Consider the following 54,401-nt stretch of genomic DNA (forward strand, 5'->3'; position numbering starts at 1 on the left):
AGCAGCAGCAGTGCGGCCAGCACCCGGCGCCGGCGGTAGATCGCCGGGGTGTGCCGCCGCCGGGGCGGGTGCCGTCGGCGGGACTGGGCCGGCACCGCGGAGACCGGCCGCAGTCGCCCCGAGCGCAGACGCAGCGGTGGCGCGGAGACCGGCCGGGCGAGACCACCCGTGTCGGAGTCTTCACTGAGGGTTACGACGAGGGAGCGCGGCGGGTGCAGCGGTCGCCGCCCGGGCACGGTGCGCCGTCGACGCCGGCGCTGAAGCACCCGCGCCGTCGACTGCGCCCGCTCCGCCACCAGCCGCTCGGTGGCGTCGTACCGGCGGACCAGCGCCGGAGCGAGGGCGAGCAGACCGGCGGCGGCGAGGACGGCGAGGAGCACCGACGTGGGCACCCTCACCCCTCCCGTCACCAAAGTTCGCCGGCTAGCGCCGCCCGCCGCAACTTCTTCCGTCGGCCGTCGTTTACGGCGCACTTCGTGCGGGCGGGCAGCGCTTGCCGCAGCTTGCAGTTACTTGAGGTTACGGGCCGCCGACCCGGTTCACAGTGCGCCGCGCCGGGCGTTCGCCTCAGCGGCGGTTGTCACGTACGCGGTGCCACCGCGCCAGCAAGCCGCCCTCGGCGACTACTTCCTCGCCCGTCATCGCGTATCCGATGTGGTCGCGCCACGCGCCGTCGATGTGCATGTAGCGCACGTGATAGGCCTCCTCTCGGAAGCCGAGTTTCTCCACCACCCGCCGGGACGGCGTGTTCTCCGGCCGGATGTTCACCTCGATCCGGTGCAGGCCGCCCGGCCCGAACGCGTGGTCCACCGCGAGCGCCACAGCGGTCGGGATGACACCGCGACCGGCCACCCTGGAGTCCACCCAGTAGCCCACGTACCCGGAGCAGAACGCCCGCCGCACGATGCTGCCGATGTTGACGTGACCGACCAGCCGCTCCCGGCCGTCCTCGCGCAGGCAGACCGCGAACGGCATGCCCTCACCGGTACGCGCGGACTTGCGCTGGTCGGCGTGCACCAGGCGGAACGCAGCAGGGGAATTCGTCTCGTACCAGCCGCCGGGCACATGGGACTCCCACGGCGCCAGCCAATCCCGGTTGGCGCGCCGGATCTCCGACCAGGCGACGGCGTCCGAACGCCGGTACGGCCGCAGCACCACCGGACCGTCCACCAGCACCGCCGGCCACCCCGGCGCCCGCCGGAACCTCACCGAGCCGGCCCTTCGCTCGCGACTGCGGGGCTCGCAAGCTCACTCCTCGCGCTCACCGGCGCCGGTCCAACAGGAGCACATCCACGGTAGACCCGGCGGCCGCCGTGGTGACCCGCTCGCCGAGCACCAGCAGGCCGTTCGCGTCGGACAGGCCGGACAGCGTGTACGGGCCCCCGGCGAGCGGCTGCACCGTGTACCCGCCGCCGCGTCGCTCGGCCACGTGCGCGGGCCGGAACTCGCGCAGCCCGACCGGAGACGAGACCGTCTCCAGCAGGTGCGCGCGAACGCTCGGCCGGAACACCGGCTCGGCGCCGGCCAGCAGCTGGATGGCCGGTCGGGCCAGCACCTCGAAGCCGATCAGCGCCGCGCCGGGCTCACCGGGAAGACACACCACCGGCACCTCCTCGGCGCCGACCGTACCGAACCCGAGAGCCGTTCCGGGATAGAGGGCCACCTCTGTGAAGGTGACCGGCCCGGCCCGGCCGCCGTCGCGCCGCGACAGGATGCGGCGGACCATGTCACCGGGGCCGGTGCCGGTGCCGCCGGTGGTGATGATCAGATCGGCACGCAGCGTCTGGTCCTCCAGCAGGCCGCGCAGCGCCTCCGGGTCGTCGTCGCAGATTCCCACCCGGTACGCGAGCGCGCCCGCCTCCGCGGCTGCCGCGGTCAGCGCGTGCGAGTTGGTGTCCACCACCTGGCCTGGCTGGCTGCCCCGGCCCACGTCCACCAGCTCGTCGCCGGTCGCCACGATCACCACGCGCGGGCTGGGCCGCACCACCACGTGCCCGATGCCGGTGGCGGCGAATACCGCTACCAGGGCCGGGGAGACGTACGCGCCGGCACGGGCGAGCAGCGTGCCGGCGACCAGCTCCTCCCCGGCGCGGCGCAGGCCGTACCCCCGTTTGGGGGCGCGGAAGATCTCGACGGCGGCCATGCCCTGGTCGGTCCACTCCACCGGGACGACCACGTCGGCGCCGATCGGCAGCGGCGCGCCGGCCGCCACCGAGAAGCAGGAGCCGGGGGTGAGCCGCACCGGCCGCCAGCTGGCAGCGCCCAGGTCACCGACCACGTTGAGCCGGATGCTGCGGCCACCGGGCATACCGGAGGGGGCCGGGACGTAGCCCGGCCCCCGACTCCCACCGGAGATGTCCTCCCAGCGCGCGGCGTACCCGTCCACCGCCGCCTGGTCGAAGGCGGGGTACGAGTGCGGGGCGACCACGTCCTCGGCGAGCACGTTGCCGTACGCCTGGGTCAGGTCGAGGTCGAGTGGAGGCAGCGCGCGTAACCTGCGCAGCACACTGCCCAGGTAGTCGGCGAGCGGCGTCAACTCGTTCGCGGCCGCCTCGGCGTCGGCCGTCGCGGTCATGTATCGGCACCGCCGGACGCGTCGCGGATGCCGTTGAGGACCGCAGCGGTGACCGTCTCGTCGCCCTTGTTGACGAACTCGGCCAGCCACTTGCGGAACTCGGCGCCCAGGTCCTCCCGCTCGGCGGCGATCTGCACCACGGTCTGGAGGTAGCCGAGCGGCATGCCGGTGTCGTACCGGGTGCCCCGGTAGACGATGGCGTGCACCGGCACCCCCTCGGTACGCAGCAGCTCCATCGCGTCGGTCAGCTGGATCTCACCGCCGCTGCCCGGCTCGGTACGCCGGATCGCGTCGAAGATCTTCCCGGGGAGCACGTACCGGCCGAGGACGGCGAGGTTGCTGGGGGCGTCGGCCGGGCTGGGCTTCTCCACCATGCCGGTGACCTTGACGACCTCGGCGATGTCGGAGTATTCCGACTCGGCCGGCTCGACCGACGCGATGCCGTAGCGGCTGGTCTCGGCCGGGTCGACCTCGAAGAACGCGAGCACCACGCCGCCGGTGCGGGCCTGGAGTTCCAGCATGGCCGGCAGCAGCGGCTCGGACGGCTTGACGAACTCGTCGCCGAGCAGCACCGCGAAGGGCGCGTCGCCGACGTGCGACTCGGCGTACCCGACGGCGTGCCCGAGGCCGAGCTGTTCCGGCTGGCGGACCGTGTAGATCGCTGCCAGTTCCTCGGTGCGCTTGACCTCGGCCAGCAGCTCGGGCTTCTTGGCGAGCCGTTCCTCCAGGTCGGGCCGGCGGTCGAAGTGGTCCACCATCGAGGTCTTGCCGCGACCGGTGATCAGCAGGATGTCGTCGATGCCGGCCTGGGCGGCCTCCTCGACGATGTACTGCAGCACCGGCCGGTCGACGACCGGCAGCAGTTCCTTCGGAACCGCCTTGGTGGCCGGCAGGAACCGGGTGGCCAGGCCGGCGGCCGGGATCACGGCCTTGACCGCGCGGGAGCGACCGTGGGCCGCTGAGGGGTTCGCTGAGTGCTCCGACATGTCGCGAGACTATCGGCCACGGCTCTGCCGCGGCGGGTGAGGACCGGAAGACGCGCCGCCCTGGACGATGCCCGCCGGGTCCGCCGCGCCGGCCCGGGGCAGCCCGTCCGGCGGGCTGAGACCGGCCGCCACCACCGGGATCTCCTGGGTGGGCACCGGATCGGGCGCCGGCGCGAGCCGGTAGCCGTCGCGTCCGGCGGCCTTCGCCGCGTACAACGCGTCGTCGGCGGCGTCGAGCACCTGCTGGCCGTCGGCGGCGTGGTCCGGGTAGACGGCGATGCCGATGGAGACGGTCACCGGCACCCGCACCGGATCGTCGCCGCTCCCCTCCACCGTGACCGGCTGGTCGCGTACCACCGCGCCGAGCCGCTCGGCGACGATCGTCGCGCCCCGGGCGTCGGTCTCCGGCAGCAGCACCACGAACTCCTCGCCGCCCTGCCGGAACGCCAGGTCCACCTCACGGATCACGCCGCGTACCCGGCGGGCGAACTCGACCAGCACGGCGTCCCCGGCCGCGTGCCCCCAGGTGTCGTTGACGTTCTTGAACCGGTCCAGGTCGAGCGCGAGCACGCTGAGCATCCGGCCGAACCGGTTCGCCCGTTCCACCTCCCGGCGGATCGACTCGCGCAGGTAGCGGTAGTTCCACAGCCCGGTCAGCGGGTCGGTGAGGGAGAGCCGTTGAGCCTCCTCGTGCACCCGGACGTTCTCCACGGCGACCGCGGCGTGCCCGGCGAACGTCCGTAGCGTCACCACGTCGTCGTCGTGGAACTCGTGCCCGCCGAGCCGGTCGTAGAGGACCAGCACGCCGAGCGCCGCGCAGGCCGAGCCGGGCGGGTCGCCGTCGGCGGGCGGGTGGCCGGGCCGGTCCGGGCCGCGCGGCTCGGTGCCGCCGGGGGTGGCGAACGGCACCGCCACGTACGTCTCGCAGGACGGCTCCCCGGTCGGTACGTCCGGCGGCGTCCACCGTCCGCGCCGCGGTTCGCCGGTGGCGGCGACCGCGCCGAGCACCCCGGCGCCGACCGGCACCCGCAGCGTCGCCGGATCGGCCGGATCACCGGTCGGCCGGCGTCCGGCCATGCCTTCCACGCACCGGCCGACGAGGACGCCGTCGCCGTCGACGAGCAGCACCGCGCCGGCCCGCGCACCGGTGGCGGCGATCGCGCTGTCCAGGATCACCCGCAGGATGCGTTGCAGGTCGTGCGTGCTGGCGAGCGTGTCTCCGAGTACGGCGAGGTGGTTGCGGAGCTGGTCCCGGCTGCTGGTCAGCGCCGACACGTAGCTGCCGGTCTCCCGGGTCATCCGGTTGAACGCGCTGGCGAGCCGTCCGATCTCGTCGCGGCTGCGCACCGGCACCCGGGCGCTCAGGTCGCCGCGCGCCACCCGGTCCACCGCGCCGGCCAGCTCACCGAGCGGCCGGGTGGTCACCCGGGCCAGCCGCCAGGCCGCGAGCACTGCCAGCAGGGCGGCGAGCGCGACCGCGGCGATCAGTGCCCCGTACAGGCCGGGCGCACGTTCCCCCGGCACCGACAGCACCAGCGGCAGCGGCTGACCGGGAGACGGACCGACGCGCCGCACGTACCGGCCGTCGCCGGTGCCTGTCACCCGGTTCCCGTCCGCCTTGCCGGCGGCGGCCAGCACCGCTGCGCGTACCCCCTGCTCCTCAGTCGTGTGGGTGATGCCGCCGGGGTCGTCGAGGAGGGTGACCCCGACGCCCGTCACGGCGGCGAGCCGCGCCACGAAGGCCCGGTCGACGGGCTGGGCGGCGGCGACCGCCCCCAGGTCGGTGCCGGCCTCGTCGCGGAGCCCGACCTGGGCGGAGAGCGCCCCGACTCCGGTGGCGGGCGTGCCGGCGCAGTCCTGCCAGCGCCCGGCCGGCCCGCCGGGCGTGGCGTAGGTGGTGCGGCCGGCGGCGTCGGCCATCCGCACGGCGGCGGCCAGGCCCCGGGTGACCACCTGGTCGGCCGCACGCGACCGGACGGCCGGGTCGCCCACCAGGGCGACCGCGTCGGCCGCCGCGCGGAGTTGCTGGCAGAGCGCGTCGATCGAGGTACGGACGCCGGCCGCGGCCAGGCCCAGCCGTTCGGTGGCGCGGCTGTGGTCGACGGCGCTGAGGGTGGCCCCGACGAAGAACGCGCCGAGCAGGACGGGGCCGAGGACCACCGCGAGGAAAGCCGCCGTCAACCGCCCGCGTAGCGTCAATCTTCCCCCCGGAAGTTCCGCTCCCTTGGTGCGATGCTGACACAGAGCGACCATTAGGCAAGCGTTGCGTCAGGAGTGTTGCGTGCCGGAATTTTCGGATGAAGCGCACGATGCGAAGCGGGAGATGCGCATCGCGCTACTCGCCGCGCGCCGGTCGCTGTCCGCGGCCGACCGCGCGGTCGCGGCGGCCGCCGTCCAGGCCGAGCTGGTGACCCTGGTACGACGGCTGCGACCGGCCCGGATGAGCGCGTACGTCCCGGTCGCGTCCGAGCCCGGCGGGGACGACCTGCCGGACGTGCTGCGCGCCGCGCTGCCGCCCGACGCCGAGTTGCTGCTGCCGGTGCTCCGCGACGACCTGGACCTCGACTGGGCCCCCTACACCGGCCCGGAGTCGCTGCGCGCCGCCGGCCGAGGGCTGCGCGAGCCGACCGCCCCGCCCCGGGGGCGTTCCGCCGTGGCCGGAGCCGGCCTGGTCGTGGTGCCGGCGGTGGCGGTGGACCGCCGGGGCATCCGGCTGGGCCGGGGCGGCGGCTCGTACGACCGCGCGCTGGCCCGGGTGCCCGCGACAGTGCCGACCGTGGCGCTGCTGCACGACGGCGAGCTGGTGGAGGCGGTGCCCGCCCTGCCGCACGACCGCCCGGTGCACTGCGTGATCACCCCGGCGGAGGGGCTGGTGGCGGTCCCGGGTGTGGGCCCGGGCGCTTCCGCTGGACGAACCCGGGGGTCATGACGCACCATTGGCACTCGAAGACCAGGAGTGCCAACAGGCCGTGCCGAAGATCCGGAGGAGAACGTGCCCACGTACCAGTACGCCTGCACCGCGTGCGGCCACCAGCTCGAGGCGGTGCAGTCCTTCTCGGACGAGCCGCTGACCGAGTGCCCGGCGTGTGAGGGGCGGCTGCGCAAGCTCTTCAACTCGGTAGGCATCGTGTTCAAGGGCTCCGGCTTCTACCGCACGGACTCCCGTACGTCCGGCTCCGACAACGGTGCCTCGACCACGAGCAAGCCGGCCAAGTCCGAGTCGTCGTCCTCGTCGTCGGACTCCTCGTCGTCGACGACGTCCTCGTCGTCCGGTTCGTCCTCGTCGTCTTCGTCGTCCGGTTCGGGATCGACGGCGAGCAAGGCACCGGCGGCGTCCAGCTCGTCCTGACCCCCCTTTCGCACGCGACAGGTGGCCGTCCCCGTTCGGGGCGGCCACGTCTTTGCGGGTTGCCGTTTGCCACTCGCAGGTGGCCGGGTGGTTGTTGCCAGGTGATCCGCTCGCCGGCGCGAGCCCGGCGGATCCGCCTTCTCCGCCGTCGCCGCTTGCCTGGCGGATCCGCCGTTCTCCGCCGTCGTCAGCAGGCCGCGCGAGGGCTCACCGTCGGCCACCTGATCGGCGCGTGGGTCCGGGCTTCGGTCGGCGGGCTGACGTTGTCCACAGGACGGCGGGTTATCCACAGGGGCGGGCGACGGGGCGGCGCGCGCCGGAAGGCCGGGCCTAGCCTGCGGTCGGACGGTAGGTCGGCGGCGGGAGGCAGCGGTGACGGATGACGAGGGGACGTTGCGTCCGGTCCGCTGGCGCGGCCTGCCGCGGCGCCGGACGCTGCTGCGGGTGACACTCGTCGCGGTGCTGCTGGGGTTGGCCGCGGCGGTGCTCCAGACGCCGCCGTCCTGCCCGCCGCCCGGCTCGTCCCCGGCCGCCTCGGCGGCGGCGTCACCGTCCGGCGGCATCCCTGCCCTGCCGGCCGGCGCGGTGGGCGTCCCGATCCGGCTGGCCGAGCCGGCGGCCCTCGCGGTGCTGCGCCCGGGTGCCCGGGTCGACCTGCTCGTCGTGCCCGCCGGCGGTACGCCCGACCCCACGCTGCTGGCTCCCCGCGCGCTGGTGCTCGACGTGGTCGGCGCCACCGGAGCTGTCGACGGCTCCTCGGCGCTCTACCTGGCGCTGCCGCCGGAGCAGGCCCGGCGGGCGGTCGGGTTGCCGGAGGGCAGCCGCTTCGCCGTGGTGGTACGCGGCTGACGCGAGGCCGCGGTCAAGGGCCGCCGCCCGGCGCGAAAGCCCGGCGCGGGCCGAAGACGATCAGCTCCAGTGCGGCGGGCGCTCGGCGAGCAGCCAGTCGTCGTTGCCGCCGGGGCGCTCGCCCCAGCCGCGATCGGTGTCGTCGCTGGTCTGCTCGGGCAGCACCACGAAGTCTTCGCTGAGGTCGACCACGCGGTCGTCGTCGCCGCGCGGTGTCCGGATGACGGGGTCGGTCACGATCAGCAACGATACCGCCGAACCGGCCGCCGGCTCGATCCCGGAAGCGTGGCGGGCCGGGCGGCGGTGATCGACGCGTCGGGCGGCCGACCGGCCGGGGCGTTGGTAGCGTCGGACGGCGTGACGACGCCGAGCGGTGGCAGCCGCGACGACGAGACCTGGCGACGCCCGGAGGGCCATGATCCGGACCGCACCGACGATCCGACAGTGACCGCCGGGCAGCCCGAGCCGCGCACCACCGCCGCAGACCGGGCCGTCGCCGGCGGGATCGACACCGCCGGAGCCGCCACCGGAGCCGCTGGAGCCACCGGAGCAGCCGACACGCCGGAAGCCGCCGGGGCGGCGGACACGCCGGAAGCCGCCGAGGCGGCGGAGACGCCGGAAGCGGCCGGGAACGCCAGCCCGTGGTCACGCGAAGCGGCCACCGAGAGTCCGTGGGCGCGTCCGGAGGCGGCAGGCGGCTGGACGGTGGCCGGCGGCGCGTGGCCGGGCTCGCCCGGCGGTGGCCCGCCGCCCTCGGGTTACGCGGGACCGCCGCCGAGCACGCCTCCGCCGCCCGGCTGGCGGCCACCGGTACACGTGCAGCCGTCACCGCCGCGCCGGCTCCCGCCGCAGGACATGGCCGCGATGGACCAGGCGGAGCAGCGCGCCCAGCGGCTCACCTACGGCATCGGAGCGGCCGTGGCGGTGGTGCTGGTGCTGCTCACCTGCCTGCTCTGCTCGCGGGTGCTGTTCTGACCCGCAGCGGTCAGACCACGCCGTCCCAGACCACCTTGGCGCCGCTGTCCCCGGTCAGGTAGACGTACACGAGCGCGAAGACCGCGAGCACCGCCACCACGACGGTGAGCACCACCGGGAGCCAGCGGGGCAGGTTCCGGCCCGCGACGAAGCGGCTCGTCGACAGCACCAGCAGCAGCGCCGCGACGCCGAGCCCGAGCGCGTACCAGAACAGCGTGTCGCCGTACGACGCGTGCTCGCTGATCTGCTGGAGCCGGTCCGGCGGGTAGCCCTTCGCGCGCAGGACCCCCTCGAGTTCCTCACCGGACTCGGTCGCCACCCAGGCGAGGATCGGGGTGATCACGGCGAGCGCCGCGACCGCCCAGTCGAGGCGGGGCCGCCAGCGGGGCAGCACCCCGTACGCGACGGCGAACAGTGCCAGCAGCGGCACCAGCACCACCACCGCGTGGATGACGAGCACATGGACCGGCAGACCGTTGATTTCCCTGAACACCGACACCTCCGGCGAGTGCGTGGTTTGGCGCGCTCAGCGTACGGCGTGACGCCGCCTACCTCCGATACACGCGAGCGCGGCGGCGCCGGTTCACCTGTGGCCCCGGCCACGGGTGAACAACGCTCGCTTGTCGGCCCGCCTGCCCCGTGCTGTCATGGATCCATGTCCACGGGTGAGGAGCTGCTCCGGTCGAGGGGCCTACGGGTCACCCGGCCGCGTCTCGCCGTGCTGGACGTGCTCTCCGCCGGCGGTCACCTGGAGGTCGACGAGATCACCCGGCGGGTCCGCCAGCGGATCGACTCGGTCTCCACCCAGGCCGTCTACGACGTGCTCGGCGCCCTGTCGCGGGCCGGGCTGTCCCGTCGGATCGAACCGGCCGGCAGTCCGGCGCGGTACGAGGCCCGGGTCGGCGACAACCACCACCACGTGGTGTGCCGGGGCTGCGGCGAGATCGCCGACGTGGACTGCGCGGTCGGCAGCGCCCCCTGCCTGGACCCGAACGTGGCGCACGGCTTCGAGCTGGACGAGGCGGAAGTGACCTTCTGGGGCCTCTGCCCGGCCTGTCAGTCCCGCCGCTCCGCCGACGACTGACCGCCGCACCGAGGACGGCCGGCGACGGCGCGTGGCACTCTTGATCGGTGGACACCGAAGATCTCGGCCTCTTCGGTCCGGGGTCGGTCACGTGGAAGGTGCACGAGGAACCGATCCTGATCGTCGCCGGCCTGCGCTCGCTCTACCTCCAGGCGCTGCATCCCCGTGCGATGGCCGGCGTCGCACAGAACAGCAACTACCGCACCGACGCCTGGGGCCGGCTGGTCCGCACGGCGAACTACGTGGGCACGACGATCTACGGCACCACGGCCGAGGCGGAGGCGGCCGGGCGGCGGCTGCGGACGCGGCATGCCCGGATGCGCGCCACCGACCCGGTCACCGGTGAGGAGTTCCGCATCGACGAGCCGGAGCTGCTGCGCTGGGTGCACGTCACCGAGGTCGAGTCGTTCGTGAGCACCGCCCGGCGGGCCGGGCTGGCGCTCACCGACGACGAGGTGGACGGCTACTACTCCGAGCAGCGCCGGTCGGCGGCCCTGGTCGGGCTGGACCCGGAGGACGTACCGGGCACCGCCGCCGAGGTGGCGGACTACTACCGGGACGTGCGCCCGCAGTTGCGGATGACCCGCGAGGCGGCCGAGACCGCGGTGTTCCTGACCGCGCCGCCGATCCCGTGGAAGCTCAGCATGCCGGCGCGGGTCGGCCTGAACCTGGGGCCGCCGCGCTGGGCGTACTTCGGGATCGCCGCCACCGCGCTGGGGATGCTGCCGCCCTGGGCGTTGCGGCTCTACGGCGGGCTGGGCCTGCCCACCACCGCCCTGTCGGCGGACCTGAGCGCGCGGGCGCTGCGACTGGCGCTGGCCGCGGTGCCCCGGCGCTACCGGGAGGGCCCGCTGCAGCAGGCCGCCAAGGAACGCGCCGCCCGCCTGGCCGCGGCCTGACGGCGACCCGCGTTCACTCCGGGTCGGTGAACCGCTCGACGGCCGACCAGGGCTCCTTGCCGGGGGTCTGCGCGCCGGTCGGGCACGTACGCCGGTAGTCGCACCAGCCGCAGCGCGGACCCGGCTCGGTGGGGAACGCCGTGTCGGGGTCGGCGCCGTCGGCCACCGCGTGCTCGGCGGCCATGATGTCGCGTGCGGTGTCCTCGGCGCGGGTGAGCTGCCGGTGCAGGGACTCCGGCGTGTGCTCGTGGGCGGCGACGGTGCCGGTGGGCAGGTGGTGCAGCTCGACCCGGCGGCACGGCTTGCGGAACACCCGCTCGGCCGCGTACGCGTAGAGCGCGAGCGCCTGCGAGCCGCGCGCGTCGTCGGCGTCGAGCCCGGTGCGGCCGGTCTTGTAGTCGACGATGACCAGCTCGGGCCGCCCGTCCGGGCCGGGACGCGAGTCGATCCGGTCGGTGCGGCCGTTGAAGGCGAGCACCGCGGTCTTCACCGCGACGACCCGTTCCACGCCGACCGGCTCGTCGGCCGGGTCCAGGCCCGCCACGTAGCTCTCGAGCCAGGTCAGGGCCCGCCGGAAGGCGTCGCGCTCCTGCTCGTCGTCGCGGTAGCCCTCGCGGACCCAGGTGCCCTTGAGCAGCGTGCCGAGCACCTCGGGGCGGCGGCGGTCGGGGGCCAGCGCGTACCAGTTCTTCAGCGCGGTGTGGACGCTCGCGCCGAGCGAGTTGTGCGCCCACGGCGGGCCCTTGGGCGGCGCGGGGCGGTCGACGTAGGCGTAGCGGTAGCGGCGGGCGCAGTCCGCGTACGCGCCGAGCTTGCTCGGTGTGCAGACGAACAGGCGCTCCGGCATGCCCTCGAAGCCGAGCTGCTCGGACTGCTCGGTGCGGGGTCGGGGAGCCCGGGAGCCACTGGCTGCTGACTGTCGTCGCACCCGGCAATCCTGCCATCCGGGTACGACACCGGACGGACCCGCTCAGGCGTTGTTGAGGTACTGGGTCACGAACGCGGCGATCGCGTCGGCGATGAGCTGCACGGCGATGGCGGCCAGCAGCAGACCGGCGATCCGGGTCAGCACCTCGATGCCGCCGGGACGCAGCACCTTGACGATGCCGCCGGAGAAGCGCAGCACCACCCAGACGGTCACCATCACGGCGACGATGGCGAGCCCGATGGCGAGGTAGTCGACGGCGCCGCCGGCCTGCTGCACGAACAGCATGGTGGCCACGATGGCGCCCGGCCCGGCCAGCAGCGGGGTGCCGAGCGGCACCAGCGCGATGTTCGAGGTGACCTGCTGGCTCGGGTCGTCCGCCTTGCCGGTCAGCAGCTCCAGCGCGACGAGGATCAGCAGCAGCCCACCCGCCGCCTGGAGGGCGGGCAGGTCGACGTGCAGGTACGCCAGGATCGTCTGCCCCGCCACCGCGAAGATCACGATGACCCCGAGCGCCAGCGCCACGGCCTGCCAGGCGGCCCGGTTCCGGTCACGCGCGGGCAGCGGCCCGGTCAGCGCGAGGAAGATGGGCATCATTCCGGGCGGGTCGACGATCACCAGCAGGGTCACGAAGACCTCGCCGAAGAGCTTGAGATCCACGCGGACACGGTAGCCGTGCCGTCGGATCGCTTCAGCTCGAAGCGACAGGGGTCACCCCGCGGGCCAGCGCGACGATCCGCTCGTACGCCTCGGGCCCTGTGGTGTGCGCGCCGAGCCGGACGGTCTTGTGCGTGCCGTGGAAGTCGGACGAGCCGGTGACCAGCAGTCCCAGGTCGGCGGCGAGCCGGCGGACGTGCGCCCGCTCGGCCGGGTCGTGGTCCTCGTGGTCGGCCTCCAGCCCGGCCAGGCCGGCCGCCGCCAGGTCCGCGACCAGCTCGTCCGGCACGATCCGGCCGCGCCTGCTGGCCTTCGGGTGGGCGAAGACGGGCACGCCGCCCGCCGCCCGCACCAGCGCCACCGCCTGGAACACCTCGATGTCGTCCTTCGGCAGCCGGTACCGCTCGCCGAGCCAGTCCGGCCCGAACGCCTCGGTGGTGGTGGCGACCAGGCCGGCCCGGATCAGCGCCTGCGCGATGTGCGGGCGGCCGACGGTGCCGCCGCCCGCGCCGGCCAGGATCTCCGTCCAGCTCACCGGGATGCCGTCGGCCTGGAGCAGCCGCACGATGCGCTCGCCGCGTTCCTCGCGGGCCCGGCGTACCCGGGCCAGCTCCGCGGCCAGTTCCGGCTCGTCCGGGTCGAACAGGTACGCGAGCAGGTGCAGCGGGAGGGCCGGCTCGACGCCGAACCACCGGCAGGAGATCTCCGCGCCACGGATCAGGGTGAGCCCGGGCGGCAGGGCGGCGACGGCGGGCGCCCAGCCCGCGGTGGTGTCGTGGTCGGTGAGTGCCACCACGTCGAGCCCGGCGTCGGCGGCGGCCCGGACCAGCTCGGCGGGGGTCAGGGTGCCGTCGCTTGCGGTGGAGTGGGTGTGCAGGTCGATGCGGGCCGGGACGCTCACCCGCCCGACGCTACGCCCCGTCCGGCACCGTGGGGACGTCGGCCACCACCACCGGGCGGTCCTCCGGCGCCAGCCCTTCGACGCGCGAGGCCGTCGGCCGGTCACCGGCCAGCACCCGCTCGGGCTTGACCCGGACCAGCCCGCCGGTCGCGTCCACGTGCAACGCCACCCCGGCCCGGGTCCAGGACACGCCGCCGGCCAGCAGCGGGCCGGCCGGGTGGGTGACCGGGCTGGCCGGGTCGCGCAGGTCGACCAGGAGAGCGGTGCGCGACGTGCCGTTGGCGAGCAGCCACCGGCCGTCGAAGGAGACGGCGCCGAGCCCGTCGGTGGCCAGCTTCAGACCGCATCCGGTACGCACCGGGGCGAGGTCGCGTGCCGGGTCCAGCAGGGCCAGGCAGAGTTGCTCGTCCCGCCCGGCGGCGACCAGGCCGACCACCCGGCCGTCGGGCCGCGTGCCGTAGACGGTGCGGACGTCCGGGTTCACCGGGCCCGGCTGCCCGCCCAGCGCGCGGTCCCACACGCTCATCCCGCCGTCGCCGGGCTGCTGGATCAGCACGGCGTCCCCGGCGAATCCGACCGGCACGGCGCCCTCCGGCGCGGCGATCCGGACCGGCGCGATGAGCTGGCCGGCGACCACACCGGCCGCGATCAGGTCCGTGCCGTCCCGCCAGGCGACCTGGCGTCCGTCCGCGGAGACGGCCACCGCGTCCGCGGCGGCGAGCATCACCTGGGGCGTGGCGCCGCTGACCGGCACCCACCAGAGGGTACGGCCGGCGACGGTGGCCGCCGAGGTGAGCAGCCAGCCTTCCTGCTCGTGGATCCGCTGCGCCCGTTCGACGCCGCTCACACCGGTCAGCTGCCGCCGTTCGCCGCCGCTGGTGTCCAGCCGGTCACCGACGAGCAGGTCGAGTTCGGCGCGGACCGGCCCGAACCGGGTGATCGAGGACGGCCCGGCGGTGTCCGGGGACGGGTAGAGGACGGGCGGGTCGCCGAGCACCACAGTGGGCGTGCCGCCGTCGCCGCCCGACGCGCTGAACTGGGCCACTCCGGTCGTGATGAACACGGTGGCGACCCCGGCCAGGGCCAGGCCGGTGAGCGTACGCCGCCGGCCCGTCCGCCGTGCCCGGCGCAGGATCTCCCCGGCCGGGTCGACGGGCAGCGGGCGGGGCGTGGCGACGCGGCGGGACAGGGTCTCCCGCAGCGCCCGCTCCAGCTGGTCGTCGCTCACGGGGAATGGACGCTCCGGGCTGCCTGTCCGGTTGTCACTGTGCTGCCGGGTGCCGCTCATCGGCTCTCCGCCGCGATCGGGACTGCGGGACGGACCGGAGTCGCGGGCGGGGCCGGTCGCGGCACCCGGGCGGCGGGCCGCCGCGCCGGGGTACGAGCCGGCTCGCCGCCCCGGGCCGGCGGGACGGACCGGCCGGACGTGGCGGGCGCGGTCGGGGCGGCCGGGTTCGGCGTCGGCGCGTCGGCGGGCGTGGGCAGGCTCAGCGCCGCCTCGGAGCCGAGCCGGCGGCGCAGCGTGTTCAGCGCCCGGGAGGTCTGGCTCTTCACAGTGCCCGGGGAGATCTCCAGCAGCGCGGCGGTCTGCGCCTCGGACATGTCCTCGTAGAAGCGCAGCACCAGCACGGCCCGCTGCCGGGCCGGCAGCGCCTGGAGGTGCCGCCAGAGCGCGTCCCGGTCGAGTTGCTGCTCGATCTCGTCGACACCGGCGCGCTCCGGCAGCACCTCGGTGGGGCGCTCGCCGTGCCAGCGGCGCCGCCACCAGCTGGTGGACGTGTTGACCATGACCCGGCGGGCGTACGGCTCGATGGCGTCGATCCCGCCGAGCCGCTTCCAGGCCAGGTAGGTCTTCGTGAGCGCGGTCTGGAGCAGATCCTCGGCGGTGGCCCAGTCACCGGCGAGCAGGTAGGCGGTGCGCAGCAGGGCGCCGGAGCGGGCCGCGACGAACTCGCGGAACTCCTCCTCCAGCGGATCTCTGCTCACCACCACACCCATTCTCCCCCCGTCCTGCCTGGCAGAATGCCACGGCCGGGCCGCCCGGGTCGATGGCGGAAGGTGTGCAGTTCATCCGATGTTCGGACGAAAAGTTTCAGGCTCCGTCGTCGGCCTTGGCCTCGTCGGCCTCCTTGCCCAACCGCGCCTCGACCGCCTGCGGCTCGTACATCTCCTCGACCACACGCAGGTAGAGCTCGTTCGGGTTGGGCAGGTTCTTGATCACCCGGAGCGCCTGTTCCTGGCCGGCCGACTCCAGCACGAACGTGCCGTAGTTGAGGGCACGGCCGGTCGGGCTCTGCTCGTACTTCATGTCGGTGACCCGGGTGAGCGGCATCATCGCGACCTGCCGGGTGATGATCCCGTTGACCACCATGACCCGCTTGTTGGTCAGGATGAACCGGTCGTACCACCAGTCGGCGACCTTCCAGGCGACCCAGCCCATCACGCCGAACCAGAGCAGCACGGCGACGGTGGTCAACGCGCCGACGTCCCGCCCGGCGAGGAATCCGGACAGGTAGCCGAGCACGAACGTGGCCGCCACGCCGACGATGATCGGGGTGGTGAGGTGGATCCAGTGCCGCTTCCACTCGCCCCGGTAGCGCTCGGTGGGGAAGAGGTAGCGCGCCACGAGTGAGCTGGGCTCGTCCTCCAGCGGCAGCACCCGGCGGGGTGCCATGCCGGTGGCGTCGGACCGCAGCCCGGCCAGCTCCTCCTCGGAGATCGGCTGATCCGGGAAGCCGTCCGGATCGCGCGCCCAGGCCCGGCCGGACCGCCCCTCACCGGCATAGGCGCTGCCGTAGCCGGCGTCGTCCGCGTCCGCGTACGGGCCGGGGCCGTAACCGGCCGGGTCGTCCGGGTCGATCCGGGGGATCGGCTCGGTGTCGCGTTCCCGGCGTGCCCGGTCGGGGTCGTCCGGGTCGAAGGGTGGACCGGAGGGGCTTCCCATGGGCGGCTAGGCGACGAGGTTGGTGAAGAAGTCGCCGAAGCCCTGCGCGATGTCCATGATGCCGCCACCGAGAGACTTGAAGACGTCGGCGGCGGAGTTGGGCCGGTACGCAACAAAGAAGATCAAGAATGCGATGCCGGCCCAGGTGAGGACCTTCTTGACCATAGCGGGCCATCCTCTCGCGCGGCGCCGGGTCCGTTTACCGCAGCGGCACCCAGAGTATCAGCATGGTGTCTTACCGTGAATATCTGCGTCCGCTCCCCGACTCGCCGTGACGGGCCGGTCAGGCCCGCCCGTGCAGATACGGAGACGGTGCGCCGTACACGAGTTCGGGCGGTGTCCACTCGGTGAGGTCGTGCAGCACGACTTCTTCCGCGAGGAGGTGACCCGCACTCGCCGGCCAGGCTATCGCATGGAGCCACATTCCCCGAGCCTCGCCGGCGTACGCGCTTCGATCCGTTTCGGAGCGCACCAGCCACAGTGGAGTCGGGTGACCCCCCACCCGGATCTTCGCGTGCGGCAACCGCTCGGGATGACCAGGGCCGGGATCGGTGAGCGCCTCCTCCACCTGCGGGCCCGGATCGGGTCCGGGCAGTCCCGCGAAGCGGGATCCGAGACCGACGCCGGGCTCCTCGGCGACGAAGATCAGATCGGCTGGCCCACCGTCCAGGGGGGCCGGTCCGGCACACGCGACCAGGGTGGCCCGGACACCGCCGCGGTCGTCGCCCGCCCAGGCCACACCGGTGAGCGTCCAGCCCGGAGGCAGCGGCCACGGGCACCACAGCGGCATCCGGAGCCGACCGGCCGGGTCGGGGTCGGCGGCCATCCGCTCGACCACGCTGGCCATGATCTCGGCGCTGATGTGCTCCGGCACGTGCAGCGGCGCGATCGGCCCGCACCGCACGCACCGGTGATCGGCGTGCATCAGGTCCGGCTCGCGCACCGGGCCCGCGCACTTCGGACAACTCACCGCGACAGTCACACCCTCACCGTCGCCCCGGACCGGCGAGGCGTCAAGCGGGGCGGGCCGACGAGCGTGGGATTTCCATCCGGTGGTGGAACCACGCCGAGTTCAGTCGGGCGGCGGGCCGGCGTACGACCGGATCCAGGCGTGCATCGCGATGCCGCTGGCCACGCCCGCGTTGATGGAGCGGGTCGAGCCGTACTGGGCGATGGAGAACAGCGCGTCACAGGCCGAGCGGGCCACCGGCGACAGCCCCGGCCCCTCCTGCCCGAACAGGAGCACGCAGCGGCGCGGCAGCACCGCCGTCTCCATCGGCCGGGAGCCGGGCAGGTTGTCGATGCCGACCACCGGCAGCCGCTCGTCGCGCGCCCACGCGACGAACTCCTCGATCGTGGCGTGGTGCCGGACGTGCTGGTAGCGGTCGGTCACCATGGCGCCCCGCCGGTTCCACCGCCGCCGTCCGACGATGTGCACCTCGGCGGCGAGGAAGGCGTTGGCGTTGCGGACCACGGTGCCGATGTTGAAGTCGTGCTGCCAGTTCTCGATCGCCACGTGGAAGTCGTGCCGGCGCCGGTCCAGGTCGGCCACCACCGCCTCGCGCCGCCAGTAGCGGTAGCGGTCCACCACGTTGCGCCGGTCCCCGGTCGCGAGCAGCTCCGGGTCGTAGCGCGGGTCGTCCGGCGGGTCACCGGGCCACGGCCCCACACCCACGTCGAGCTGGTCGTCGGTCACGGTCTGCAGAGGGTACGGCCCGGCGGCGTCATCGGTCAGCGCAGGTCGAGCGCGCCGCTCAGCCGGTCGAGGAAACGCGTGTCGGCGGGGCTCGGCACGGTCTCCCCGGTCCGGCACACCCGGGCGGCGACCGACTCCACCCACTGCCGGTACGCCGCCGAGTCGGCCGGATCGGCGCGGCGGCGCAGCACCCGTACCGCGGCCCTGGCGGCGGCCAGCAGGTCGACCAGGTCGGTCAGGCGCTCGTCCCGCTCGGCGGCGCCGTCGTGGCGGGCGTAGATCGCGGCCACCACCGCGCGGACGAGATCGCTGTCGAAGGCCCGCCCGGCGGCCACCGCGTCCAGCCCGGCCAGGCCGGCGGCGACGCCGCGCGGCGGACGACCGGGACCGGCTGAGGCGGCGGCGACGAGGACGCGGCCCGGCAGGTCGGTCAGCAGGTCCCACTCCGCCGCGGAGTAGGCGGCGGTGGTGAGCGGCGCGGCGCGGCGGCCGGCGGAAGGCGGCTCTCCGGCTACGGAGTGGCTCATCGGCAACCTCCAGCCCGAGCATAAGCCCCCGGACGAGGTCCGGGCCCCGTCCCCGCCGAACGGAGAACGAGGCCCGGTGAGCCGGGGAGACGCGGGGTCAGCGCGGCTCGGGGAAGCTGGGACGCTCCGGGTCGACGCCGTCCGGTACGGCGGCGGCCGCGTACTCCTTCTTGGGGACCATGACCTTGCGGCGGAACACGCAGACGAGCGTGCCGTCCTGGTTGTAGCCGCGGGTCTCGACCGCCACCACGCCACGGTCGGGCTTCGAGGCCGACTCCCGCTTGTCCAGCACCGTCGTCTCGCCGTAGATGGTGTCGCCGTGGAAGGTCGGCGCGACGTGGCGCAGCGACTCGATCTCCAGGTTGGCGATCGCCTTGCCGCTGACGTCCGGTACGGACATGCCCAGCAGCAGCGAGTAGATGTAGTTGCCGACCACCACGTTGCGCTTGAACTGCGAGGCGGACTCGGCGTAGTGCGCGTCCATGTGCAGCGGGTGGTGGTTCATGGTGAGCAGGCAGAAGAGGTGGTCGTCGTACTCGGTGACCGTCTTGCCCGGCCAGTGCCGGTAGACCGCGCCGACCTCGAACTCCTCGTAGTAGCGGCCGAACTGCATCCTTGTCCCCTTCACGGGCGGCGATGGAGTTCGGCACAGCATGCCTTATCGCTTGTTAAGGCGAGGAGCGGGGCGTTCGCCCGGCGGAAATGTCACACCGGGGGTCCACCGAGGTCTGGACGCAATGAGCGGCGGGGCCCTCCCCGGCACCCGCCGCCCACGCTCTGATGCGAAGAATTCTGCCGTACGACCACCCGCCGCCAACAGAGACGGAGGTCACATTTATCTTTTCGTAACACTACTCAGAGTAATCGACGCGAGGTCGGTAAGCGATCTCCGCAGGCAGGATAGATGCTCGTCAAGGCCAAAGTTACCGATACGTAGCCGCAACTGAGCGTGATCTCCTTGGAAACGCTCCCATCACGTCCCGTCACGCAAGTGCGGCGTGCATTTGCGTTCCGCACGGGCGGAGGGAACAGATGGTGTTCGATGTGCCCAGGGTCACCATCCGGGCGCTCAGCGTTTCGTCACCCGCACGGCGGGAATTCGGACGGACCGACCCTGGTTCCACCGGACGTACGACAATCCGCGGTGATCGGAGAGAGCAAATGGCAACGGTTGAGCTGACCACGGCCAACTTTGACGAGGTGACCGGGCGCGACGGGATCGTCCTGCTCGACTTCTGGGCGGACTGGTGCGGCCCGTGCAAGCGCTTCGCCCCGGTCTACGAGCGCTCCTCGGAGAAGCACCCGGACATCGCCTTCGGCAAGGTCGACACCGAGGCGCAGCAGGAGCTGGCGGTGAAGTTCAACATCAGCTCCATCCCGACGATCATGGCAATCCGTGACGGCGTGATCGTCTTCGCCCAGCCGGGCGCGCTGCCAGAGTCGGCGCTGGAGAACCTCATCGAGCAGGTCCAGGCGCTGGACATGGACGACGTCCGCAAGAAGCTGGCCGAGCACAACCACTGACGTTCCACACGCCGCCGGCCGATCCCACCCGGGACCGGCCGGCGGCGTTCTCGCGCCCGCCGGACCGGCGGGACGGACAGTGAGGAATGGCCGACTGAGGGACACTTTCGGCCGCTTCACTCCCGTATCGTCACCACGCGATGGAGACCTTGACCGCCCGCGGGCGCGCGGTCCGAGTAGGGGTCACCCTGCTCGGCCTGGCGCTGCTGCTCCTGGGCACCGTGCGCGGCACCGACGACGACTTCCCGTTCGGGCCGTTCCGGATGTACTCCACCTCCGACCCACCGAACGCGCCCGCCCCGGACACCCGGGTCGAGGGCGTGGACCGCACCGGCGCGGTGGTCCCGCTCGGCCAGGAGGCTACCGGCATCCGCCGCGCCGAGATCGAGGGCCAGCAGGGCCGGTACGCCGCCGACCCGAGCCTGCTGCGGACCGTCGCCGACGCGTACGCCGAACGCCACCCCGGCGCCCCCGACCTGGTCGAGGTGCGCATCGTCATCCGCTGGTTCGACATCCAGGGCGGCCGCCCGACCGGCAAGTGGACCGACGAGACAGCCGTGCGCTGGGAGACCGGCGGATGACCGCCTGGCTGACCGAGGCGGTCCCGCGCGGCCGGATCGCCGCCTTCCGCACCCTGGTCTACCTCTTCGTCGCCGCCGACCTGGTGATCTTCACCCCCTGGGTACGCACCCGGGTCGACGTACCCGGCGACCTCTACCAGCCGCTGCTCGTCGGGCGGCTGCTCCCGCTGCCCACCCCCACCCCCGCCCTGGTCGGCGTGGTGTTCTGGGCGCTGCTGGTCACCGCGCTGCTCGCCGCCACCGGCCGGGCGCACCGGCTGCTCGGCTGGACGGTCTTCGCGCTGTACTTCGAGTGGATGATCGTGGCGATGAGCTACGGCAAGGTCGACCACGACCGGTTCGCGCTCCTGGTGGCGCTGGCCGTGCTGCCCACCGCCGGCCGCGCCCGGCACGGCGATCCGACCCGTACCGAGGCTGGCGGCTGGGCGCTACGGGTCACCCAGATCTCGGTCATCTGCACGTACTTCCTCGCTGCCTGGGCCAAGTTCCGCTTCGGCGGATGGGACTGGGCGAACGGCTCGGTGCTGGCCCGGGCGATCATCCGGCGCGGCACCGACCTCGCCGACCTGATCGCGCAGGTGCCGCACCTGCTGATCGTGGCGCAGTTCGGCATCCTCGCGTTCGAGTTGCTCAGCCCGCTGGTGTTCGTGCTGCCGTCGCGGTGGCGGACGACGACCGTCGGCTTCTTCTACTCGTTCCACCTGGTGACCATCGCGACGATCACCATCTCGTTCGCGCCGCACCTGGTGGCGATGACCAGTTTCCTGGCGCTGGAGAAGGTCCGCCCGGTGGTGTTCGTCAGGCGCCTGCTCGGCCGCCCGCCGCCCGCCGCGCCCACGTCGCCGGCGACGGCACCGCTCTCTTCCGCGCCGGCCCCGTCCTCAACCGCCTGAGCACCGGCACGCAGCCGCTCAGGCGGTCGGCCCCGGACGGCCGGTCGGCCCGTACAGCCGTTCCCGGGCCTCCTGGGGCAACGCGCAGGCGGCGGTGCCGCCCGGCATGCGGTGCCGGTTGCGGGCCACCCAGCGGTACGCGGGCCAGGCCGCCGCGCGGACCGGCGGGAGGCGCAGCCCGGCCCCGGCGAACCGCCAGAGCGGCCCGCTGTCGCCGAGCAGCCGGGCGATGGCGTCCGGCCCGGCGGCGCGGGAGCCGTCGGCGCCCACCCACTGGACCGCCTCCTCGCACTCGGCCTCCGTCAGGCCCAGCGCCGCCAGGTCGGCGAACTGCCACGGCACCACCCGGGCGCCGGTCGGGATGCGACGCTCGATGAACTGCGCGCAACTGGTGCAGAAGGCGCAGTCGCCGTCGTAGACGAAGGTCGACGTCTTCATGCCACCATCCTGCACCCGTCCCGGGCGCGGCGGCGCGCGGTGTCCGGAGCGTCACTTGCGCTTTGTTCGTACACATGTTCGAATGAGGTCCATGCGCTGGGACAACCTCTCCGCTCCCCCGGACGAGGGGACTCCCGATCGGGCGGCGCCGGCGGCTCCACCCCTGCCGCTGGCGCTGCCCGGCGCCGTCACCCGCACCTTCGACACGCCGGACTTCGCCGGCATGACCTTCTACGAGGTCCACGCCAAGTCGATCATCAACCGGGTGCCCGGCGAGTCACGGGTGCCGTTCGAGTGGACGATCAACCCCTACCGAGGTTGCTCGCACGCCTGCGTCTACTGCCTGGGCGGCGACACCCCGATCCTGATGGCCGACGGCCGCACCAAGGCGATCAGCGAGCTGGAGCCCGGCGACCGCATCTACGGCACCGCGCGGCGCGGCGCCTACCGCCACTACGTCGTCACCACCGTGCTCGACAAGTGGTCCACTGTGAAGCGGGCCCACCGGGTCACGCTGGCCGACGGCACCACGCTCGTCGCCAGCGGCGACCACCGGTTCCTGACCGAACGCGGCTGGAAGCACGTCACCGGCACCATGCGCGGCGGCGGGCGCCGTCCCCACCTGACCACCCGCAACCGTCTGCTGGGCACCGGCCGGTTCGCGGTGGCGCCGAAGCGCTCGGCCGACTACCGCATGGGTTACCTGCACGCCCTGATCCGCGACGACGACCGGGCCGGCGCCCGGTTCCGGCTGGCCACCGCCGAGTCCGAGGCGCTGGACCGGGCCGAGCGCTACCTGACCGACGCGGGGGTCACCGTCGAGCGGGCCACCGTCGCCCGGGTCGGCCGCCGGGCGACGACCACTGTGGTACGCACAGCCGGCCCGGCCGAGGTGGTCACCGGGTTGTTCGAGCCACCCGACGAGACGACTGACCTCTGGGCGCTCGGCTACCTGGCCGGCATGTTCGACGCCACCGGGACGTGCCACCGGGGCGTGTTCCGGATCGGCGTCGCCGACGACGAGAGCCAGGCCCGCGCCGCCGGGGCGCTGGACCGTTTCGGTTTCACGTGGGCGCTCGACGTGCCGGGTGCACGGGGCGCGGCGCGTCAGCTCCGGCTGACCGGCGGGCTGCCCGAGCGGCTGCGCTTCTTCCACCTCACCGACCCGGCCGTCACGGCCCGGCGCTCGATCGAGGGCATGGCGCTCAAGTGCGCGGCGCGACTCCAGGTGACCGCCGTCGAGGATCTCGGCCTCGACCTTCCGCTGTGGGACATCACCACGGGCACCGGCGACTTCATCGCCAACGGCGTGGTCAGCCACAACTGCTTCGCCCGCAATACACACACCTATCTCGACCTCGACCCGGGCGCGGACTTCGACCGCAAGGTGATCGTCAAGGTCAACGCAGGCGAGCTGGTCCGCCGTGAGCTGGCCGCCCCACGCTGGCGCGGCGCGCATGTCGCCATGGGCACCAACGTGGACTGTTACCAGCGGGCCGAGGGCCGCTACCGCCTGATGCCGCCGATCATCGAGGCGCTGCGCGACTTCGCGAACCCGTTCTCCATCCTGACCAAGGGCACCCTGCTGCTGCGCGACCTGCCGCTGTTGCGTCAGGCGGCCGAGGTGACACGGGTCGGGCTGTCGTACTCGGTGGGGTTCGTGGACGAGACACTCTGGCGTGCGGCCGAGCCGGGTACGCCGAGTCCGCGCCGCCGCCTGGACGCGGTCCGCCGGCTCACCGACGCCGGATTCTCCGTCGGCGTGCTGATGGCGCCGATCCTGCCCGGTCTCAGCGACGACGAGGAGTCGATCGACGCCACAGTCGCGGCCGTCGCCGCCTCCGGAGCGGCGAGCGTGACGCCGCTGCCGCTGCACCTGCGGCCCGGCGCCCGTGAGTGGTACGCGCGCTGGCTGGCCCGGGAGTTCCCCCACCTGGTCCCCCGCTACCGGCAGCTCTACCAGGCCGGCTCGTACGCGCCGCAGGCGTACCAGCGGGAGGTGACAGCGCGGGTACGGATGGCGGCACGCCGGCACGGGCTGCACCGGGGCGAGACCGGCGACAATCGCCGGCTACCGGAGACGCCGCCGCCCGCCCCGGCCGCCGAGCAGCTCTCCCTGCTCTAGCGGGGGGAACCCGCACCGGCGGGGCTAGTCTCGGGGAATGCGTTCCGCTCAGCAGATCCTCGCCGACTCCGCCGTGATCGCCGTCGTGGGCGCCTCCCGTGATCCGGGCAAGGCCGCACACCGCGTACCGCTGGAGATGCAGCGGCACGGCTGGCGGATCATCCCGGTCAACCCGACGGTGGACGAGTTGTTCGGCGAGAAGGCGTACCCGACGCTCGCCGACATCCCGCACCCGGTCGACCTGGTCGACGTGTTCCGCCCGGCCCGCGACGCGGTCGACGTGGTCCGGCAGGCGGTGGCGATCGGCGCCCCGGCGGTGTGGTTGCAGCTCGGGATCTTCTCGGACGAGGCGCGCCGGATCGCCGAGGAGGCCGGCCTCGACTACGTCGAGGACAGGTGCCTCATCGTGGAGCGGGCCGCCGCCGGACTGACCCGGCGCGCCTGACCGGTTCGCGCTACTGCTTGTACTGCTTGAGCAGGCCGCGCGAGATGATCGTCTTCTGGATCTCCGAGGTGCCCTCGCCGATCAGCAGGAACGGCGCCTCGCGCATCAGGCGCTCGATCTCGTACTCCTTGGAGTAGCCGTAGCCGCCGTGGATCCGGAACGCCTCCTGGACCACCTCGGCGCAGTACTCGGACGCGAGCAGCTTCGCCATGCCGGCCTCGACGTCGTTGCGCTGGCCGGCGTCCTTGAGCCGGGCCGCGTTGACCATGAGCGCGTGCGCGGCCTCGATCTTCGTACCCATCTCGGCGAGCTTGAACGCGACGGCCTGGTGCTTGGCGAGCGGCTGGCCGAAGGTGTGGCGCTGCTGGGCGTACGCGACGGCCAGCTCGAACGCCCGGATCGAGATGCCGCAGGCGCGGGCGGCCACGTTGACCCGGCCGACCTCGATGCCGTCCATCATCTGGTAGAAGCCACGGCCGACCTTGTCCTCGCCGCCGAGCACGGCGGAGGCGGGCACCGTCACGCCGTCGAGCACCATCTCGGTGGTCTCGACGCCCTTGTAGCCCATCTTGTCGATCTTGCCGGGGATGGTGAGGCCGGGCGCGGTCTCACCGAAGCCGGGCTCCTTCTCCAGCAGGAAGGTGCTCATGTTGCCGTAGACCGAGTCGGCCCCGGTGTCGGTCTTGACCAGGGTGGCCACCACCGACGAGTACGCGCCGTTCGTCAGCCACATCTTCTGGCCGTTGAGGACGTAGTTGTCGCCGTCGCGGACGGCCTTCGACTTGATCGCCGAGACGTCCGAGCCGCACTCGGGCTCCGACATCGAGAACGCGCCGCGCACCTCACCGGTGGCCATCCGGGGCAGCAGCCGGGCCTTCTGGTCGGCCGAGCCGTGCTGGGAGATCAGGTACGCCACGATGAAGTGGGTGTTGACGATGCCGGAGATCGACATCCAGCCCCGGGACAGCTCCTCGACCACGAGGGCGTAGGTCAGCAGGGACTCGCCCAGGCCGCCGTACTCCTCGTCGATGGTGAGGCCGAACAGCCCCATCTCACGCATGCCGTCGAGGATGTCGCTCGGGTACTCGTCGGCGTGCTCCAGCCGCTGCGCGTGCGGGATGATCTCCTTGTCTGCGAACTCCCGGACGGTTTCCAGGATCGACCGCTGCACGTCGGTCAGTCCGGGTGTCTGGGCGAGTCGGGCCATCTCAGCCTCCGGGGTCGGCGCCTTACTCATGGGTAACTGAACGCTCGGTCAGTATCGGCCCCGGGACCGGCCCCGCCAAGGTGACCAGTCCACACAACCGCTGTGAAAAGGTTCACCGCTGCGGGTAGCGTCCGCAAGTAAGAGGGCCGTTGACCTGGGGGAAGGGGCGCTGGTGACCGACGAGCAGCCACCGTCGCCGTACGAGCCGCCGTCGCACGGCCAGCCGTACGGGCAGCCGCAGTACGGCCAGCAGCACCCGCAGTGGGGCCAGCAGCCGCCGTACGCGCCGCAGCCGCCCTACGGCCAGTACGGGCCGCCCGGCCAGGGGCCGGGACCCCGTGGCACGAACGTGCTCGCCATCCTGTCGCTCGTCTTCGCGTTCGTCTTCGCGCCCGCCGGCATCGTCTGCGGCCACCTGGCGAAGCGGCAGATCCGGCAGACCGGCGAGGACGGCGACCAGCTCGCCAACTGGGGCCTGATCCTCAGCTACATCTTCACCGTGATCGGCATCCTGGTCTGCTGCGGCTGGATCGGGCTGGCGTTCTGGGCCAACTCCGACACCAGCACCTACTGACGGTCAGCGGAACTGCGCCTCCCGGACGCTGTTGCCGCCGTCGACCACGAGCATCTGCCCGGTGATGTACGAGGCGGCCGGCGAGCAGAGGAACGCGATCGCCGCGGCCACCTCGTCCGGCGTGCCGGGACGCCCGACCGGCGTACCGAGGCCCTGCTTGATCTCCGCCATCGTGGACGCCGCCGTGTGGATGATGCCGGGCGCCACCGCGTTCACGGTCACCCCGTCGGCGATCATCTCCATCGCCAGCGCCCGGGTCAGCCCGACCACGCCGGCCTTCGCCGCCGCGTAGGCCGCCTCGGTGGGCAGCGCGTTGACCGGCCCGGCGGTGGCGGCCAGGTTGACGATCCGGCCCCAGCCCCGCTCGGCCATGCCGCCGATGAACGCCCGGCTGCACAGGAACGCGGTGGTCAGGTTGCGGTCGATCTCGCCACGCCACTCGTCGTACGTCAGCTGGGCCACCGGCCGCAGCACCTCCGGGCTGGCCCGGCTGGCCAGGCCCGCGTTGTTCACCAGCACCTCTACGTCGCCGAGCTGCTCGGCCACCGCGTCGGCGAGCGCGCCCACCTCCGACTCGTCGGTGAGGTCGGCGACGAAACCGGTGACGCCCAGCTCGCCCGCGCGTTCGTGGATACGCCGGGTGGTGGACACGATCGCCACCCGGGCGCCCAGGTCGGACAGCCGGCGCGCGGTCGCGTACCCGATGCCGTCCGGGCTGCCCGCGCCGGTCACCAGCGCGACCCGGCCGTCCAGGCGCATGGTGGCCGGTTCCGGCAGCGGCGCCGGCCGTTCGGAGTCGGCGGGGCCGACCGGCTCGCCGCCGCGCGGGCGCCGCACCGACCCCGGCCGGCTCATGTCCCGTCGCGACCGACCCCCACGCGCGTCAAGTGCCATGCCGAGGATCCTGCCCGGTGCCGAGCGCACGGGCAACGCGCTGGCCGGAAAGGGGACGTCCGTGTCGCGCGCCGGGTGGCTACCCTGAGCGCGACCACGTACCTGGAGATGATCAGATGACCTATCCCCCACCGTCCGGTGGCTGGCAGGACCCGTTGGCGGCCGGACAGCAGTCGAGCCCGCCGGCCGACCCGATGACGCCGATGGCCGGCAACCCCATCCCGACCCAGCCCACCTCGGCGGACCCGTACGCGTCTCCCGACCCGTACGCCGGCATGAAGTCCGCCGACCCGTACGCGGCGGCCGGTTACCCGCCGGGCGCCTATCCGCAGCCCGGCGGGTACCCGTCCCCGGCTGGTTACCCCGGATACGGGTACGCGCCCGGACCGAAGCAGAACGGCCTGGCCATCGGCGCGATGATCGTCTCGATCATCGGGGCGCTCGGCCTCTGCGGTTACGGCCTCGGCGGCTACATCGGCCTGGTGGGCGCGATCCTCGGCCACGTGTCCCGTAAGCAGATCAGGGAACGCGGCGAGGGCGGCGAGGGATTCGCCACCGCGGGCATCATCGTCGGCTGGATCTCCACCGCGCTGGCCGTGCTGGCCACCGCCGCCTTCGTGATCCTCATCATCTGGGCGGCCAACCAGGACTCGTCCGGCTACGGCAGCACGAACTACTGAACTCGGCGGGCCGCCCCGCGAACTCGGGGCGGCCCGGGCCGGTCACTCCGAGGGCGGGGTGAACGAGGACGTACGGGCCATGCCGGCGGCCCGGCCCTTCGCGGCGATCACCAGCGCCATCTTGCGGGACGCCTCGTCGATCATCTCGTCGCCGAGCATCACCGCGCCGAGCTTTCCGCCCGCCTCCGAGGTGTAGTAGTCGTACGCGTCGAGGATCAGCTCGGCGTGGTCGTAGTCGGCCTGCGCCGGGGAGTAGACCTCGTTGGCGGCGTCGATCTGGCCGGGGTGCAGCACCCACTTGCCGTCGAAGCCCAGCGCCGCCGAGCGCTTGGCCACCTCGCGGAACGCGTCCACGTCCCGGATCTGCAGGAACGGACCGTCGATGGCCTGCTTGTCGTGCATCCGCGCGGCCATCAGGATGCGCATCAGGATGTAGTGGTACGGGTCACCCGGGTAGTCCGGGATCAGCGCGCCGACCACCAGCGACTTCATGTTGATCGAGGCCATGAAGTCGGCCGGGCCGAAGATGATCGTCTCGACCCGGGGCGAGGCGCCGGCGATGGCGTCCACGTTCACCAGCCCGGCCGCGTTCTCGATCTGCGCCTCGATGCCGATCCGGCCCACCTCCAGGCCGAGCGTCTTCTCGATCTGGGTGAGCAGCAGGTCCAGCCAGTGCACCTGCTCGGCGTTCTGCACCTTCGGCAGCATGATGCAGTCCAGGTTCGCCCCGGCGCCCTCGACCACCTCGATGACGTCCCGGTAGGTCCACGGCGTGGTCAGGTCGTTCACCCGGACCACGCGGGTCTTGCCCGTCCAGTCGCCCTCGTTGAGCGCGGCCACGATGTTCTTGCGCGCGTCCGGCTTGGCCAGCGGGGCGACCGCGTCCTCCAGGTCCAGGAAGACCTGGTCGGCGGGAAGGCCCTGGGCCTTGCCGAGCATTTTGACGCTGGAGCCGGGCACCGCCAGGCAGGATCGGCGGGGACGACCGACAGCGGTCATGGATGCGCTCCTTCCAGCGTCCGGCGCGGGTGCCGGCGCAGCGGTGGATTTCGAGAACTTAACGATCCCAAAGGGCGTGGTGACGCCACGGTAACCTCGTGCCGTGACCGGGGTGAATGGACCTGTGGAAGATCTCACTGAGCGTCGGATCGTGGTGCTGACCGGGGCGAGCTCCGGCATCGGCCTGGCCGCCGCGGAGGAGCTGGCGCGCCGCGGCGACCAGGTGGTGCTGGTCGGCCGCGACCCGGCCCGGCTGCGCGCCGCGGGCGAGCGGGTCCGCGAGTGCTGCGGCGAGCAGCCGGAGCTGTTCCGCGCCGACTTCGCGGTGCTCGACGACGTGCGCGGGCTCGCCGAGCGGCTGCGCGAGCGGTACGACCGGATCGACGTGCTCGCCAACAACGCGGGCGCGATCGTGCTGGAACCGATCACCACGGTCGACGGTTTCGAGCTGAGCATGCAGGCCAACCACCTCGCCCCGTTCCTGCTCAGCAACCTGCTGCGAGACCGGATCGGGCGGATGGTGGTCACCGCCTCGGACGCCCACCGCAGCGGCGTGCTCGACCCGGACGACCTCAACTCCGCGCTGCGCTCGTACCGGCCGTTCCGCGCGTACGGCACCAGCAAGCAGGCGAACATCCTGTTCACCGCCGAGGCGGCCCGGCGCTGGCCGGAGGTGCCGGCGCACGCCTTCCATCCCGGCGTGGTGCGGACCCGCTTCGGCAACGAGAGCCGGATCGTGGCGCTCGGCATGCGGCTGCTGCCGTTCCGCAGCCCGGAGAAGGGCGCGGAGACGCTGGTGTGGCTGGCCTGCCAGGATCCGTCCCGGCTGACCGACGGCGGCTACTACGCGGACCGCAAGCCGCACCGGTCCCGGGCCAAGGCGGCCGACCCGGCGCTGGCCGCCCGGCTCTGGACGGCCAGCGCGAAGGCCGTCGGCGTCGACGCCTGAGCGGGTCACCACGACCGCCGGTCCGCTGGGACACTCGACGCCATGACGACGGGAAACGAGGTCCTGCTGGTTGCGCTCGTCGACCTGAGCGCCGACGCGGACGCCGGACGGCGGTACGAGGACGCGGTGCTGGCGCTGCTCGGCCGGCACGGCGGCCGGTTGGAACGCCGGCTGCGCACCGGGGACGGAGAGACCGAGGTGCACGTCATCCGGTTCGCCGCCCGCGCCGGGCTGGACGCGTTCCTCGTCGACCCGGAACGCGTCGCGTTGCGCGCCGAGCTGGGCGACGCCGCACCCGCCACCCGGGTGCTGGAGGTACGCGACGTCTGAGGTCACGACACGTGCACCGGGACGCTCGTCACCACCACGCCGGGCAGCGCGCGCAACGCCGCCCGGAGCCGCTGCTCGGCGCGGCTGTGCAGCAGCCGGTACCGACGTCGGCGCAGCACCACCTCCGGCACGATCACGGTGAGCGTCAGGTCCGGGTTCGCGGCGTGCAGCGCCTCCAGGTAGTGCGCCAGCGGCCCGATCACCGACCGGTACGGCGACACGATCGTCTCCAGCCGCAGATGGTCTCCCCAGGCTCGCCACTGTTCCCGGAACCGGTCCGCCTCGGCCTCCTCCGGGGCGAGGTGCACGGCGAGCGTGGGCCGCCCGAGTGAGGTCGCGTACGCCAGCGCGCGCAGCGACGCCCGGTTCAGCCGGGCCACCGGCACGACCACCAGGTGGCGTACCTGCTGGGGCAGTTCATCGCACTCGGCGGGCGGCGCGGACGGCGGCGGGTGCAGCGCCAGCGCGCGGTGCAGCCGGTCGTAGTGCCTGTGGATCCGGCGGAATAGCAGCACCAGCAGCGGCACGGCGAGCACCACCACCCAGGCGCCCTCGGTGAACTTGGCGACCGCCGCGGTCAGCAGCACCAGCCCGGACAGCGCCGCGCCGACCGCGTTGACCGCGAGCCGGCGGCGCCATCCCGGCCCCCGGCGGCGCCGCCAGTGCACCACCATCCCGGTCTGGGACAGCGTGAACGCGAGGAACACACCGACCGCGTAGAGCGGGATCAGCCGCTCGGTGTGCCCGCCGAACGCGACGAACACGACCGCTGCGGTCAGCGCCAGCGCCACCAGTCCGTTGCTGAACGCCAGCCGGTCGCCCATGTGCAGGAACCGGCGTGGCGCGTGCCCGTCCCGGGCCATGAAGAACAGCAGCCGGGGGAAGTCGTTGAACGCCGTGTTCGCGGCGAGTAGCAGGATCAGCGCGGTGGTGGCCTGGAGGATCGCGTACCAGGGCCCGCTCGGGAACGTGACCCGGCCGAGCTGGGACAGCAGCGTCTCGTCCGCCCGGGGCACCAGGCCGTCGAGGTGGATCAGCCCGACCAGGCCGGCGAACAGCGTCACCAGCATGGCGACCATCCAGCCGAGCGTGGTCCGGGCGTTGCGCCACTCGGTCGGGCGGAACGCCGGCACGGCGTTGGAGACCGCCTCGATGCCGGTCATCGACACCGCGCCGGAGGAGAACGCCCGCAGCACCAGCAGCAGGCCCAGGCCCTCGGCGGCGGGCACCGAGGGCGGCGGCAGCGGCGCGAAACCCCGCGAGGCGGCCTTCGCGTACCCCACCGCCAGCACCGCAACCAGCACCACCACGAACGCGTACGTGGGCAGCACGAAGATGTTCCCGGCGGTGCGTACGCCGCGCAGGTTCCCGGCCAGCAGCATGGCGATCACCAGCACGCCGAGCGGCACCGCCCACCGGTCGAGCCCGGGTAGCGCCGAGGTGACCGCGTGCACCCCGGCCGCGATCGACACCGACACGGTCAGCACGTAGTCGAGCATCAGCCCGGCTGCGGCGGCCAGTCCCGGCGTACGCCCGAGGTTGTCCCCCGCGACGATGTACGAGCCGGCGCCGTGCGGATAGGCCGGGATGGTCTGCCGGTAGGACAGGCCGACAGCGACCATCAGCACCACCAGCAGGGCGGCGAGCGGCAGGGCCAGACCGAGCGCGGCGCTCCCGGCCAGCACCAGCACCGCGAGCATCGCCTCCGGCCCGTACGCCACGGAACTGAGCAGGTCGGAGGAGAGCACCGGCAGCGCGACCAGTTTGCGCATCCGCTCGTACAGCACCGACGCGCTGGACAGCGGCGGGCCGAGCAGCGCCCGGCGTACCCGGGCGACCGACCGGCCGGTCCGGTCGCCGGGCAGGTCGGCCGCGCCGGTGGCGACCAGTTCGTCCGGCTGCGCCACGGTGAACATGTCGATCGGCGCCAGCCGCCCGAAGCGGGTCGGCGCCGGGTGGTGGTCGTGCCGCCCGAGCGTCGGGTCGACCGGCAGGTCGTCGGCGCGGCGCGGGCCGCGCCAGCGCTCGCCGATCCGGCCGAGCGCCGCGCGTTCCTCGTCGCCGAGCGGCGGGAACTCGGCCGAGGGCGTGACGACGGTGCCCGTCTCAGCCGCGTCGTCCCGGTCCGACCCCACCCTGAGCACTTTCGTGCAAACCGGACGGCCCGGTGGCCGGAACGGCGCGACTTCGCCCCGACCGGCTCAGTCGGGCGCGGTGCCGGGTCGCCGCGTCTGTTCCGCGTTGCCGAGCGGCGTCGGGTCGGCCGGTGCGGCGACCGGCGTGACGCGGCGACCGGCCCGCGCACCGCCGAGCACCACCACCGCCACGCCGGCCAGCAGCAGCGCCAGACCCGGCAGGGCCAGCGGCCGGGGCAACTGCCCCAGCCACACCCAGCCGATCAACGCCGCGCCGGGCGCCTCCAGCAGGATCAGCACGCTGACTGTGGTCGCGGAGACCCGGTGCAGGGCGTAGTTGAACATCGAGTGGCCGAGTAGTTGGGCGCCCGCCACCAGGGCGAGGATCGCCAGCCAGGTCGGGCCGTCGAAGCCGTGCAGGCGTACCCCTCCGACCAGGCACACCACGAGCAGGACCGCCGCGCAGACGCCGTAGCAGACGGTGGTGTAGGTGGTGGTGCTGATGCTGGCCCGGGCCCGCTCGCCGAAGGCGGTGTAGACGGCCGCGAACAGGCCGCCGACCACCGCCAGCAGGTCACCGGCGAACGCCCGGCCGGAGACGCCGAAGTCGGTGCCGGTGGCGAGCACCGCGCCGAGCACCGCCACCGCGATGCCGGCCCACACCGCCGCCGGCAGCCGCCGTCCCTGCCCGCGGGCGATCAACCCCTGCCACACCGGCTGCGTCGCACCGAGCGCGGTCGCGGCCGCCACCGAGGTGAGCTGCGCGCTCGGCATCCAGGTGGCGAAGTGGGCGGCCAGGGCGACCCCGGCGAGTACGCAGTAGAGCCCCTCGCGCCGGGCCGGCCCGACGGTCAGCGCGCGGAGTTCGGCGCGCCGCCGGATCAACGCGACCGGGCCCAGGACCGCCGCCGACAGCGCGGTACGCCAGAACGCCACCGCCAGCGCCGACGCGGCAGCGAACGCCACGAGCGGCGCCGAGGACGAGACCGACGCGACGGCCAGGGCGAGCGCGCCCACAGTCAGCGCGTCGATCGGCGGGCGTTGCGGAACGGTCGGCACGAACGGTAATCCTCACACGGACACCCGACAGACACGGAACGTCAGCACTCGGTTACGATCAGCGTCCCGGCGATCTCCCCCCTCGACGTCCGGAGGCGTTCCCTCATGCCCGGATTCCAGGCGGTGCTGTTCGACTTCTTCGGCACCCTGACCCATGGTGTACGGCGCGGAGCCGCCCACCGCGCCACCGCCGACCTGCTCGGCTGCTCCACCGAGGCCCTGGTGGAGGTGCTGGACAGCAGCTTCCACGAACGGGCCAGCGGATCGTTCGGGGACGCCGAGTCCACCATGCGCTGGGTCTGCGACCGGCTCGGCGTGCGCCCGTCCGACGCGGAGGTCCGCGCCGCCGTCGCCACCCGGCACCGGGCCGTACGCGCCGACACCCGGCTCCGCGCGGAGGCGGTACCGGTGCTGGCCGCGCTGCGCCGCCGGGGCGTGCGCACCGGGCTGGTCAGCGACTGCACGCACGAACTGCCGGCGTTCCTGCCACAGCTCGCCGTGGCGCCGCTGCTCGACGCCCAGGTCTTCTCGGTACGCCTCGGCCGCTGCAAACCGGACCCGGCGCTCTACCTGGCCGCCTGTTACCGCCTCGGCCAGCTCCCGGCCGACTGCCTCTACGTCGGTGACGGCGACAGCCAGGAACTGACCGGCGCGGAGCGGGCCGGGCTGAGCGCGGCCCGGCTTGCTGCCCCGGACCTCGCCGACCACGTGGTCCTCAACGCCGACCACGGCTTCGACGGACCGTCGTTGACCTCGCTGACGGATGTGCTCGACCTGCTCGACCCGGTCCCCGTCGCCTGACCGGGCTTGTCGAACGCGGCCCCGCCCGCCGGACGCGGCGGGGTCGCATCGGGCGTCGGCCGCCTGACACCCCGGTGGTTCGCGGTCAGCGGCGGCGGACGCGGTGCAGGCGGAACGGCTTGCGGACGGCCCGTACCGCAGGGGCCGGGCGGGGCTGCTCGCTCAGCGAGCCGTCCGGCAGGTCGGCGCCGGACACGGCGGTGCCGGCCGGCGCGAGCCGGTTGAGCGCGCACCCCTGCGCCGCCCACCGCTCCACCAGCTCCGTCGCGGAGCCGGAGGCGTTGAGCCGCTTCGCCGCGACCAGCGGCGCGACGGTGTCCCACTCCTCGGTGCCGGGTCGCAGCCGGGTCACCCGCGCCGGCCAGGTGACGATCCGGCCGCCGTGGTCGCCGCGCAGCGTCACGTCGGCCGTGTCGCTGTCGGCGAGCCCTGGTGCGGCCTGCTCACCCGGACCGCTGACCACGAGCAGGGTGCCCTCCAGCGGCAGGCACCACAGCGCGTACGCCGGGCCGGCACCGGTGCTCACCCAGCAGACAGCGGCCTTCTTCACCGCCTCGTCCACCAGGGGCGGCGTCACCCGCTCGTCCACCTCGTCACTCACCCCGCCATCCTCCCCCATCCCGGCCCGTCCCTACCGCCCTCACCCGCCCACCCGCCCCGCCCTCGACCGGTTGATCAAGGAGTTTGTGTCCTCCAGGGGCCGGTTCGCCGACACAAACTCCTTGATCACCGAGGCAAGGCGTCCGGGCGGAGGGGCAGGGGGCAGAGGGCAGGGGGGTCAGCCGATGAACGGGGGGACGGTGATCTCGCCTCGGGCCACCGGCATCACCTGGCCGGAGACCGTCGCGCCCAGGGCCAGCCCGCCGGATGCGGTCACCGTGCAGGCCAGTGTGGAAGGGCGGTTGATCTCTATGCCCTGCCGGACGGTGTACTCCGCACGCCCCTCGCCGGGCAGCAGGCCGCTGGCGACCAGCCACACGCCCAGCCCCAGGGCGGCCGAGCCGGTCGCCGGATCCTCCGGTACGCCGAGCCCCGGCACGAAGACCCGGGCGTGCGCGGTTTGCGAATCGGCGTCCCAGGAGAAGATGCTGACGTGCTCCACTCCGTACCGCTGCGCCGCCGTCGTGTTCAACCGTGCCCGGGCCACCGCGTCCGGGCGTACCGGAAGGTAGGGGAACTCCAGACCGCACCCGGCGACCCGGGGTGGCGGTCCGACGTGGTCGGGGCCGGTCAGGCCGACCATCTCCAGCAGCGGCTCCGGGTCGAGTTCCGGGCCGAGCGTGGGCGTACCGCCGGTGAGCGTCGCGCCGGTCGCCGTCACCTCGATCGGCAGGACGCCGGCGCCGCACTCCTGGGTGACCCGGCCCGCACCGATGACGCCGCGCCGGCTCGCGGTCACCGCGGCGCCGACGCTCGGGTGCCCGGCGAACGGCAGCTCGTCGGCGGGGGTGAAGATGCGGGCCCGGTAGGTGGCGCCCACCTGCGTCGGGGGCAGCACGAAGACCGTCTCGGACAGGTTGAACTCCAGCGCGAGCGCCTGCATCTGCTCGGTGGCGAGCCCTTCCGCGCCGAACACCACGGCCAGCGGGTTGCCGGCGAAGGGGCGGTCGGTGAAGACGTCCACGATCTCGTAGCCCAAGGTCGACATGTTGTTAGAGGGTAGGCCCTTAGGCTGGTGGCCGTGAGCACGCCGAACCGGCTCTACCTCGCTCGACTCGCCGGAGTCGCCGTTTTCGACCCGAACGGCGACCAGGTCGGCCGTGTCCGGGACGCGGTGGCCCGGATGCGCGCGACCCAGCGACCGCCGGAGGTGGTCGGTCTGGTCGCCGAGATGCCGATGCGGCGCCGCATCTTCCTGTCCATCAACCGGATCACCTCCATCGATCCGGACGGAGTGGTGCTCGGCAGCGGCACGCTCAACCTGCGCCGCTTCGAAAAGCGCCCGAACGAGCTGCTGGTGCTGCAGGAACTGCTCGACCGCCGGGTCCAGCTCGACAGCGGGCAGGCCGGCTCGGTCGTGGACGTGGCGATGGAGTGCAGCCGCGGCGGCGAGTGGGCGCTGAGCCGGGTCGCCGTCCGCGAGCAGACCGGCCGGCTCACCCGCCGCGGCCATCTTCACCAGGTCGACTGGGACCGGGTCCGCGGCCTGGGCGTGGTCGGTGACAACCGGGGTACGGCGAACCTGCTCGCCGTCCTGGAGGACATGCGCCCGGCCGACCTGGCGAACGCCCTCCAGGACCTGCCGGACGCCCGGCGCAACGAGGTGGCCGCCGCGCTCGACGACGAACGCCTCGCCGACGTGCTGAGCGAGCTGCCCGAACGCGACCAGGTGGAGATCCTCGCCGCGCTGGACCGGCAACGCGCCGCCGACGTCCTGGAGGAGATGGAGCCGGACGACGCGGCCGACCTGCTCAACGAACTGCCCCCACCGGAGCAGGACGTCCTGCTGGACCTGATGGAACCGGACGAGGCCGACCCGGTACGCCAACTGCTGCGCTACGCCTCCGGCACCGCCGGCAGCGTGATGACCTCGGAGCCGGTGATCCTGCCGCCGGACGCCACGGTGGCCGAGGCGCTGGCCCGGATCCGGGAGCCGCAGCTGTCGCCCGCGGTGGCCGCCCAGGTCTTCGTGACCCGCGCCCCACTGACCACGCCCACCGGCCGCTACCTGGGTATGGTGCATTTCCAGCGGTTGCTCCGGGAACCTCCGGCCGATCTGCTCGGCGGCATCGTGGTCAACGACATCGACCCGTTGCGGACGTCGACGCCGCTGCCCGAGATCACCCGCCGGATGGCGACGTACGACATGGTCGGCATGCCGGTGGTGGACCGGAACAACCGCCTGGTCGGCGCGGTGACAGTGGACGACGTGCTCGACCACTCCCTGCCACGGGACTGGCGGGACCGGGACGCGGCATCCCCCTCGTCCGCCACCCACGACGGCATCCTGGACGGCGACGATGAGTGATCAGCGACGGGGCGAGCGGCTGGACCAGCCGCGCACCCCGCGGAACCTGCGCCTGCGCCGGATCGACGCGGAGACCTTCGGCCGCTGGGCCGAGGGCATCGCCCGGGGCATGGGTACGGCGAACTTCCTCGTCTACATGACGCTGATCCTGGTGGCCTGGTTCCTGTGGAACACGCTGGCGCCGGCGAATCTGCGCTTCGACCCGTACACCTTCACGTTCCTGACCTTGATCTTGTCGTTGCAGGCGTCGTACGCGGCGCCGCTGATCCTGCTCGCGCAGAACCGGCAGGCGGACCGGGACCGGATCGCGCTGGACGAGGACCGGCGGCGGGCCACGCTCCAGAAGGCCGACACGGAGTACCTGGCGCGGGAGATCGCGGCGCTGCGTATCGCGATGGGTGACGTGGCGACCCGGGACTTCCTGCGCTCCGAGCTGACCCGGCTGGGTGAGGAGCTGGACGAGGCGGCCGAGCGGCGGCGGAAGCTGGAGCGGCGGCAGCAGGAGCGCGAGGGCCGGCGGACGGGCGGCGGCGAGCCGCTGGACGAGCCCCGGGACGAGCTGGACGGCGACTACGTGCGGGACGGCCGGCGCGACGGCTGAGCGGCCATCGAATCGCTCACACCGCCCCCGCCAGCGGCGGTGGCCGATGACCCGCGACGTAGCATTGCGGGCATGTCAGCACCCGTCAGCACCGTCTCCGACGCGATCCAGGCCGCCCTGGCCACCGTCAACGACCCGGAGATCCGCCGGCCGATCACCGAACTCGGCATGGTCCAGTCCGCCGAGCGCGGCGAGGACGGCGTGGTCCGGGTGGAGCTGCTGCTCACCGTGGCCGGCTGCCCGCTGAAGGACAAGCTGCGCAGTGACATCACCGCCGCCGTCGGCGCGGTACCGGGCGTGAGCGGCGTCGAGATCATCTTCGGTGTGATGAGCCCGGAGCAGCGCCAGGAACTGCAGTCGAAGCTGCGCGGTGGCGGCGCCACCGCCGAGCCGGTGATCCCGTTCGCCCAGCCGGGCTCGCGGACCCGCGTCTACGCGGTCGCCAGCGGCAAGGGCGGTGTCGGCAAGTCCAGCGTCACCGTCAACCTGGCCGCCGCGCTGGCGTCCCGGGGCCTGTCGGTGGGTGTGGTGGACGCGGACATCTACGGCCACTCGGTGCCCCGGATGCTCGGCGCGGACGGCGCGCCGACCCGCGTCGAGGACATGATCATGCCGCCGCAGTCGCACGGCGTGAAGGTCATCTCGATCGGCATGTTCACGCCCGGCAACGCCGCCGTGGTCTGGCGCGGCCCGATGCTGCACCGGGCGCTTCAGCAGTTCCTCGCCGACGTCTACTGGGGTGACCTGGACGTCCTCCTGCTCGACCTGCCGCCGGGCACCGGCGACATCGCGATCTCGGTGGCCCAGTTGCTGCCGAACGCGGAGATCCTGGTCGTCACCACCCCGCAGGCGGCCGCCGCCGAGGTGGCCGAGCGGGCCGGTGCGATCTCGCTGCAGACCCACCAGCGGGTGGTCGGCGTGATCGAGAACATGTCCTGGCTGGAGATGCCGGACGGCTCCCGGATGGAGGTCTTCGGGTCCGGTGGCGGCGCGGCGGTGGCCGAGTCGCTGACCCGCACGATCGGCGCGCAGGTGCCGGTGCTGGGGCAGATCCCGCTGGACACCCGGGTCCGCGAGGGCGGCGACGCCGGTCAGCCGATCGTGCTGGCGCAGCCGGACGCCCCGGCCGCGAAGGCCCTGTTCCAGGTCGCCGACCGCCTCGCGGTGCGCCGCGAGTCCCTGCTCGGCAAGCCCCTGGGCCTCAAGCCGGCCGGCCGCTGACCCCCCGCGCTCCTCACCGCCCCTTCCCGCCGCACGCGGGAGGGGGCGGTCCCGTTTCCGGCGTCGATCATGAGGTTGGCGGTCGCCGGACCGGCGTGTCGCGCCGTCAACCTCATGATCGACGGCGAAAGCGGGGGCCTCAGGTGGCGTCGTCGTAGGACGGGCGGGGGGCCGGCGGCGCGGGGGTGGGGGTGGGGGCGCTGGTCGCGACGCTCGGGGTACGCAGGTCGGCGGCCTTCGCCACGTCCTTCAGCTCGTCGTGCACGCCTGTGACGTCCGAGCGCAGGTTGTCGTACATGCTCTGCAGCGGCTTGCGGATCGCCTGCTCGTCTTCCTCGCTGAGCAGGTGCTTGCGGATGAACGCCTTGGGGTGCAGATCCTCCAGCTGAATGTCCGTGCCCAGCTCGCGGCTCAGGTCGCCGGTGGCGTTGCGCGCCATGTTGCGCAGGTTGCGGACCATCCGGAGACCGTCGTTGATCACGTTGGGCAGCCGGTCCCCGAAGATCAACAGCGCCAGGAGCAGCAGGACGCCGATCTCCCACCAGTTCAGGTTCTCGAACACCGCGGCCTCCTCGTCCGTGTCAGGGCAAGACTACGCACGTCAGGTGACCATCGGGGAGGGGGTGACGGGTCCTCACTTCGCATCCGCGGCGAGCGTCACCGACGCGTTCTGCCGCGACGACCCGCGCCGGTACTCGACCGTCACCACCGAACCGGGCGCGTACTTGCGTACCAGGGCCACCAGATCGGTCGGGTCGGTCATCGGGTGGCCGTCCAGCCGGAGCACCACGTCCCCGGTACGCAGACCGGCCGCCGCCGCCGGGCCGGCCGGCTCGACCGCGTTGAGGCGTACCCCGCCGCCGGTGGCGCCGGTGCCGCCCACCTGGGCGCCGATGACCGTACGCCGGGCCTTGCCGGTGCCGATGATGTCCTCGGTGATCCGCTTCGCCTGGTTGATCGGGATGGCGAAGGCGAGGCCGATGTTGCCCGCCTCCTGCCCGTCGGCCACCAGCGACTTGATCGTCGAGTTGACACCGACCACCCGTCCGGCGCCGTCCACCAGCGGGCCGCCGGAGTTGCCGTGGTTGACCGCGGCGTCGGTCTGGATCGCCGCGTAGTAGCGCGTCGGCCCGCCCGGCTCGCCGGCCTGCATGGTCCGGTCCAGCGCGCTCACGATGCCGGCCGTGACGGTGTTGGCGAGCGACAACGGCGACCCGATGGCGAGCACCGGGTCACCGACGGCGAGCGCGTCGGAGTCGCCGAACTGCACCGGGGTCAACCCGCTGCGCGAGACCTTGATCACTGCGAGGTCCGACTCCGGGTCCTGGCCGACCACGGTGCCGGCGGCGGTGCTGCCGTCGTTGAACACGACGGTGGCCTTACCGGGGCCGTCGGCGACCACGTGGTCGTTGGTGATGATGTGGCCCTCGTTCGTCACCACGAAGCCGGAGCCCTCGCTGGTGCCGCCGAGACTGACCACCCGGATGGTGACCACGCTCGGCAGGACCCGCTCGGCCACCCCGGCCAGTGACTCGGGCTTGCGCTGGGCCAGCGCGGGGGCCTGGCCGCTCTGCGCACCGATCGTCGGCACGTCACCGCCGCGCAGGAAGGCGTACGTCAGGGCGCTGCCCAGGGAACCGGCCAGCAACGCGGTGACCAGGGAGATGAGCACGACCTGGCGCAGCCCGGGCCGGGCCGGCAGGTCCGGGTCGGTGACCGGCTCCGGCTCCCCCGCCCCCGGCGTCGGCGCCGCCGGAACCACCACGGCGGCGGGTGCGTACGGGTCCCGCCAGGGGTCGGCCAGCGCGTCGGACCACCACGGCGACGTCGCCTGATCCGGGGCGTTGCGCGGCGGTCGTCCGGACGCCGGCCCACCCGGTGCCGGCGATCCGCCGGGCCGCCGCCAGTCCCAGCCGTCGGTCACGTCGGTGCCTCCCACTCCGTCCCGCTGGCCCCGCGCCGGCGACCGGCGGAGCCGGACGACAGTGACGCGCGGGACACATCCAGGATTACACGGATGGCGCGAATGGAGTCAGGGGTTGCCGTCCGTGATCGTCCGACGGCGGACTCGCGGCTGCGCCGGTACCGCCCCGCCTCTACGCTCACAGTGCATACCGCCCCTCGCACCAGTCCGCCCCTCGGAGGTGTCCCATCGCCACGGTCGCCGGTCACGGCAGTTCGACGGCCCAGGCGCTCCACTTCGCCGAGTCTTTCGTCACCGAGGATCTCGTGCTGCGCACGGCCCGCGCCCTCGCCCACGAGGTGGGGGTGGAGGCGGTCACGCCCGGGTCGGGTGCCGCGCTGCGGCTGCTCGCCGCCGCCGGGAACGCCCGGGCGGTGGTGGAGATCGGCACCGGCACCGGGGTGAGCGGCGTGTGGCTGCTGCGCGGCATGCGGCCCGACGGCGTGCTCACCACGATCGACGTCGAGGTCGAATACCAGCGCATCGCCCGGCGGCTGTTCCAGGAGGCGGGCTTCCCGTCGGGGCGTACCCGGATCATCACCGGCCGCGCCCTCGACGTGCTGCCCCGGCTCGCGGATGGTGCCTACGACCTGGTCTTCGTGGACGCGGTGTCGACCGGCTTCGCCGCGTACGTGGACGCGGCGCTGCGGCTGCTGCGCCCCGGCGGGGTGCTCGCGCTCAACGGCGCGCTGGCGGCCGGCCGGATCGGCGATCCGGCCGCCCGGGACGTCGAGACGGTCACCGTGCGGGAGACGATCAAGGCGATCCGCGAGTCGGAGCACTGGGTGCCCGCGCTGCTGCCGGTCGGCCACGGCCTGCTCGCCGCCGTGAAGGCCTGACAGCAGGCCCGGCGCACCGGAACGTCAGCCCAGCGTCGCCAGCCAGCGCAGCAGCCCGCGCACACCCCAGCCGGTGGCGCCCTTGACCAGCTCGCCGTGCGTGTCGTCGGACCACGACGGCGCGGACATGTCCAGGTGTACCCACCGGTCCCGCAGGTCGCCGGTGAACTCCCGCAGGTACAGCGCGGCGACCACCGAACCGGCGCCCTGGGCCGGCGAGCTGTGCAGGTCGGCGACGTCGCTGGCCAGGTATTCCACGTAGTCGTCGGCGAGCGGCATCCGCCAGGCCCGCTCGCCGGCCGCGGTGATCGCGTCGAGCAGGCCCGCCGCGAGCGCGTCGTTCTCGCTGTAGAGCGCGGCGTGCCGCTTGCCCAGGGCGACGGCGTTCGCGCCGGTGAGCGTCGCCAGGTCGACAAGCAGGTCGGGCTTCAGCTCGCGGACCGCGTACGCCAGCGCGTCGGCGAGCACCAGCCGGCCCTCGGCGTCGGAGTTGGTGCTCTCGCTCGTGAGCCCCCCGTAGTGCCGGATCACGTCGCCGGGGCGGAACGCCGAGCCGCTGACCATGTTCTCGGCGAGCGGGGCGAGCGTGGTCACCCGTACCGGCAGGCGCAGCTCGGCGGCGCCGAGCGTCGCGGCGATCACGGCGGCGGCGCCGGCCATGTCCTTGCGCATGAGCTTCATGGCGGGCACCGGCTTGATCGAGATGCCGCCGGTGTCGAACGTGATGCCCTTGCCGACGAGCACCACGTGGGTACGCGCGCCCTCCGGCCGCCAGTCCAGCTCCACCAGGCGCGGGCCGCTGGCGGAGCCGCCGCCGACGGCCAGGATGCCGCCGAAGCCCTCGGCCGCCAGTTCCTCCGGGCCGCGTACCCGCAGGTGCAGGTCGGGCCGCCCGGACGCGGCCTCGGCCACCTGGGCGGCGAACCACTCCGGGTTCTTGGTCGACGAGGGCATGTTCGTCAGGTCCCGGGCGAGCCGGGTCGTCTCGGCGGTGGCCCGGGCGGCGGCGAGCGTGCCGGCGAGTGCGTCCGGGTCGTCGACGAGCACCTCGACCTCGGCCAGGGCGGGTCGCCCGCCGGCCTCGGTGAGGCGGAAGCGGTACGAGCCGAGCAGCAGCCCTTCGGCCAGGCCGCGAAGGGCGGTGGTCGCCTCCGCCGGAAGCGCGATGGTGATCTGCGTCTCATCCTTCGCCGCGCGGGCCAGCGCGGCGCCGGCGGTACGCCAGTCGCGCTCGTCGCCGTCGCCGACGCCCAGCAGCCACAGCCGCGACGGAGATCCGCCGGGACGCAGGTGCTGGCGCACCTCGCCGGCCGAACCGGTGAGCCGGGCGGCGGGCAGTACGGCGGCGGCCTCGTCCCGGACGTCGTCACCGGGCGGCACGGCGGTCGGGACCAGCTGGGCCGAGGAGGCCGGGGCGGCCGGCGAGTCCGGCGAGTCCGGCCCTCCGGGACGGACGGGCAGGACGAGAGCGTCGGGCCCGGCGGGCCCACTCACCAGACGAATGACCAGCACGCTGGACCGTACCTCCGAAATGGGTGGAACGGGCACGTTCTGCCACGCGCCCGTCGAGGAAAGACCCTGAGCCACCGGGGATCCCGGTGGCTCAGGGTAGGACGAACCGCCCGCGCGGCGGACGCCACGCGGGACACTCCTCGAATCAGCCCGCGGCCGCCTTCAGCGCGTCACCGAGCGCGGTGGCCTCGTCGGGAGTCATCTCGACGACGAGCCGGCCACCACCCTCCAGCGGGACTCGCATGACGATGCCCCGGCCCTCCTTGGTGACTTCCAGCGGACCGTCGCCCGTCCGCGGCTTCATCGCCGCCATGTTGTCTCCCCTCAGACCTACACCAGGGTCGGTGAGTTGCCCCACAGCCACTTCGCCATCGCCTTCCGCAACCCTCGCGGAAGGCTCGACCAACGATTTTCCCTGATGAACACCGCCGGACCCAAACCGAAGCAGCATTGATGTAACAGCATCTAGCTTATCTTGGATAGGCCTGTCACAATGTGCGGTCATGCAGGCACGGTCGGCACTCTTCGACCTGTACGGCGACCACCTCCGGGCCCGGGGCGGCCGCGCACCGGTCGCCGCCCTGGTCAAGCTGCTCGCCCCGCTGGGGATCGCCCCACCGGCGGTACGCACCGCGGTGTCCCGGATGGTCCGCCAGGGCTGGCTGGAACCGCTCCGGCTCGCGTCCGGACCGGGATATTCGATCACCCCGAAGGCGGCTCGTCGACTCGACGAGGCGGCGTCCCGGATCTACCGGACCGGACGGCACAGCTGGGACGGGCGGTTCGATCTCCTGGTGCTCACCGCGCCCTCCTCCCGCCGGGACCGGCAGCGGCTCGCCGCCAACCTCGCCTTCCTCGGCTACGGCACGCTCGACGACTGCACCTGGGTGGCCACCCGCCCGGGTGAGGACGTCGACCTGCTGCTCGACGAGGCGGGCGTACGCTACGAGCGCTTCACCGCCGCGCACGCGGCCGGCACACCGGGTGCGATGGGCGTGGTCCGCCGCGCCTGGGACCTGGCCGAGATCGGCCGGGCCTACGAGCGCTTCGTCGCCGAGCAGAAGCCGCTGCTCTCCGGCGTCACGGTGCGCAGCAGCGACGAGGACGCGTACGCAGCCCGGTTCCGGCTCGTGCACGCGTGGCGTACGTTCCTGTTCCGGGACCCGCAACTGCCCCCGGCACTGCTGCCCGAGCGCTGGCCGGGCACCAGCGCGGCCAGTTTCTTCGACCGGCACGCGGCCCGGCTCCGGCCGGCCGCCGACCGGTACGTCGAGCAGTGCCTCGACGCCGGCAACCGCCTCGCCCGACAGAAGGGTCGTTAGAACGTGACCGAGCCGCTCCTCGTCGACCGCACCGACGCCGTCGTCACCCTGACGCTGAACCGCCCGACGGCGATGAACTCGCTCGACGTGGCGCTCAAGGAGGCGCTCCGGGACACCCTGGCCGAGCTGGAGACCGACAGGTCCTGCCGGGCGGTCGTGCTCGCGGGTGCCGGCGGCTCGTTCAGCGCCGGGCAGGATCTCCGCGAGCACGTGCGGACGCTGGAGACCTCGGACGCCGACCCGCTGGGCACGGTGCGGGCGCACTACAACCCGATCGCCGCCCGGCTGGCCAACCTGCCCAAGCCGGTGGTCGCCGCGGTGCGCGGGATGGCCGCCGGGGCCGGCGCCTCGCTGGCGTTCCTCGCCGACTTCCGCATCGGCGGCCCGAAAACCCGGTTCCTGATGGCGTTCGCCGGGGTGGGGCTCGCCGCCGACACCGGCGCCTCCTGGACGCTGCCCCGGCTGGTCGGCCACGCCAAGGCCGTCGAGCTGCTGATGCTCGCCGAACCGGTCGGCGCCGAGGACGCCTGCCGGCTGGGCCTGCTGACCAAGCTGGTGGACGACGACGAGCAGGTGCTCCCCAGCGCGCAGGAACTGGCCGCCCGGCTCGCCGCCGGCCCCACGATCGCGTACGGGGCGATCAAGCGCCAGCTCTCCATCGCCGACGCGGGCACGCTCGCCGACGCGCTGGCCGCCGAGGCGCAGGCACAGGCGATCTGCGGTGCCACCGCCGACCACCGGGCCGCCACGAAGGCGTTCGTCGACAAGCAGAAGCCGGTCTTCGAGGGGCGCTGAGCGCCCCTGCGGGCACGGTGGGGTCAGTCGTCCTCTTCCGGATCCTGGTTGGCCTCGACGCCGAGCACGAACGCCTGCATGGCCAGCTCGTCGCCGTAGGGCGAGACGAACGCCGGCAGCTCCCGCGGGCCCAGCTCCTGCACGTAGGACCAGAAGATCCGCACCGCCTCGGCGCGCGACGCGGCCTCGATCGGCAGGTCCAGGCTGACCAGCCAGGTGCTGCGGGCGGGCGGCGGACCGAGCCGGTCGGCCAGCGACCGCCAGCGGGCCGGGTCGATCGCCACGACCGGGCCGTCCGGCGCCGGGCCGTCGACGGGCACCGGCTCGTCGAGCACCCGCCGGGTGTACGTGACCACGAGCGGCCCGGCCGCCGCGTCGGACTGCGGGTCGTCCGGGTCCTCCGCGGTCTCGGACGACGCGGGTGCGACCCGGCCGAGCGCGACCAGGCGCAACGGCTCGTCGACGAGCACCGCGACCCGGTCACCGGGCCGGGGGCGGGCCGCCTCGGACAGACCGGTCAGCTCCAGCAGGTCGTGGTGCACCAGCCGCTCGGCCTCGAAGCGCTCGGTGGGCAGCAGCACCGCCCAGGCTCCGGTCGTGGTCGCACCGTCTGTCGTCCCGCTCGTACGCGGCTCGGTGTCGGTCATGCCCCAATCCCATCACGTCGGCGGTGGCGCGCTCCGTCACACCCCGGCCCGGTCACCGCTCACGTGGCAGTCGGCCAGGTGGTCGTCGACCATGCCGGTGGCCTGCATCAGCGCGTAGGCGGTCGTGGGGCCGACGAACCGGAAGCCCCGCTTCTTGAGCGCCTTGGCCATCGCGACTGACTCCGGGCTGGTGGCCGGCACCTCGGCGAAGGACCGGGGACGCGCCGCCCGGGGCGGGGGCGCGAACGACCAGAGCAGCGCGGACAGGCCCTCGGGCAGCTCCGACGCGGCCCGGGCGTTGGCGATCGCCGCCTCGATCTTGGCGCGGTTGCGGACGATCCCGGCGTCGGCCATCAGCCGGGTCACGTCGGCCTCGCCGTAACGGGCCACCGACTCGATCCGGAACCCGGCGAAGGCGTCCCGGAACGCCTGCCGTTTGCGCAGGATGGTCAGCCAGGACAGGCCGGACTGGAACGCCTCCAGCGTCAGCCGCTCGTAGAGCGCGTCGTCGCCGCGCAGCGGCCGGCCCCACTCCTCGTCGTGGTAGACGGCGTAGTCGGGGGTGCTCGCTCCCCACGCGCAGCGCGGCAGCCCGTCGGCGCCGGTCACCAGGTCAGTCACGGCGTCCACGATAGGCCGGGCCACCGACAGTCCCGCCGCGCCGACGACCGCCCGTCAGGGCAGGCGGCCCTGCTCGACCAGCCGGGCGAACTTCTTGAGCGCCTGGGTCAGGCTGAACTTCGAGCCGGGCCAGAGCACCGGCCAGGCCACCCGGCCGGCCCGCCCGCCCGGCAGGTGGAACCACTCGTGCCAGACCACCTGCGTGCGGTCGCGGTCCATCGGGGTGCAGCGCAGCACGCCGGGCCCGCGCAGCAGCTTGCCGCAGTGCACCACCCCGACCTCGTACGGCGCGTCGACCCGCACCACACGCATCTCGTCGCGGAGCACTGCCGGACCGAGCGCGGTGACCGCCTCGACCAGGCTGCCCTCGCCACCGTCGCCCTCGACCACCCGGACCCGGGTCAGCGGGATCCAGTCCGACTGCCGCTCCCACGCGGTGAGCGCGGCGAAGACCCGGTCGGCCGGGGCCTCGACGATCACCGTGGCGGTGACCTCGGCGGCGCCCCGGCGGGACGCCTCGGTGAAGTCGTCGGCCGACGGGCCGGCGCCGGTCACGCCGACTCCGAGCGGACCACCGAACCGCGCTCCCGGTCGGCGTCGTCATCGGCCGGCCCGGCCGCGATCCCGTTCGCCGGGGAGACGGTGTCCTCGGTCGCCGCGGCGGCGGGGGCCTCGGCCACGCCCGCCTCGGCCGGGGCGCGTCCCGGCCGGCCGTCGGCGTCGGCCCGGCCCGGCTGCCCGTCGGCGTCGGCGCGGGCCGGCTGCCCGTCGGCCCCGGCACGGGCCGGCGACTCCGGCTCGGACAGGTCGATCACGACCGGCTCGGTGGACGGGTCGGGTGCCGACTCGGTCTCGGGGCGGGTCGCGGCGGCCTCCTCGCGGGCCCGGCGCAGCGCTTCGGCGTCCTCGGTACGCCCCTCCCGCAGCGCCGCGTTCTCCGCCTCCAGGACGCCGATCAGCTCGGTCTTGTAGCCGATGTCGTACGCCGCCCGGCGCAGCGCCGCGTCGACCTGGTTCATCCGGTAGCCGCGCAGCGCCGTGTCGAAGCGGATGTCGGACACGTCCGACTCGTCGAGTGGACGGCTGCCGGGCAGGGGCACGGCCCGCCCGTCCGGCTCGGCCGGCGTGAGACCCGGATCCTTGCCGGAGACCAGCACCGTCACCCCGAACACCACAGCCGCGACGGTCAGCGCGACGACCAAGAGGAGCAGAACCTCACCCATGCACAGATCGTGGCATGCGGGGCGGGATCGGGCGAGCCCTCCGAGACGTCCGGTCGCCAAATGCGTCCGGCGCACGGGACCGGCACGGGCGGCGCGGCCGGGACCGGATAGCGTCGGACCGGCCGGTGCGGTCCGGCGACGAGGAGGCGGGCATGACCGGGGCGTTACGGCTGGGCGGACGGACGTTCGGCCCCGGTGAGCTGGTGGTGATGGCGATCGTCAACCGCACGCCGGACTCGTTCTTCGACCGGGGTGCCACCTTCGCCCAGGACAGCGCGCTGCGGGCGGTGGAGCGCGCGGTGGACGAGGGCGCCGAGATCATCGACATCGGCGGGGTGAAGGCCGGGCCGGGCGACGAGGTGGACGTGGCCGAGGAGATCCGCCGGACGGTGGACACCATCGCGGCGGTCCGGTCCGCCTTCCCCGACGTGGTCGTCTCCATCGACACCTGGCGTGCCGAGGTGGCCGTGGAAGCGGTGGCGGCCGGCGCGGACCTGCTCAACGACACCTGGTCGGGGGCGGACCCGGCGCTGGCCCGGGTCGCCGCGGCGACCGGCGCCGGGCTGGTCTGCTCGCACGCCGGCGGGCTGGCCCCGCGTACCCGGCCGCACCGGGCCGCCTTCGACGACGTGGTGGCCGACGTGGTCGGCACCGTCACCGGGCTGGCCGAACGCGCGGTCGGGCTGGGTGTGCGCCGGGACGGCATCCTGATCGACCCGGCGCACGACTTCGGCAAGAACACCTGGCACTCGCTGGAGATCACCCGGCGGCTGGCGGAGCTGACCGACACCGGCTGGCCGCTGCTGGTGGCGCTGTCGAACAAGGACTTCATCGGCGAGACGCTCGACCTGCCGGTGCCCGAGCGACTGGAGGGGACGCTCGCCGCCACCGCGGTCTCGGCCTGGCTCGGCGCCCGGGTGTTCCGCGCCCACCAGGTCCGCGAGACGCGCCGGGTGCTGGACATGGTGGCGTCCATCCGGGGCGACCGGCCGCCGGCGGTGACCCGGCGCGGGCTGGCCTAGCCGGGCGCGGTGCGTCAGGTCCAGCGCAGGACGCCGCGCCGCCACGCGTAGAGGATGCCGAGCGCGACGATCGCCACGAAGACGCCCATCTCCACCACGGTGGTGGCGCCGAAGCCGGGCCGGTCGAAGACCAGCGCCCAGGGGAACAGGAAGACCGCCTCGACCGCGAAGAGCACGTAGAGGTACGCGTAGACGTAGTAGCGGATCTGCATCTGCGCCCAGTCGCCGCCGACCGGGTCGAGACCGCACTCGTAGCTGGCCCGCTTGCCCCACGGCTCGGCCGGCCGGCTCGGACGTAACACCCGGTTCGCCGAGAACGCCGTCACGAAGAAGAGCACGGCCGCGAGGAGCAGCAGACCGAGCGTGGCGTACGAGCCGAGATATCCGGTCACGACCGGAGCGTACCGGTCCCCTCCAGATGTCCCGGACACGTTACGAATTCGTTTCCTCGCAGGACTAGTGCTTGATGGCAAGTATCACCGAATAATGGGATCCCGTTGATCGTCCCGGAGGACAGATGGCCCGCCCCCGCGTTGCACCCGATCGGTGGGTCGCGCTCCGCCGTACCCTCGCGCTGCTGACGCCCGCGCTCGTCGCGGCGCTGGTGGCGGTGGGACCGGCCGGAGCCGTCGCCCACCCGGGGCCGGCCGCCGCGCTCCGGATCGTCGAGCCGGTGGAGCCGGGCGGCGACCCCGGCGGCGAGCCGACCGAGCCCGCGCCCACCGGCGAGCCGACGACCACGGCGACGGCCCCGCCGCCCACCGAGCCGCCGCCTCCGGCGACCGAACCGCCGGCGCCGATCACCACCGCACCGCCCCCGCCGCCGCCGACGAGCGCGCCCGCCGAACCGGCACCGACCACGGCCGCCCCGGCCACCACGGCACCCGCGCCCCCGCCGGTCGTGCCGCCGGTCAAGACCCCGCCGCCCCCGCCGGCGCAGCCGGCCGGCGGGCCCCTGGGGGTACGCGTGACCACCGAAGACGTGGTCCTCCCGCCGGCCTACTGGAACGCCGACGCCACGGTGGCCACGTTGCGGGTGACGGTGACGAACACCGGCGGGCGGGCGGAGCGGATCAGCCTGGGCTACACGCTCCCACCGGGGCTGACCGACGCGGGCACCCCGGGCTGCGAGCCGGCAGGTGGCGCCGACCACCGCTGCGTCGGGTGGGACGCCGAGCCGGGCGCCCGGTTCAGCGCGACCATCCGGGTCCGGGTCGACGGCGACGCCTGGCGGACCATGCCGCTGGCTGGATCGGTCCAGGTCACCGCCGTCGCACCCGGGGTGACGGGCGCGGCGTACGACGACGAGGGCTTCGCGGTGCTGTTCCCGCCCGGGCCGCCGGTACCCGGCATCTCGCTGCGCGCCGACGAGGTGCTCTTCGACATCAGCGGCGCGCCCAGCACGCTGACCGTCCGGCTCGGCAACACCGGCAAGGTCGACGCCGCGGGCCGGATCGAGGTGCTCCTCCCCGAAGGGGTGAGCGTGGCCGGCGCCGAGAGCGGTTGCGCCCCGGTCTCGGCCGACCGGACCCGCTGCGAGCTGGGCTCCCTGGCGGCCGGCCGGACCGCGACCGTACGGCTGACGCTCGCCGCCTCGGCGGAGGCCCAGCGGCGGGCGCCCCTGTCCGGCGCGGTGATCGGCCGGCTGGACCCGCGCAGCGGGCGGGACCGGCAGGTGCAGATGAGCTTCCGGATCAGCGCCGCGGCGGCGGACGCCTCCCCGCCGGTCGGCGCGCCCGCCCCGACCGGCTCCCAGGGTGTGCTCGTCGCCGCCGGCGAACGGGACGGCGGTGACACCTCGACCCGGTGGGCCGCCGTCGCGTTGATCGCGGTGTCCGGTCTCCTGGTCGTGCTCGCGCTGACGCTGGCGACCCGTTCGCTGCGCCGCCGCAGCGACATCACCGTGCCGGAGCGTCCGGTCACCGACCGGTGATCATGAATATATGGTGATCTGGGTTACGGGCCCAGGTACTAAACGCTGCAAAGTAGGGCATACAGCGGCCCGATCCAGTCCCATACGTCGGACCTCGACCAAGGTGGCCCTAACGTGGCGACGTAGGCTCTGACGTGAGAATCGGAGCGGGCCGGGCCGGCAGGGCGACGGCGCTCAGTTAAGCGAGGTGCGGGTGTGACCAAGCAGATCCGTCAACTGGACCGGGTGGTCATCCGGTTCGCCGGTGACTCCGGCGACGGCATGCAGCTCACCGGCGACCGGTTCACCTCGGAGACGGCGCAGCTGGGCAACGACATCTCCACGTTGCCCAACTTCCCCGCCGAGATCCGCGCTCCCGCCGGGACCCTGCCCGGCGTGTCGAGCTTCCAGGTGCACTTCGCCGACTACGACATCCTGACCCCGGGCGACGCGCCGAACGTGCTGGTGGCGATGAACCCGGCCGCGCTCAAGGCCAACCTGGCCGACCTGCCGCGCGGGGCCGACATCATCGTCAACACCGACGAGTTCACCCGGCGCAACCTGGCCAAGGTGGGCTACGCGACCAGCCCGCTCGACGACAACTCGCTCGACGGGTACGCGGTGCACCCGGTGGCGCTCACCTCGATGACGATCGGGGCGCTGGCCGAGCACGACGTGTCCAAGAAGGACGCCGAGCGGGCCAAGAACATGTTCGCGCTCGGGCTGTTGAGCTGGATGTACTCCCGCCCGTACGAGTCCACGCTGCGCTTCCTGGAGCGTAAGTTCGCGGCCCGCCCCGAGCTGGTCGCGGCGAACGTGGCCGCGTTCCGGGCCGGCTGGAACTTCGGCGAGACCACCGAGGACTTCTCCGTCCGGTACGAGGTCAAGCCGGCCAAGATGCTGCCCGGCACCTACCGGAACATCACCGGCAACGCGGCGTTGTCGCTGGGCCTGGTGGCCGCCGGGGTGCGCTCCGGGCTGCCGGTGTTCCTCGGCGCGTACCCGATCACGCCGGCCTCGGACATCCTGCACGAGCTGAGCAAGCACAAGAAGTTCGGCGTGGTCACCATGCAGGCCGAGGACGAGATCGCCGCGGTCGGTGCGGCGCTCGGCGCGTCGTACGGCGGTTCGCTCGGTGTCACCACCACGAGCGGCCCGGGCGTGGCGCTCAAGAGCGAGACGATCTCCCTGGCGGTGGCGCTGGAGCTGCCGCTGGTCATCGTCGACGTGCAGCGGGCCGGGCCGTCCACCGGCATGCCCACCAAGACCGAGCAGGCCGACCTGAACATGGCCCTGTACGGCCGGCACGGCGAGGCGCCGGTCGCGGTGATCGCGCCGAAGTCGCCCTCGGACTGCTTCCACGCCGCGCTGGAGGCGGCCCGGATCGCGCTCACCTACCGCACCCCGGTGATCCTGCTGTCGGACAACTACGTCGCCAACGGCTCCGAGCCGTGGCTCCTGCCCGACGTCGAGTCGCTGCCCGACCTGCGGGTCGAGTTCGCCACGAAGCCCAACGGCGAGGACGGCACCACATTTCTTCCCTACCTGCGGGACCCGCAGACGCTGGCCCGCCCGTGGGCGGTGCCCGGCACGGCCGGTCTGGAGCACCGGATCGGCGGTCTGGAGAAGGCCGACAAGACCGGCGACATCTCGTACGACCCGGCCAACCACGACTTCATGGTGCGGACCCGGGCGGCCCGGATCGAGACGATCCCGGTGCCGGACGTCGAGGTGGAGGATCCGGACGGCGACGCCCGGGTGCTGGTGCTGGGCTGGGGCTCGACGTACGGGCCGATCGGTGCGGCCTGCCGTGGCCTGCGTCAGCGCGGGCTGTCGGTGGCCCAGGCGCACCTGCGGCATCTGGCTCCGATGCCGGCCAACCTCGGCGAGGTGCTGGGCCGCTACGACAAGGTGGTCGTGCCGGAGATGAACCTCGGCCAGCTCGCCCACGTGATCCGGGCGAAGTACCTGGTCGACGCGATCGGCTACAACCAGGTCCGCGGCCTGCCGTTCACCGCCGCCGAGCTGGAGACGATGCTGGAAGAGGTCCTGAAGAATGTCTGAGCCCGTCGCCCTCAAGCTCACCGCCAAGGACTTCAAGTCCGACCAGGAGGTGCGCTGGTGCCCCGGTTGCGGCGACTACGCCATCCTGGCGGCCGTGCAGGGCTTCATGCCGGAGCTGAACATCCCCCGGGAGAACATCGTCTTCGTCTCGGGCATCGGCTGCTCGTCGCGTTTCCCGTACTACATGAACACGTACGGCATGCACTCGATCCACGGCCGCGCCCCGGCGATCGCCACCGGCCTGTCGGTGTCCCGGCCGGACCTGTCGGTGTGGGTGGTCACCGGTGACGGCGACGCGCTCTCCATCGGCGGCAACCACCTGATCCACGCGCTGCGGCGCAACGTGAACCTCAAGATCCTGCTGTTCAACAACCGGATCTACGGCCTCACCAAGGGTCAGTACTCGCCCACCTCCGAGGTCGGCAAGATCACCAAGTCGACGCCGGTGGGCTCGGCGGACGCCCCGTTCAACCCGCTGTCGCTGGCGCTCGGCGCCGAGGCCACGTTCGTGGCCCGGACGATCGACTCGGACCGCAAGCACCTCCAGTCGGTGCTGCGGGCCGCCGCCCAGCACGAGGGTTCGGCGTTCGTGGAGATCTACCAGAACTGCAACATCTTCAACGACGGCGCGTTCGACCCGCTGAAGGAGCCGGCCACCCGGGACGACTTCCTGATCCGGCTGGAGCATGGGCAGCCGATCACGTTCGGCAAGGACGGGCAGTTCTGCGTCGTCCACCCGCCTGGTGGCTTCGGGCTGGAGGTCCGGGAGACCGCGAACACGCCGGCCGACCAGATCGTCGTGCACGACGCGGGCGTGGCCGACCCGGCGTACGCCTTCGCGCTGTCCCGCCTGCCGGGCCTGGACCTGAGCAACACCCCGATCGGGGTGTTCCGGTCGGTCGACCGCCCCTCCTACGACAGCGTGGTGCAGGAGCAGGTCGCGGCCGCCAAGGCCACCGTCGACCAGACCCCGGAGCAGCAGCTCGGCGCGCTGCTCGGCAGCGGCGACACCTGGACGATCCTCTGATCCGCCGCTGACCCGTCACGGACGAAGGGCGGGCCGTTCCCCCGTGGAACGGCCCGCCCTTCGCGGTGTGTGGCAGCCCGGTCAGGCGGCCGCCGAGGCGGGCACCCACAGCTCGTCGACGGCCCGCTCGGCCGCGGCGAGGCTCTGCTCGAACAGCGGGATCAGCTCGGCCATCGCCGAGTTGACCGGGGCCAGGGTCAGCTCGGCGCAGATGAACCGCGGCTCCAGCCCGGTCAGGGAGAGGCCGTGCGGCAGCCACGGCTCGGCGTGGTCCCAGCCCTCCCGCGGAGTGCCCGGGCCGTACCCGCCGCCGCGGCTGACCAGGACGACGAACTGGCGGTCGCCGAGCAGCCCGGCGTTCGTCACCGGGTCGTACGCGATGCCGGGGGCGATCAGGTGGTCGACCCAGGACTTCACGCTGCTGGGCGCGCCGTAGTTGTAGAGCGGCAGCCCGAGCAGGACGGTGTCGGCCTGCCTCACCTCGGCCACCACCTCCTCGGTCAGCTGCCAGGACGCCCGCTGCTCCGGGGTGTGCTGATCCGGGGGCACCATGCGCGCGAGGCCGCTTGCGGTGTTCAGGTGCGGCAGCGGGTTCTGACCCAGGTCGCGGTAGGTGACGGTGCCGTCCGGGTGGGCGGCGCGCCAGGCGGCGGCGGCGCGGGC

General features: G+C 73.4%; 62 protein-coding genes (2 of these 62 only partly in view). 25 read left to right on the forward strand and 37 right to left on the reverse strand.

The genetic code is table 11. From position 1 onward, the window contains the following. From sepX to O7607_RS09170, 5 genes are all read right to left on the reverse strand, one after another. Positions 1–398 carry the 5' portion of a divisome protein SepX/GlpR gene (gene sepX, locus O7607_RS09150; protein ID WP_269702409.1) on the reverse strand. The gene continues 385 nt to the left of window position 1, outside the view, so the window shows 398 of its 783 coding nt (coding positions 1–398); it begins with the start codon at positions 396–398; its stop codon lies off the left edge, out of view. Between the two features lie 169 nt (positions 399–567). Further along, entirely contained in the window at positions 568–1,209 is a 642-nt protein-coding gene (locus O7607_RS09155; protein ID WP_442929475.1) for a GNAT family N-acetyltransferase, read from the reverse strand. Between the two features lie 52 nt (positions 1,210–1,261). Beyond that, complete coding sequence (locus O7607_RS09160; protein WP_135243213.1) at positions 1,262–2,575, reverse strand: molybdopterin molybdotransferase MoeA; 1,314 nt, start codon at positions 2,573–2,575, stop codon at positions 1,262–1,264. Next, complete coding sequence (locus O7607_RS09165) at positions 2,572–3,561, reverse strand: UTP--glucose-1-phosphate uridylyltransferase (protein ID WP_269702412.1); 990 nt, start codon at positions 3,559–3,561, stop codon at positions 2,572–2,574. The genes O7607_RS09160 and O7607_RS09165 overlap by 4 nt, the downstream gene beginning before the upstream one ends. 9 nt (positions 3,562–3,570) lie before the next feature. Beyond that, positions 3,571–5,760, reverse strand: coding sequence for a GGDEF domain-containing protein (locus tag O7607_RS09170; RefSeq protein WP_269702414.1), 2,190 nt, complete (start codon positions 5,758–5,760; stop codon positions 3,571–3,573). An 82-nt stretch (positions 5,761–5,842) separates the two neighbouring features. On the opposite strand from O7607_RS09170, the gene O7607_RS09175 reads away from it, so the two are divergent. Then, complete coding sequence (locus O7607_RS09175; RefSeq protein WP_433494950.1) at positions 5,843–6,490, forward strand: 5-formyltetrahydrofolate cyclo-ligase; 648 nt, start codon at positions 5,843–5,845, stop codon at positions 6,488–6,490. Positions 6,491–6,708: 218 nt separating this feature from the next. Here O7607_RS09175 and O7607_RS09185 read toward each other — a convergent pair whose 3' ends face one another. Next, on the reverse strand, positions 6,709–6,924 hold the full coding sequence (locus tag O7607_RS09185; protein WP_269706928.1) for a hypothetical protein: 216 nt from the start codon (positions 6,922–6,924) through the stop codon (positions 6,709–6,711). Between the two features lie 358 nt (positions 6,925–7,282). Here O7607_RS09185 and O7607_RS09190 point away from each other — a divergent pair, with 358 nt between their 5' ends. Beyond that, a complete protein-coding gene (locus tag O7607_RS09190) occupies positions 7,283–7,759 on the forward strand; it encodes a flagellar biosynthesis protein FlgA (protein ID WP_269702418.1) in 477 nt (158 codons plus the stop codon). A 60-nt stretch (positions 7,760–7,819) separates the two neighbouring features. Here the strand turns inward: O7607_RS09190 and O7607_RS09195 are convergent, their stop codons facing one another. After that, positions 7,820–7,996: a hypothetical protein gene (locus O7607_RS09195; protein WP_269707123.1), complete on the reverse strand. Its 177-nt coding sequence runs from the start codon at positions 7,994–7,996 to the stop codon at positions 7,820–7,822. A gap of 120 nt (positions 7,997–8,116) precedes the next feature. Between O7607_RS09195 and O7607_RS09200 the strand changes: the two genes are divergently transcribed. Continuing rightward, positions 8,117–8,734, forward strand: coding sequence for a hypothetical protein (locus tag O7607_RS09200; protein ID WP_269702420.1), 618 nt, complete (start codon positions 8,117–8,119; stop codon positions 8,732–8,734). A 10-nt stretch (positions 8,735–8,744) separates the two neighbouring features. On the opposite strand, the gene O7607_RS09205 is transcribed toward O7607_RS09200, so the two are convergent. Next, positions 8,745–9,227, reverse strand: coding sequence for a DUF2231 domain-containing protein (locus tag O7607_RS09205; RefSeq protein WP_269702421.1), 483 nt, complete (start codon positions 9,225–9,227; stop codon positions 8,745–8,747). A 162-nt stretch (positions 9,228–9,389) separates the two neighbouring features. Here O7607_RS09205 and O7607_RS09210 point away from each other — a divergent pair, with 162 nt between their 5' ends. Next, the gene (locus O7607_RS09210) at positions 9,390–9,818 is read left to right on the forward strand and encodes a Fur family transcriptional regulator (protein WP_030501115.1); all 429 of its coding nucleotides are present in this window, start codon (positions 9,390–9,392) and stop codon (positions 9,816–9,818) included. Between the two features lie 47 nt (positions 9,819–9,865). Then, positions 9,866–10,717: an oxygenase MpaB family protein gene (locus O7607_RS09215; RefSeq protein WP_269702422.1), complete on the forward strand. Its 852-nt coding sequence runs from the start codon at positions 9,866–9,868 to the stop codon at positions 10,715–10,717. 13 nt (positions 10,718–10,730) lie between these two features. Here the strand turns inward: O7607_RS09215 and O7607_RS09220 are convergent, their stop codons facing one another. The 11 genes from O7607_RS09220 to O7607_RS09270 form a co-directional block, all read right to left on the reverse strand. Next, a complete protein-coding gene (locus O7607_RS09220; RefSeq protein WP_269706929.1) occupies positions 10,731–11,564 on the reverse strand; it encodes a RecB family exonuclease in 834 nt (277 codons plus the stop codon). Positions 11,565–11,687: 123 nt separating this feature from the next. Further along, the gene (locus O7607_RS09225) at positions 11,688–12,302 is read right to left on the reverse strand and encodes a MarC family protein (protein WP_269702423.1); all 615 of its coding nucleotides are present in this window, start codon (positions 12,300–12,302) and stop codon (positions 11,688–11,690) included. A gap of 31 nt (positions 12,303–12,333) precedes the next feature. Then, on the reverse strand, positions 12,334–13,200 hold the full coding sequence (locus tag O7607_RS09230; RefSeq protein ID WP_269702425.1) for a PHP domain-containing protein: 867 nt from the start codon (positions 13,198–13,200) through the stop codon (positions 12,334–12,336). Between the two features lie 10 nt (positions 13,201–13,210). Continuing rightward, on the reverse strand, positions 13,211–14,428 hold the full coding sequence (locus O7607_RS09235) for a hypothetical protein (RefSeq protein WP_269702427.1): 1,218 nt from the start codon (positions 14,426–14,428) through the stop codon (positions 13,211–13,213). A 56-nt stretch (positions 14,429–14,484) separates the two neighbouring features. Further along, a complete protein-coding gene (locus O7607_RS09240) occupies positions 14,485–15,186 on the reverse strand; it encodes a SigE family RNA polymerase sigma factor (RefSeq protein WP_269702428.1) in 702 nt (233 codons plus the stop codon). Between the two features lie 106 nt (positions 15,187–15,292). Then, positions 15,293–16,144: a PH domain-containing protein gene (locus O7607_RS09245; RefSeq protein WP_269702430.1), complete on the reverse strand. Its 852-nt coding sequence runs from the start codon at positions 16,142–16,144 to the stop codon at positions 15,293–15,295. Positions 16,145–16,150: 6 nt separating this feature from the next. Then, on the reverse strand, positions 16,151–16,309 hold the full coding sequence (locus O7607_RS09250; RefSeq protein WP_013283898.1) for a hypothetical protein: 159 nt from the start codon (positions 16,307–16,309) through the stop codon (positions 16,151–16,153). Positions 16,310–16,427: 118 nt separating this feature from the next. Next, positions 16,428–17,126 carry a DUF6758 family protein gene (locus O7607_RS09255; protein ID WP_332367305.1) on the reverse strand — a complete coding sequence of 233 codons (699 nt, stop codon included), beginning with the start codon at positions 17,124–17,126 and terminating at the stop codon, positions 16,428–16,430. Positions 17,127–17,216: 90 nt separating this feature from the next. Beyond that, a complete protein-coding gene (locus O7607_RS09260; protein WP_269702431.1) occupies positions 17,217–17,840 on the reverse strand; it encodes a TrmH family RNA methyltransferase in 624 nt (207 codons plus the stop codon). A 35-nt stretch (positions 17,841–17,875) separates the two neighbouring features. Further along, the gene (locus tag O7607_RS09265) at positions 17,876–18,367 is read right to left on the reverse strand and encodes a hypothetical protein (protein ID WP_269702432.1); all 492 of its coding nucleotides are present in this window, start codon (positions 18,365–18,367) and stop codon (positions 17,876–17,878) included. A 97-nt stretch (positions 18,368–18,464) separates the two neighbouring features. Further along, positions 18,465–18,980 (reverse strand): MaoC family dehydratase, encoded by a 516-nt coding sequence (locus O7607_RS09270; protein WP_013283894.1) that lies wholly within the window; start codon positions 18,978–18,980, stop codon positions 18,465–18,467. A 548-nt stretch (positions 18,981–19,528) separates the two neighbouring features. Between O7607_RS09270 and trxA the strand changes: the two genes are divergently transcribed. From trxA to O7607_RS09285, 3 genes are all read left to right on the forward strand, one after another. Next, positions 19,529–19,891 (forward strand): thioredoxin, encoded by a 363-nt coding sequence (gene trxA, locus O7607_RS09275; RefSeq protein WP_269702434.1) that lies wholly within the window; start codon positions 19,529–19,531, stop codon positions 19,889–19,891. A gap of 140 nt (positions 19,892–20,031) precedes the next feature. After that, positions 20,032–20,472 carry a hypothetical protein gene (locus tag O7607_RS09280; protein ID WP_269702436.1) on the forward strand — a complete coding sequence of 147 codons (441 nt, stop codon included), beginning with the start codon at positions 20,032–20,034 and terminating at the stop codon, positions 20,470–20,472. Further along, positions 20,469–21,365, forward strand: a complete 897-nt coding sequence (locus tag O7607_RS09285; protein WP_269702437.1) for an HTTM domain-containing protein — start codon at positions 20,469–20,471, stop codon at positions 21,363–21,365. The genes O7607_RS09280 and O7607_RS09285 overlap by 4 nt, the downstream gene beginning before the upstream one ends. Positions 21,366–21,383: 18 nt before the next feature. On the opposite strand, the gene O7607_RS09290 is transcribed toward O7607_RS09285, so the two are convergent. Then, positions 21,384–21,803 carry a thiol-disulfide oxidoreductase DCC family protein gene (locus O7607_RS09290; protein WP_269702439.1) on the reverse strand — a complete coding sequence of 140 codons (420 nt, stop codon included), beginning with the start codon at positions 21,801–21,803 and terminating at the stop codon, positions 21,384–21,386. Positions 21,804–21,894: 91 nt separating this feature from the next. On the opposite strand from O7607_RS09290, the gene O7607_RS09295 reads away from it, so the two are divergent. Further along, positions 21,895–23,928, forward strand: a complete 2,034-nt coding sequence (locus O7607_RS09295; protein WP_269706931.1) for an intein-containing Rv2578c family radical SAM protein — start codon at positions 21,895–21,897, stop codon at positions 23,926–23,928. A gap of 37 nt (positions 23,929–23,965) precedes the next feature. Next, on the forward strand, positions 23,966–24,373 hold the full coding sequence (locus tag O7607_RS09300) for a CoA-binding protein (protein ID WP_113972090.1): 408 nt from the start codon (positions 23,966–23,968) through the stop codon (positions 24,371–24,373). A gap of 10 nt (positions 24,374–24,383) precedes the next feature. Here O7607_RS09300 and O7607_RS09305 read toward each other — a convergent pair whose 3' ends face one another. Then, positions 24,384–25,580 carry an acyl-CoA dehydrogenase family protein gene (locus O7607_RS09305; protein ID WP_269702442.1) on the reverse strand — a complete coding sequence of 399 codons (1,197 nt, stop codon included), beginning with the start codon at positions 25,578–25,580 and terminating at the stop codon, positions 24,384–24,386. A 172-nt stretch (positions 25,581–25,752) separates the two neighbouring features. Between O7607_RS09305 and O7607_RS09310 the strand changes: the two genes are divergently transcribed. After that, positions 25,753–26,154 carry a DUF4190 domain-containing protein gene (locus O7607_RS09310; protein WP_269702443.1) on the forward strand — a complete coding sequence of 134 codons (402 nt, stop codon included), beginning with the start codon at positions 25,753–25,755 and terminating at the stop codon, positions 26,152–26,154. Between the two features lie 3 nt (positions 26,155–26,157). Here the strand turns inward: O7607_RS09310 and O7607_RS09315 are convergent, their stop codons facing one another. Then, positions 26,158–27,048 (reverse strand): SDR family NAD(P)-dependent oxidoreductase, encoded by an 891-nt coding sequence (locus O7607_RS09315; protein WP_433494935.1) that lies wholly within the window; start codon positions 27,046–27,048, stop codon positions 26,158–26,160. Between the two features lie 116 nt (positions 27,049–27,164). Here O7607_RS09315 and O7607_RS09320 point away from each other — a divergent pair, with 116 nt between their 5' ends. Next, on the forward strand, positions 27,165–27,728 hold the full coding sequence (locus tag O7607_RS09320) for a DUF4190 domain-containing protein (protein ID WP_269702445.1): 564 nt from the start codon (positions 27,165–27,167) through the stop codon (positions 27,726–27,728). 42 nt (positions 27,729–27,770) lie between these two features. On the opposite strand, the gene O7607_RS09325 is transcribed toward O7607_RS09320, so the two are convergent. After that, a complete protein-coding gene (locus tag O7607_RS09325; protein WP_269702446.1) occupies positions 27,771–28,727 on the reverse strand; it encodes an HpcH/HpaI aldolase/citrate lyase family protein in 957 nt (318 codons plus the stop codon). A 124-nt stretch (positions 28,728–28,851) separates the two neighbouring features. Between O7607_RS09325 and O7607_RS09330 the strand changes: the two genes are divergently transcribed. Next, complete coding sequence (locus O7607_RS09330) at positions 28,852–29,676, forward strand: SDR family NAD(P)-dependent oxidoreductase (RefSeq protein WP_269702447.1); 825 nt, start codon at positions 28,852–28,854, stop codon at positions 29,674–29,676. Positions 29,677–29,718: 42 nt separating this feature from the next. Beyond that, complete coding sequence (locus O7607_RS09335) at positions 29,719–30,006, forward strand: hypothetical protein (RefSeq protein ID WP_269702448.1); 288 nt, start codon at positions 29,719–29,721, stop codon at positions 30,004–30,006. 2 nt (positions 30,007–30,008) lie between these two features. Here the strand turns inward: O7607_RS09335 and O7607_RS09340 are convergent, their stop codons facing one another. Next, on the reverse strand, positions 30,009–32,141 hold the full coding sequence (locus tag O7607_RS09340; protein WP_269702449.1) for an APC family permease: 2,133 nt from the start codon (positions 32,139–32,141) through the stop codon (positions 30,009–30,011). 66 nt (positions 32,142–32,207) lie between these two features. Beyond that, a complete protein-coding gene (locus O7607_RS09345; RefSeq protein WP_269702450.1) occupies positions 32,208–33,200 on the reverse strand; it encodes a DMT family transporter in 993 nt (330 codons plus the stop codon). Between the two features lie 105 nt (positions 33,201–33,305). Between O7607_RS09345 and O7607_RS09350 the strand changes: the two genes are divergently transcribed. Beyond that, positions 33,306–34,001, forward strand: a complete 696-nt coding sequence (locus tag O7607_RS09350) for an HAD family hydrolase (protein ID WP_269702451.1) — start codon at positions 33,306–33,308, stop codon at positions 33,999–34,001. 85 nt (positions 34,002–34,086) lie between these two features. On the opposite strand, the gene O7607_RS09355 is transcribed toward O7607_RS09350, so the two are convergent. Then, positions 34,087–34,620, reverse strand: a complete 534-nt coding sequence (locus O7607_RS09355) for a hypothetical protein (protein ID WP_269702452.1) — start codon at positions 34,618–34,620, stop codon at positions 34,087–34,089. Positions 34,621–34,779: 159 nt separating this feature from the next. Then, positions 34,780–35,649: a PhzF family phenazine biosynthesis protein gene (locus tag O7607_RS09360; RefSeq protein WP_269702453.1), complete on the reverse strand. Its 870-nt coding sequence runs from the start codon at positions 35,647–35,649 to the stop codon at positions 34,780–34,782. A gap of 33 nt (positions 35,650–35,682) precedes the next feature. Here O7607_RS09360 and O7607_RS09365 point away from each other — a divergent pair, with 33 nt between their 5' ends. The 3 genes from O7607_RS09365 to O7607_RS09375 all read left to right on the forward strand — a co-directional run bounded on the left by O7607_RS09365 (position 35,683) and on the right by O7607_RS09375 (position 38,791). Beyond that, on the forward strand, positions 35,683–36,969 hold the full coding sequence (locus O7607_RS09365) for a magnesium transporter MgtE N-terminal domain-containing protein (protein WP_269702454.1): 1,287 nt from the start codon (positions 35,683–35,685) through the stop codon (positions 36,967–36,969). Beyond that, positions 36,962–37,570 (forward strand): DUF1003 domain-containing protein, encoded by a 609-nt coding sequence (locus tag O7607_RS09370; RefSeq protein ID WP_269702455.1) that lies wholly within the window; start codon positions 36,962–36,964, stop codon positions 37,568–37,570. Before O7607_RS09365 ends, O7607_RS09370 begins: the two co-directional genes overlap by 8 nt. 72 nt (positions 37,571–37,642) lie before the next feature. Continuing rightward, entirely contained in the window at positions 37,643–38,791 is a 1,149-nt protein-coding gene (locus tag O7607_RS09375; RefSeq protein WP_071096918.1) for an Mrp/NBP35 family ATP-binding protein, read from the forward strand. Positions 38,792–38,930: 139 nt separating this feature from the next. On the opposite strand, the gene O7607_RS09380 is transcribed toward O7607_RS09375, so the two are convergent. Together O7607_RS09380 and O7607_RS09385 are read right to left on the reverse strand one after the other, a co-directional pair. Continuing rightward, the gene (locus O7607_RS09380) at positions 38,931–39,353 is read right to left on the reverse strand and encodes a preprotein translocase subunit TatB (RefSeq protein WP_269702456.1); all 423 of its coding nucleotides are present in this window, start codon (positions 39,351–39,353) and stop codon (positions 38,931–38,933) included. 72 nt (positions 39,354–39,425) lie between these two features. Next, positions 39,426–40,730, reverse strand: a complete 1,305-nt coding sequence (locus O7607_RS09385) for a S1C family serine protease (protein WP_269702458.1) — start codon at positions 40,728–40,730, stop codon at positions 39,426–39,428. Positions 40,731–40,942: 212 nt separating this feature from the next. Between O7607_RS09385 and O7607_RS09390 the strand changes: the two genes are divergently transcribed. Next, positions 40,943–41,593: an O-methyltransferase gene (locus O7607_RS09390; RefSeq protein WP_081636063.1), complete on the forward strand. Its 651-nt coding sequence runs from the start codon at positions 40,943–40,945 to the stop codon at positions 41,591–41,593. Positions 41,594–41,617: 24 nt separating this feature from the next. On the opposite strand, the gene O7607_RS09395 is transcribed toward O7607_RS09390, so the two are convergent. Together O7607_RS09395 and O7607_RS09400 are read right to left on the reverse strand one after the other, a co-directional pair. Beyond that, positions 41,618–43,105: a leucyl aminopeptidase family protein gene (locus tag O7607_RS09395; RefSeq protein ID WP_269702460.1), complete on the reverse strand. Its 1,488-nt coding sequence runs from the start codon at positions 43,103–43,105 to the stop codon at positions 41,618–41,620. Positions 43,106–43,250: 145 nt separating this feature from the next. Further along, positions 43,251–43,418 (reverse strand): DUF3117 domain-containing protein, encoded by a 168-nt coding sequence (locus O7607_RS09400; protein ID WP_013283866.1) that lies wholly within the window; start codon positions 43,416–43,418, stop codon positions 43,251–43,253. Positions 43,419–43,608: 190 nt separating this feature from the next. Between O7607_RS09400 and O7607_RS09405 the strand changes: the two genes are divergently transcribed. Then, positions 43,609–44,427, forward strand: coding sequence for a PaaX family transcriptional regulator (locus O7607_RS09405; RefSeq protein WP_018788949.1), 819 nt, complete (start codon positions 43,609–43,611; stop codon positions 44,425–44,427). A 3-nt stretch (positions 44,428–44,430) separates the two neighbouring features. After that, on the forward strand, positions 44,431–45,222 hold the full coding sequence (locus O7607_RS09410; RefSeq protein WP_269702462.1) for an enoyl-CoA hydratase/isomerase family protein: 792 nt from the start codon (positions 44,431–44,433) through the stop codon (positions 45,220–45,222). Positions 45,223–45,245: 23 nt separating this feature from the next. On the opposite strand, the gene O7607_RS09415 is transcribed toward O7607_RS09410, so the two are convergent. The 4 genes from O7607_RS09415 to O7607_RS09430 are packed head-to-tail and all read right to left on the reverse strand — an operon-like array spanning position 45,246 to position 47,713. After that, a complete protein-coding gene (locus O7607_RS09415) occupies positions 45,246–45,869 on the reverse strand; it encodes a hypothetical protein (protein ID WP_269702464.1) in 624 nt (207 codons plus the stop codon). Between the two features lie 36 nt (positions 45,870–45,905). Then, positions 45,906–46,490: a DNA-3-methyladenine glycosylase I gene (locus tag O7607_RS09420; protein ID WP_041784439.1), complete on the reverse strand. Its 585-nt coding sequence runs from the start codon at positions 46,488–46,490 to the stop codon at positions 45,906–45,908. Between the two features lie 54 nt (positions 46,491–46,544). Then, positions 46,545–47,045 (reverse strand): SRPBCC family protein, encoded by a 501-nt coding sequence (locus O7607_RS09425; protein ID WP_269702467.1) that lies wholly within the window; start codon positions 47,043–47,045, stop codon positions 46,545–46,547. Then, positions 47,042–47,713, reverse strand: a complete 672-nt coding sequence (locus O7607_RS09430; RefSeq protein ID WP_269702469.1) for a DivIVA domain-containing protein — start codon at positions 47,711–47,713, stop codon at positions 47,042–47,044. Before O7607_RS09430 ends, O7607_RS09425 begins: the two co-directional genes overlap by 4 nt. A gap of 152 nt (positions 47,714–47,865) precedes the next feature. On the opposite strand from O7607_RS09430, the gene folP reads away from it, so the two are divergent. Continuing rightward, positions 47,866–48,735 (forward strand): dihydropteroate synthase, encoded by an 870-nt coding sequence (gene folP / locus O7607_RS09435; protein WP_269702471.1) that lies wholly within the window; start codon positions 47,866–47,868, stop codon positions 48,733–48,735. 14 nt (positions 48,736–48,749) lie between these two features. On the opposite strand, the gene O7607_RS09440 is transcribed toward folP, so the two are convergent. Further along, positions 48,750–49,127, reverse strand: coding sequence for an NADH-quinone oxidoreductase subunit A (locus tag O7607_RS09440; protein WP_030273665.1), 378 nt, complete (start codon positions 49,125–49,127; stop codon positions 48,750–48,752). Positions 49,128–49,252: 125 nt separating this feature from the next. Between O7607_RS09440 and O7607_RS09445 the strand changes: the two genes are divergently transcribed. The 3 genes from O7607_RS09445 (at position 49,253) to O7607_RS09455 (ending at position 53,738) form a co-directional block, all read left to right on the forward strand. After that, positions 49,253–50,668, forward strand: a complete 1,416-nt coding sequence (locus tag O7607_RS09445; protein WP_269702473.1) for a hypothetical protein — start codon at positions 49,253–49,255, stop codon at positions 50,666–50,668. A 195-nt stretch (positions 50,669–50,863) separates the two neighbouring features. Next, positions 50,864–52,711, forward strand: coding sequence for a 2-oxoacid:acceptor oxidoreductase subunit alpha (locus O7607_RS09450; RefSeq protein WP_269702474.1), 1,848 nt, complete (start codon positions 50,864–50,866; stop codon positions 52,709–52,711). Then, the gene (locus O7607_RS09455) at positions 52,704–53,738 is read left to right on the forward strand and encodes a 2-oxoacid:ferredoxin oxidoreductase subunit beta (RefSeq protein WP_269702476.1); all 1,035 of its coding nucleotides are present in this window, start codon (positions 52,704–52,706) and stop codon (positions 53,736–53,738) included. The genes O7607_RS09450 and O7607_RS09455 overlap by 8 nt, the downstream gene beginning before the upstream one ends. A gap of 81 nt (positions 53,739–53,819) precedes the next feature. Here the strand turns inward: O7607_RS09455 and O7607_RS09460 are convergent, their stop codons facing one another. Continuing rightward, positions 53,820–54,401: the 3' portion of an FMN-dependent NADH-azoreductase gene (locus tag O7607_RS09460; RefSeq protein WP_269702478.1), read on the reverse strand. The gene runs 66 nt beyond the window's last position; 582 of the gene's 648 nt are visible here — the last part of the coding sequence; its start codon lies beyond the right edge, outside the window — the gene reads right to left on this strand; its stop codon occupies positions 53,820–53,822.

Origin of the sequence: Micromonospora sp. WMMA1949 (assembly GCF_027460145.1) — a bacterium.
In the GTDB taxonomy this organism is placed as follows: domain Bacteria; phylum Actinomycetota; class Actinomycetes; order Mycobacteriales; family Micromonosporaceae; genus Micromonospora.

What these genes read in the sequence shown, in the direction of transcription:
- O7607_RS09270 (WP_013283894.1), bottom strand. Translation starts at nt 18,980, where the DNA reads ATGCAGTTCGGCCGCTACTACGAGGAGTTCGAGGTCGGCGCGGTCTAC.
- O7607_RS09315 (WP_433494935.1), bottom strand. Translation starts at nt 27,048, where the DNA reads ATGGCACTTGACGCGCGTGGGGGTCGGTCGCGACGGGACATGAGCCGG.
- O7607_RS09335 (WP_269702448.1), top strand. Translation starts at nt 29,719, where the DNA reads ATGACGACGGGAAACGAGGTCCTGCTGGTTGCGCTCGTCGACCTGAGC.
- O7607_RS09245 (WP_269702430.1), bottom strand. Translation starts at nt 16,144, where the DNA reads ATGGGAAGCCCCTCCGGTCCACCCTTCGACCCGGACGACCCCGACCGG.
- O7607_RS09430 (WP_269702469.1), bottom strand. Translation starts at nt 47,713, where the DNA reads ATGGGTGAGGTTCTGCTCCTCTTGGTCGTCGCGCTGACCGTCGCGGCT.
- O7607_RS09285 (WP_269702437.1), top strand. Translation starts at nt 20,469, where the DNA reads ATGACCGCCTGGCTGACCGAGGCGGTCCCGCGCGGCCGGATCGCCGCC.
- O7607_RS09375 (WP_071096918.1), top strand. Translation starts at nt 37,643, where the DNA reads ATGTCAGCACCCGTCAGCACCGTCTCCGACGCGATCCAGGCCGCCCTG.
- O7607_RS09415 (WP_269702464.1), bottom strand. Translation starts at nt 45,869, where the DNA reads ATGACCGACACCGAGCCGCGTACGAGCGGGACGACAGACGGTGCGACC.
- O7607_RS09320 (WP_269702445.1), top strand. Translation starts at nt 27,165, where the DNA reads ATGACCTATCCCCCACCGTCCGGTGGCTGGCAGGACCCGTTGGCGGCC.
- O7607_RS09300 (WP_113972090.1), top strand. Translation starts at nt 23,966, where the DNA reads ATGCGTTCCGCTCAGCAGATCCTCGCCGACTCCGCCGTGATCGCCGTC.
- O7607_RS09165 (WP_269702412.1), bottom strand. Translation starts at nt 3,561, where the DNA reads ATGTCGGAGCACTCAGCGAACCCCTCAGCGGCCCACGGTCGCTCCCGC.
- O7607_RS09210 (WP_030501115.1), top strand. Translation starts at nt 9,390, where the DNA reads ATGTCCACGGGTGAGGAGCTGCTCCGGTCGAGGGGCCTACGGGTCACC.
- O7607_RS09220 (WP_269706929.1), bottom strand. Translation starts at nt 11,564, where the DNA reads ATGCCGGAGCGCCTGTTCGTCTGCACACCGAGCAAGCTCGGCGCGTAC.
- O7607_RS09370 (WP_269702455.1), top strand. Translation starts at nt 36,962, where the DNA reads ATGAGTGATCAGCGACGGGGCGAGCGGCTGGACCAGCCGCGCACCCCG.
- O7607_RS09280 (WP_269702436.1), top strand. Translation starts at nt 20,032, where the DNA reads ATGGAGACCTTGACCGCCCGCGGGCGCGCGGTCCGAGTAGGGGTCACC.
- O7607_RS09405 (WP_018788949.1), top strand. Translation starts at nt 43,609, where the DNA reads ATGCAGGCACGGTCGGCACTCTTCGACCTGTACGGCGACCACCTCCGG.
- O7607_RS09295 (WP_269706931.1), top strand. Translation starts at nt 21,895, where the DNA reads ATGCGCTGGGACAACCTCTCCGCTCCCCCGGACGAGGGGACTCCCGAT.
- O7607_RS09400 (WP_013283866.1), bottom strand. Translation starts at nt 43,418, where the DNA reads ATGGCGGCGATGAAGCCGCGGACGGGCGACGGTCCGCTGGAAGTCACC.
- O7607_RS09250 (WP_013283898.1), bottom strand. Translation starts at nt 16,309, where the DNA reads ATGGTCAAGAAGGTCCTCACCTGGGCCGGCATCGCATTCTTGATCTTC.
- O7607_RS09325 (WP_269702446.1), bottom strand. Translation starts at nt 28,727, where the DNA reads ATGACCGCTGTCGGTCGTCCCCGCCGATCCTGCCTGGCGGTGCCCGGC.
- trxA (WP_269702434.1), top strand. Translation starts at nt 19,529, where the DNA reads ATGGCAACGGTTGAGCTGACCACGGCCAACTTTGACGAGGTGACCGGG.
- O7607_RS09360 (WP_269702453.1), bottom strand. Translation starts at nt 35,649, where the DNA reads ATGTCGACCTTGGGCTACGAGATCGTGGACGTCTTCACCGACCGCCCC.
- O7607_RS09455 (WP_269702476.1), top strand. Translation starts at nt 52,704, where the DNA reads ATGTCTGAGCCCGTCGCCCTCAAGCTCACCGCCAAGGACTTCAAGTCC.
- O7607_RS09350 (WP_269702451.1), top strand. Translation starts at nt 33,306, where the DNA reads ATGCCCGGATTCCAGGCGGTGCTGTTCGACTTCTTCGGCACCCTGACC.
- O7607_RS09355 (WP_269702452.1), bottom strand. Translation starts at nt 34,620, where the DNA reads ATGGGGGAGGATGGCGGGGTGAGTGACGAGGTGGACGAGCGGGTGACG.
- O7607_RS09265 (WP_269702432.1), bottom strand. Translation starts at nt 18,367, where the DNA reads ATGAGCCACTCCGTAGCCGGAGAGCCGCCTTCCGCCGGCCGCCGCGCC.
- O7607_RS09445 (WP_269702473.1), top strand. Translation starts at nt 49,253, where the DNA reads ATGGCCCGCCCCCGCGTTGCACCCGATCGGTGGGTCGCGCTCCGCCGT.
- O7607_RS09160 (WP_135243213.1), bottom strand. Translation starts at nt 2,575, where the DNA reads ATGACCGCGACGGCCGACGCCGAGGCGGCCGCGAACGAGTTGACGCCG.
- O7607_RS09305 (WP_269702442.1), bottom strand. Translation starts at nt 25,580, where the DNA reads ATGGCCCGACTCGCCCAGACACCCGGACTGACCGACGTGCAGCGGTCG.
- O7607_RS09290 (WP_269702439.1), bottom strand. Translation starts at nt 21,803, where the DNA reads ATGAAGACGTCGACCTTCGTCTACGACGGCGACTGCGCCTTCTGCACC.
- folP (WP_269702471.1), top strand. Translation starts at nt 47,866, where the DNA reads ATGACCGGGGCGTTACGGCTGGGCGGACGGACGTTCGGCCCCGGTGAG.